The following is a 57,671-nucleotide window of genomic DNA, read 5'->3' on the forward strand; positions in this document are numbered from 1 at the left end:
CACAAGTTGAATGTATTTGCATCGCATTTTTGCGATCAAATTTGAGTCTTAAAGCCTCTAGCAGCTAGAGCTTCAAGAGGTTTCAGGTAACCCGATCGATCCGTCGCCGCCACGATCCCAAAAAGCAAAAAATATTTGCTTAGCGGTCGCCTAGGCGCGTTTTTGGTCAGCGTTCTCTGCGATGTAGCTGAAGCCGAAGTCCCACTCGTCAAACTCCGAATACAATTAGTGATGGAGTTTATCTACCTTGAACGGGGCTAGGCTCTCTCGGAACTGTTCGATGAATTCGAGTGTCACTAGTGACGGTTGTTTCAATATTGGGCGCACAAGCGATAGTGTATGTGGAAGCAATGGCTTGAACGGCCTATAGCTCAATCCACGCGTTGAATACTGGACGGCGTCCAACTCGCTTACCACGGAAACTCCGACACCTTTTAGTGCCAACTCACAAGCTGCGGTGAACTGCCTGACTTCGATGTGGGAATTCAACTCTACGTTGGCGCTATGAAACGCTTTGGAAAGCCGCCCAAAAAAGTCGCTGTCGCGTCGTGTATGGATAATTTTAGCCGTTGTAATATCCGCTGGTGTCACCTCGGAGAGGCTTTCCAATTCATGCCCGGTGGGAAACACGCAAACTGTGCGGACATTGATGTTTCTGCTTTCAACGGCCGGGTGACCGTTAAAACTGTCCGTGATCCCGAAATCATACTGCTCACCTATCATCCACTCGAGAATCCGTTCCGGTCTGTCTGGTTCAATCGTCAGGGTGACGCCGGGCCGATCCTGCAAAAACTTGGCGACGACATCGGGAAGATGACTTGTGGCGAATCCCGGTAAGCAAGCGACGCGGATGTGACCCGCTTTGCGTTGCGTTATGTCCTGACTGACATCCGAGATTTGCTTCATCAATTCCAGAACGCGCTCTACGCTGGGTTGCAGATATCGTATCTCCTGCGAGGGCACCAAGCGACCTTCGCGACGATCAAAAAGCTGAAAGCCAAGTGATTTTTCCAGATCAGAAAGCAGTCTGCTGACTGCAGGCTGACTTATCCCAAGATCCGTAGCTGCAGCAGTGACCGACCCATTGATGGAAACGGCCATGAGCGCTTCCAATTGCCGGATCCGCAAAGTTTGACTCATATTTTGAACCTGGTTCGTTGTTTCCCTAGTTGGTTTATAATGTAATGTTATGTTTTTCTCAAAAATTAAATGCTTGAATTATAAAATTGTAACGTTAACGTCGTGAAATCGTCATGTGTGCTGATTACGCGTTGCGGTCGGTATTCAACGAAGCATCAACCCCTGATGCATGGGAGGAATCATGAAAAAGAATTTTCTAGGCGCTCTCGCCTTAACAACTGCTCTGTCGCCGGTGGCGGCTATGGCGCAAACCGAAATTCAGTTCTGGCATGCCTTCACCGGTCGACTAGGCGATCTTGTGAAGGCTCAGGTTGAAGAGTTCAATGCCAGCCAAGATGAGTTCACTGTAGTAGAAAGCCATAAAGGCAACTATTCGGAAACCTTGAATGCGGGTATTGCTGCTTTCCGAGCAGGTGAACAACCACATATCCTGATGGTTTTCGAAGTAGGCACGGCAACGATGATGTCGGCCGAAGGGGCTATCAAACCAGTGTATGAAGTGATGGCTGAAAGCGGTGCATCATTCGATCCTGATGCCTACATTGGTGCCGTCAAAGGCTACTATACGACCACTGACGGGGACATGCTGTCGCTGCCCTTCAACTCGTCCACACCCGTTCTCTGGGTCAATCGCGATGCTATGGAAGCGGCGGGTGTTGACCCTGACACGGATTTGTCGACCTGGGAAAAGGTTGGTGACGTTCTTGACCAGCTTAAGGCTGGGGGTGAAGACTGTCCGCTGGTCACTGCTTGGCAAAGCTGGATCCACCTTGAGAACCTTTCGGCCTATCACGACGTCCCATTCGCATCGAAGGACAATGGATTTGCCGGTCTTGATACCGAACTGATGTTGAATGGACCGACGCAGGTGGCGCACCTGACCGCGATGGGTGACTGGGCCAAAGATGGTAAATTCATCTATACCGGCCGCAGAAATGAAGGTGGCGCGAACTTCCGGGCAGGTGAATGCGCACTATTCACCGAAAGTTCGGCAGGTTATGCCGGCATTAGCTCTGAGGCTGAGTTCGAATTCGACGTGCGCCCATTGCCCTATTGGGAGGCGGCCGTAAGCGAGCCGCAAAATACCATTATTGGTGGCGCTTCGCTTTGGGTGATGGAGGGTCACGATCCTGAAGAATACAAAGGTGTCGGTGAATTCCTGAGCTTCCTGTCATCTTCGGACGTTCAGGCGAACTGGCATCAGAACACAGGGTATCTTCCAATCACCGCCGAAGCTGGCGTCGCGACCCGAAATGCTGGTTTCTATGAAGAAAACCCAGGTACTGACATTGCTGTCATACAGATGACCGCCAAAGAGCCGACTGCGAATTCGAAGGGTCTGCGTCTGGGGTCGTTTGACCAGATCCGCGGTATCATCGACGAAGAGCTCGAGGCCGTCTGGTCCGGTGAAAAGACCGCTCAGGAAGCAATGGACAGTGCGAAAGAACGCGGCGATGCCCTGCTGCGCCGGTTCGAGTCTGCCAATCAATAAGTCCTAATTCGATGCGGGCCTGTTTCGGGCCCGCATCTTCTCTATTCGGTGGTTTATCGGGATGGAAAAACGCGTCACCTTTCGCGGCTGGCTTCTGCCATTGGCTCTGATCGCCCCTCAGGTCATTATCTCCGCCGTTTTCTTTTTCTATCCGGCCGGTCAGGCGGTTTGGCAGTCTTTGTTCATACCTGATCCCTTTGGGCTGTCGTCCCAATTCGTGGGGTTCGGCAACTTTGAATTCCTGCTGAGCGATAAATTTTACCGCGCTTCTTTCGTGACGACGGCGGTATTTTCGACGCTCGTCACTCTGTGTTCAATGATCCCGGCGTTGTTTCTGGCGGTCATAGCGGACCGCCTGATCAAAGGATCGGGTGTTTACCGGACGCTGCTGATCTGGCCCTACGCCGTTGCCCCCGCTGTTGCAGGCGTGCTGTGGCTGTTCATGTTCAACACGCGTGTTGGTGTCGTGTCGTGGTACCTCGGCCAGCTTGGTTATGACTGGAACCACGTTCTGAACGGCACCGAGGCCATGGGCCTGGTGGTTGTAGCCTCAGCCTGGGGGCGTATCAGCTATAACTTCTTGTTCTTCTTCGCAGCGCTGCAGTCGGTCCCAAGATCGGTGATCGAGGCTGCGGCAATTGACGGCGCGCGCTTCTGGCGCCGGTTCTTCACAATCGTGCTGCCGCTTTTGTCACCAACCGCGTTCTTCCTGTTGGTGGTGAATGTTGTCTACGCATTCTTTGAGACCTTTGGCGTCATCCACACGATCACTGGCGGTGGCCCACAGCAGGCGACGACCATTCTAGTCTACAAAGTCTTCTCGGATGGGTTCGTTGGACAAGATCTCGGTTCGTCCTCCGCTCAGTCCGTCATCCTGCTTATTGTCGTTGGTCTGCTGACCGTCATCCAATTCAAATACGTGGAAAAAAGGGTGCACTACTGATGGCAGCCCAACAACACGGAATGGTCGAAAAACGTGGCATGGGGATCTGGTTGACCCATGCCATGATGATCCTTGGCGTCTTAATCATCTTTTTCCCGATCTGGCTGGCGTTCGTAGCATCGACTGTGACCCAGCCGGAAATCGTGTCGCCGCCCATGCCCATTCTTCCCGGCGATCAATTCTGGGAAAACTATAAGGCCGCGCTGTTTTCCGGCGTGAACGTCCCGGTCGCCACAATGTTGTTCAACAGTCTCGTGATGGCCATCGGAATCGCAGTGGGCAAGATCATAATTTCGCTGCTGTCAGCTTTTGCGATCGTCTATTTCCGTTTTCCCGGGCGAACGACGTTCTTTTGGCTGATCTTCCTAACGCTGATGCTTCCGGTCGAGGTTCGTATTGTGCCGACGTTCGAAGTTGTCGCCGGGTTCGGCATGCTCAACAGCTACTATGGGCTGATCTTCCCCTTAATCGCCTCGGCCACGGCAACGTTCCTGTTCCGGCAGTTCTTTCTGACGATCCCGGATGAACTGGCCGAAGCTGCACGCGTCGATGGTGCCCGCCCGATGCGGTTTTTCATTGATATCGTGGTCCCCATGAGCCGAACGAATATCGCGGCGCTGTTCGTGATCCTTTTTATCTACGGGTGGAATCAATATCTCTGGCCGCTGCTCATTACTACCGATCCTGAAATGAACACCATCGTGATGGGTATCAAACAGATGTTCCCATCCGGCGACGACGTGGCGGAATGGCCGGTCATCATGGCCACTTCGATTTTGGCAATGATCCCGCCGGTCATCGTAGTGGTGTCGATGCAAAAGCTCTTTGTCCGCGGCCTTGTCGATAGCGAGAAGTAAGAAATGGCAACAGTAAACTTAGAGAATGTCAAAAAGAGCTTTGGCCCGACGGATGTTATCCATGGCATCGACATAGATATTGCGGACGGTGAATTCATCGTGATTGTTGGCCCTTCGGGCTGCGGAAAATCCACGCTTTTGCGAATGGTTGCGGGCCTTGAAACCGTAACGTCCGGTGAAATCCGGATTGGAGAAGAACGAGCCAACGACAAAGAGCCGATGGATCGCGATATCGCGATGGTGTTCCAGAATTATGCGCTCTACCCACATATGTCGGTGCGCCAAAACATGGGTTATGGGCTGAAAATCGCGGGGCTTCCAAAGAACCAGATTGACCAGAAGGTGACCGAGGCCGCCAAACTGTTGCAGCTGGAAGCTTTGTTGGACCGCAAACCCCGGCAGCTTTCAGGCGGTCAACGCCAAAGGGTGGCAATGGGGCGGGCAATTGTTCGCGAGCCGGCGGTTTTCCTGTTTGATGAACCACTCTCAAATCTTGATGCCAAGCTGCGTGTTCAGATGCGTTTAGAAATCCGCGAGCTTCAGGAAAAGCTAGGAATTACATCGCTTTACGTGACTCACGATCAGGTCGAAGCGATGACGATGGCAGACAGGATGATCGTGATGAACGGAGGCATCGCTGAGCAGATTGGGACGCCATTGGAGGTATATGAAACACCAGGAACCCTTTTCGCGGCTCAGTTTATTGGTAGCCCTGCAATGAATATCTTTAATGCTCAGCGTGAAAACGGAACGGTTAAGATAGGGGGCTTAGAGATTGGCCCATCCACGGGGCCTGATACCCCACTAAAGCTTGGAATCCGACCAGAGCATCTGTTTCTGGACGACAATGGTCCGTTGGAAGCCGCTATTCAGATGGCAGAACCGCTAGGCGCAAACACCTTATTGCATGGCCAGCTCACGGATGCAGGCGACGCGATTACGATAAGTCTTCCGGGTGTCCACCCAATCGAAGGCCGGCATCCGAGCATGCGGTTCTCAGTTGCCTCAGAGCACATGCATCTGTTTGACCATTCATCCGGCAAGAGGTTGGAAGGCTGATGGTCTTTCCACAGGTTGAAGCCTTTCGTGGTGGCAAAAACCTGATCCGGGTTGTGGGACATCGAGGTGCGCGGGGTGTGCTGCCCGAAAACAGTATGATTGGCTTTGACTTTTTGCTCTCTATCGGCGTCCCGCTGCTTGAGTTTGATGTTGTCCTGACGGCCGATGACGTACCGGTCATAACCCACAACCATCGGCTGCACGCTCCCAGCTTTCGTGACGCAAATGGCCTGTTTCTGACCGGAGAAGAGCCGAAGGTCTCGTCATTGACGTTCGAGCAAATCCAGCAATTTGACATCGGGCGGTTGGATGGTCATTCGGCTTATGGCCAACGGTTTCCGGACCAGGCTCAACTGGATGGCATCCGTGTTCCAAAGTTGCAGGATTTGCTGGATTTGGTTGATGATCCAAAATACGGCGATGCCTATTTGATGCTCGAACTGAAGTCGGATCCGGAATTGGCTCACGATGCGCTTTATAGGAAGAAATTTGTCGGTCGGGTTCTTCAAGAAGTACGTGACAAAGGATTGTCTTCGCGCGCGGTGCTCCACAGTTTTGATTGGAACCTGTTGGAGGAGTGTCAGCGGCAGGCTCCTGACATGCCGTCTTCCTACCTGACGCAGCTTCCGGAAAACGCCGCGGATGTTGGTGAGGATTCCTCGAAAGCGGTTTGCCCTGACTTTCGTGGTCGTCGTGATGAAATTCCAAATTTGGTCAAGCAAGCTGGCGGTTCGCTTTGGTGCCCATACTACACGGATGTAACGGCTGAAAATGTGGCGCGCGCAAAAGAACTGGGCCTATGTGTTGCCGTGTGGACGGTCAATTCGCACGAAGAAATAGGCAGAATGATCGACCTGCGCGTGGATGCAATTGTATCTGATTATCCTGGGCGGGTTCAAAGGCATTTATCGGATTTGTGTATGAGGTGGCGCGTCAGAAACAAGTGAGTTCTGAGTCGCAAGAGCCTGACGCTTTTTTGTTTCTTCCTGTCATAATCGAAAAGGATAAATCACATCACCGCTTTAATCTGGCCAGCTAGGCGAAAAGAATAGTGGTTCAGCGTACTAAATAAATGCAGCGTTGCCTCTGCAATTGTTCGGGGACCGCCTTAAGGTCCTTCTAATCACGTCGCGTGACACGGGACGTTGGATCATGCCGAAAGGTTGTCCGATAGATGGCAAGAAAGACTGGATTCTTGCTGCGAACGTTCAAACGTCAAGGCACTAGTGTTCAATCAAGGTTGAATGTCCGTCGCGCGACTCGATGAAGCCGTCTTGGGGTTCATTCAATGCGAAAACCTCTTGTGGGGACGGACGATGTGGTCGGGCGAAAGTTGGTCCAGATGTCTCAAGCAGCCTATTGCACGCGAGACTACGCCAAACGGATCTGCGACAATGGCGGCGAGGGGTTGCATTTCATCGGTTGGCATGAGCCAGAAGAGGCCATTACGGCCAAATGGATCAAAGACAGTTACCATCCGAAAGCCCGGCTCAAGCATCGTGTTTCAGAACTTGTGCCTTTGATCACATTGGCGGCGTCCGGTCTTGGCATGGCCTATCTTGCGTGCAATCTTGGCGACCGCCATCCCGATCTGATCCGTGCGCCCTTCCAAAAGCCGATACCGTACCGAAACATTTGGCTATTGCTGCATCGTGATCTTAGAAACACCACGCGTGTCCGGCTCTTCGTCGATTTTATGTCCAAGCGGGTCAGGTCTAGGCGAAACGAGTTCTGGGTTTCGGGAACCTCAAAGCGGGAGTAGCGGTTATTCTATTCGGAAAGATGGACGGTAAACTGTACTCTTTTGAGACACTAACAGCAGCGTCGTTGAATGGCGGTTACTCGTATTGGGTCAGAAATGCGTGACGTTTGGGTCAGAATTGAATGACGTGATCGACCGCTTTGTTGAGGTTTTGGTTGTCGACTGAGTCCACGATCAGTGAAGTTCCACATTTCCTTGTTGTAAGGCGACACATAGTTCTGCCAGCAGCGACAGAGCCTTGCCATTTTCGCGTCGCTTCCTTCATCCAGAACCCAGACCGATTTAGTTGATCCTGACTTCCTTTCGAGAAAACCAGGGCTGATTTGCAGATCAGACGCCGGAGGCGCCTGTTCCTGCTGCTCTGCCACGTGGCGAACGCGCTTGGGGGCGACGCAATGTTATTCGACAATAGTGGTGCGGCCCGCAAGCGCAGCCGAAGACACGGATTTGTCTAATAGGGTTGCCCGAGGGGGAAGGCAGCGTCTTACCCCTGATCGCCAGAGGCGTTTGGCTTGTCCAAATCCTACTAGCCCCAAAAACAAGTGCGGCTGAGTTGGCTGTGCCGTTACTTCTGCTCCAGAACACGTTGCTTTTCTAAAGAATCGGCGGAAAGCGGTCATTTGCTGCAGGCGCGGGAACACATTGTATTAGTTGTCAAAGCGGACCTTCGGTTTTGATCTGCAAATGGAAGTGGAATCTGGTGCCTCAAGCAAACTGGTAGCGCAACTGAAAAACCAAAAAATGATGCGATGTGCTATCACGGATTTCTTTGATGGCATGTAGAAAAACTGTGCAGCTATTCCGCTAAGTGTGAAATCAAGCTGAAAAATTGGGCGAACGGCAGCCTGATGAAGCATTAAATGGCGCTGGAATTGCTACCAATGCGCCTTGGCCTCACTTGTGACCCTATGAACCAACATCTAACTGTCGTTGTAGTCGAGCAGAACCAAGAACGAGCCTTTGCGATTGTAGATGCTCTTAAAGAGGCCGGAGACGTAGACGTTTCTGTAATCGGCAATGTCTCCGGGCTGGCAAGGAAAATTGCTACTCATAGCCCAGATATTGTCCTGATTGATATCGACAACCCCTCTCGAGATATGTTGGAAGAACTTACCGTTGCTTCGGGCCCATTGGAGCGACCCGTGGCTATGTTCGTCTCAGGCGCCGCAGGCGGATTGGCAAAAGCTGCTGTTGAGGCCGGTGTATCGGCCTATGTTGTCGATGGATTGCAAGCTGAGCGAATTAAACCTGTTATCGATACCGCCATCGCTCGGTTTCAGGTGTTGCGCCAGATGCGGACTGAACTTGCAGAAACCCGCCGTGCGCTTGAAGAGCGTAAAGTGATCGACCGCGCAAAAGGTTTGCTGATGAAAGCCAAGGGCATTTCGGAAGATGAAGCCTATGCGCTACTCCGAAAAACCGCGATGAACCAAAACCGCCGCGTCGCCGAGGTGGCCGAAGCCTTGGTCACTGCTTCGGGGTTGTTGTCATGAGAACCGTAACACTGCCCGTCGCGTATATGCCGCTTGTCGACGCGGCCCCGTTGATCGTTGCGCGCGAAATGGGGTTCGACCATGCTGAAGGCATCTCGCTGGACCTGCGTCCGGCGCCATCGTGGTCCTCATTGCGCGATATGCTGGCCTTTGGGCATGTGGACGCGGCGCATCTACTATCGCCTGTCCCCGTTGCGATGGCTTTGGGTCTTGGTGGAATCGCGACACCGCTATCTGCGGTATCTGTCCTGTCTTTGAACGGCAATGTTATAGGTGTTGGAACGCAATTGGCCGAGCGACTGATCGACCAGGGCTATGGTTTTGATTTCACCGATGCCGCTGTGGCTGGGGCTGCACTGGCAAAAGCTGCCGATGAAGTCTTGGTGTTTGGCGTGCCTTTCCCATTTTCAATGCATGTCGAGCTACTGCGCTATTGGATTGCGGGAACCAAACTGGCCTCAAAACAGGTCGAAATCCGCACCGTCCCGCCGCCACTCATGGCGCAGGCGCTTGCGGGAGGCGAGATCGATGCCTTTTGCGTGGGCGAGCCTTGGGGCTCCTTCGCAGTGGACGACAGTGTTGGCGCACTGCTGTTGCCCGGAAAGGCGATCTGGACTTGTGCACCTGAAAAGGTGTTGGCAGTCAGAAACGACTGGGCCGAGACGGAACCGCATTTGCTGGGAAGTCTCATGCGGACCGTATGGCGTGCGGGACGCTGGCTGTCAAACACTGACAGCCGAACAACCGCGTCCGAGATGCTGTCACGCAAAACCTACCTCAATGTCTCACCCGAGCTGATTGACCGAGCGTTAATGGGTGAGTTCGCCATATCTGCACGCGGCGAGCAACGCAGTGTGGAAGGGTTTGTCGAGTTTTTTGACGGTGCTGCCACCTTCCCGTGGCGTAGTCAGGCCAAATGGGTTGCGCATCAATTGGCGCTAAGAAACGGGCTGGACGTCGGGACAGCGGAACGACAAGCAGCTAAAGTCTTTCGAAGTGATCTCTATCGTCGCGAGTTGCAAGGGCTTGGTGTGGAGACACCCGGCGCATCCGAGAAACTTGAAGGAGCTTTGTCTGAGTCGACGGCAGTTGCCTCGGCCAATGGCAGCCTGATTCTGTCTCGGAACGTCTTCTTCGACCGGCGCATTTTCGAGCCCGCAGGGTAAGATTGCACAAAATTTTTGCAGCGCAGCATCTCTTTTTGCTGCGCTGCAGAATTCTCGAAGTGAAGATGTCAAAAAATGATGACGTCGCACTGCGCGTCTGACTTAATCGGGACATCGGAAGGCAACGACGCCCACCGACGGAATTCGCCCACAATCCAGGGCACCTTAGAAGAGCAAAGCCGCTCGACCATCCGCCACCTCCTCCCGGCGGACTGTGTCGGCGGCTTTTTTGTTTGCCCATGGGGTTGGGCTGAACCGAAAGGGATCGAGATGAAAAAGCTTCTTTTAGGCCTCGCCGCGACGACGGCGCTTGTGTCTCCAGCACTGGCCGAATTGGAACTGGAAAGAGACGAGCTGACCTTTGGCTTTATCAAACTGACCGACATGGCGCCGCTGGCTGTCGCCTATGAGAATGGGTACTTTCTGGACGAAGGCCTGTTCGTGACGCTGGAAGCACAAGCAAACTGGAAGGTGCTGTTGGATGGCGTGATTGACGGACAGCTTGACGGCGCACATATGCTGGCTGGACAACCATTGGCCGCAACCATCGGGTATGGGACCGAAGCCCATATCATCACGCCATTTTCGATGGACCTGAACGGCAACGGCATCACCGTCTCCAACGAGATTTGGGAAGAGATGAAGCCGAACATCCCGGTGATGGACGACGGCCGTCCCCAGCATCCGATCAGCGCCGAGGCTCTGGCCCCGGTCGTCGAGAAGTACAAATCAGAAGGCAAGCCATTTAACATGGGCATGGTCTTCCCGGTTTCGACCCATAACTACGAGCTGCGCTATTGGCTGGCCGCCGGTGGTCTGCATCCGGGTTACTACAGCCCTGAAAACGTGACCGGTCAGATTGGTGCGGATGTGTTCCTGTCGGTGACCCCTCCACCGCAGATGCCTGCCACGTTGGAGGCCGGCACGATCTATGGCTATTGCGTGGGCGAGCCGTGGAATCAGCAGGCTGTGTTCAAGGGTATCGGCGTACCGGTTATTACCGACTACGAGCTGTGGAAGAACAACCCCGAAAAGGTCTTTGGTCTCAATGCCGAGTTCGCAGAACAGTACCCCAACACCACTCTGGCCGTGACCAAGGCCCTGATACGCGCGGCGATGTGGCTGGACGAGAACGAAAATGCCAACCGCCCTGAAGCAGTCGAGATTCTGAGCCGGGCTGAATATGTGGGCGCGGATTATGAGGTTATCGCCAACTCGATGACCGGCACGTTTGAGTATGAGAAGGGCGACAAGCGTGAAGTCCCCGATTTCAACGTGTTTTTCCGCTACAACGCGACCTATCCGTTCTACTCGGACGCCGTTTGGTATCTGACGCAGATGCGCCGCTGGGGGCAGATTGCCGAGTCCAAGCCCGACAGCTGGTATGACGAGGTCGCCAAGTCCGTCTACAAACCCGAGATCTATTTGGAAGCCGCCCGCTTGCTGGTCGACGAAGGTCTGGCGAATGAAGCCGACTTCCCCTGGGACAGCGATGGTTACAAAGCGCCGACCCCGGCCGAGGATATCATTGACGGCATCGCTTACGACGGACGCACACCCAACGCCTATCTCGAAAGCCTGTCCATAGGCCTGAAGGGCGAGCAGAAGATCATCGGCTCGGACGTGCAAGGCTAATTCCCCTAATCCTGCGCCCGGCCCGCGCCGGGCGCAGCCCCCAAAGTGCCCCGCCATCGCAAGGACACATCAGATGACAACGGTCGATCCCGAATTCAACGCAGACGCCGCCCGAGAGGAACGTCGCGCCCGCCTTTTCACCCGCATCAATGCAGCCGACAAATGGTTCCAGGTTCTGGGTCTCAGCTGGGCGACCCCGGTCCTGAAAGCCGCCGCCGGGGACAATCCCCGCGCTCAGATGACCGAGATATGGCGGTTGCTGATCGTGCCTCTGTTGTCGATCTGCGCCTTCTTGTTGCTGTGGGGAACGCTGGCCCCCAAGGTGCAGACCTCTCTAGGCGCGGTTCCGGGGCCGGCGCAGGTTTGGGAAGAGATGGTCAGCCTGAACCAGGATGCCAAGGCCAAAGCGGCCAAACGCGCGAAGTTCGAGGCCATGGTCGAGAAGCGCAATCAGAAATTCATTGACGCTGGCCAGCCGGAGAAAGTGAAAGAGGTCGCCTTCACGGGTGCTCCGACCTATTACCAGCAAATCTGGACTTCGATCAAAACAGTGTTTTTTGGGTTTCTGATCGCCACCGTCATCGCGGTCCCACTTGGTATCGCGGCCGGCCTGTCTCCGACTGCAAATGCAGCCCTAAACCCGCTAATCCAGATATTCAAACCGGTCTCGCCTCTGGCCTGGTTGCCGATCGTCACCATGATCGTCTCGGCCGTTTACGTCACCAATGACGGCTGGTTCGCGAAATCCTTCCTGATCTCGGCCATCACCGTGACCCTGTGTTCGCTATGGCCCACGTTGATCAATACATCTTTGGGTGTAGCCTCCATCGACAAGGACCTGGTGAATGTCTCCAAAGTCCTGAAAATGAACACCTATACCAAGATCACCAAACTGGTGCTGCCCTCGGCCCTGCCGCTGATCTTCACCGGCCTGCGCCTGTCGCTGGGTGTCGGCTGGATGGTTTTGATCGCGGCGGAAATGCTGGCGCAGAACCCCGGTCTGGGCAAATTCGTCTGGGATGAGTTCCAGAACGGCTCGTCCAGCTCACTCGCCAAGATCATGGTTGCAGTCTTCACCATCGGTATCATCGGCTTCCTGCTGGACCGGGTGATGTACGCGCTGCAATCCCTGTTTACCTTCACGAACAACCGGTGATCGCGATGAGCATTCTGAGCTTCAAGAACGCCTCGAAATCCTTCGGTGAAGGTACCGCGCGCACGGATGTGCTGAAAAGCATCAATCTGGACGTGCAAGAGGGTGAGTTTCTGGTGATCCTCGGTTTTTCCGGCACCGGCAAAACCACCCTTATCAATCTAATGGCCGGGCTGGACACCCCAACCGGCGGAGAGGTCACCTTCAAAGGCACTCCGATCAAAGGGCCGGGCCCTGAGCGTGGCGTGATCTTCCAGAACTACTCGCTGATGCCCTGGCTGACGGTCAGTGGCAATGTGGGGTTGGCGGTGGATACGGTCTTTCCGGGTCTCAGCAAGACCGAGAAGGCCGAAAAAGTCGCGCATTACGTCAAGATGGTCGGCCTCAGTCACGCCGCGACCCGCCGCCCGGCAGAGCTGTCGGGTGGGATGCGCCAGCGGGTCAACGTGGCGCGTGCCTTGTCGATGAACCCCGAGGTTTTGTTGCTGGATGAGCCTCTGTCGGCGCTCGACGCGCTGACCCGCGCCAATCTGGCCGATGAGATCGAACATATCTGGGAAGCCGACAAGAAAACTTGTGTCCTCATCACCAATGACGTTGATGAGGCGATCATTCTGGCCGACCGTATCATTGCCCTGAACCCGGATGGCACGCTGGGGCAGGAATTCCGTGTCTCGATCCCGCGTCCGCGCGAACGCGCTGCGATGAACAATGACGAGACATTCAAACGCCTGCGCGCGGACGTCACCAAATACCTGATGGATGTGGGGATCGAGGCCAAGGTCGAAGGCTCGCGTATCCTCCCGGATGTCACCCCAATCCACGGTGTTCCAACGGCGGTGGCCGAGGCGCAAAAGGGGCTGATCGAGAACCGCTTCCTCGACTTCTCGCAACTGCACAAGGTTTATCCGACTCCCAAAGGCCCGTTGACCGTGGTCGAGGATTTCGACCTGAAGATCGATAAGGGCGAGTTCATCTCGCTGATTGGCCACTCAGGCTGTGGCAAGTCCACGGTTCTTACTATGGCGGCTGGGCTCAATGACATCTCGAAAGGCGCGATCAAGCTGGATGGCCGTCACGTCGAAGGGGCCGATCCCGAACGCGCGGTGGTGTTCCAATCCCCCAACCTGTTCCCATGGTTAACCGCCAAGGAGAACGTCGCGATTGGGGTGGACAAGGTCTATCCAAAGGCCAGCAGGGCCGAGCGTCAGGATGTGGTCGAATACTATCTGGAACGGGTCGGACTGGCCGATGCTATGGACAAATCCGCCTCCGACTTGTCGAACGGCATGAAGCAACGCGTCGGCATCGCCCGCGCCTTTGCCCTGTCCCCCAAGCTGCTGTTGCTGGACGAGCCCTTTGGGATGCTCGACAGCCTGACCCGATGGGAATTACAGGAAGTCCTGATGGAGGTCTGGTCCCGCACCAAGGTCACTGCGATCTGCGTTACCCACGACGTGGATGAGGCGATCTTACTGGCCGATCGCGTGGTGATGATGACCAACGGTCCGCAGGCAACGATCGGCAAGATCACCAAGGTTGAGCTGCCGCGTCCGCGCACGCGCAAAGCGCTGCTGGAGCACCCGGATTACTATGCTTACCGGCAGGAAGTCCTCGATTTCCTCGAAGAATATGAACATGGCGCCAAGCCAAAAACACCCGCCCCCAAGGCGATTGCAGCGGAGTGAAATCATGAAGCAAAGACTTGTTGTCATAGGCGCGGGTATGGCCTCAGGCCGGGTGTTGGAACACCTGACCGAAGCCGCGCCGGATACGTTCGAAATCACCCTGTTCAATGCCGAGCCGCGCGGGAACTACAACCGCATCATGCTCAGCCCAGTGCTGTCGGGCGAGAAAACCTATGAAGAGATCGTCACCCATGACGACGCGTGGTATGCCGCGCGGGGCATTGCCTGCCGCTTTGGTGAAAAGGTCGCGAAGATCGACCGCGAGATGAAGGTGGTCGAAGGTCAGAACGGCCACGTTCCCTATGACAAGCTGGTGATTGCGACCGGATCTAACCCGTTCATGATCCCTCTGCCAGGGCATGATCTGGAGGGCGTGATTGCCTACCGCGATCTGGAAGACACCGAGCAGATGATAGGCATGGGCCCTGACAACAAGGTGGTCGTGATCGGCGGCGGCTTGCTGGGGCTCGAGGCCGCCGCGGGTATGGCTGCCCATGGCGTTGACGTGACAGTGGTGCATATCATGGGCCACCTGATGGAGCGACAGCTGGACGAGGCCGCAGGCTACCTGCTGAAGAAATCGCTAGAAGACAAAGGCATCAGGATTTGCCTGCAGGCGGACTCTAAAGAAATCCTCGGACAAGACGGAAAGGTCCGCGCGCTGCTTCTGGACGACGGGACCGAATTGCCCTGTGATCTGCTTGTAATGGCCGTGGGTATCCGCCCCAACACAGCTCTGGCGCAAGAGGCTGGGCTGGCCACCGGGCGCGGTATCCATGTGGATGACCAGATGCGGACTTCGGATTCGGATGTCTTTGCGGTAGGTGAATGTGTCGAACATGACGGGGCGGTCTTCGGTCTTGTCGCGCCGCTTTACGATCAGGCAAAAGTGGCTGCGCAGGCTTTGTTGGGTGAAGAGGTTGCGTTTGCTCAGAAAACCCTCTCGACCAAGTTGAAGGTCACCGGCTGCGATCTGTTCAGTGCAGGGGATTTTGCGGATGGGCCGGGGCGCGAGGATATCGTGTTCCGCGCCCCCTCGCGCGGGGTCTACAAACGGCTTGTGATTGAAGAGAATCGGCTGGTCGGCGCGGTCATGTATGGTGACACTACTGATGGCAGCTGGTTCTTTGGCCTCATCAAAGACGGCACCAGCGTAGAAGAAATGCGCGAGACGCTGATCTTCGGACCCGCATATCAGGGGGGCGACACTGCGGACCCTCTCTCAGCCGTTGCAGCATTGCCGCATGAGGCGGAGATTTGCGGCTGCAACGGCGTATGCAAAGGCGACATCGTCGAGGCGATCAATGCGGGGGCGGGTGATCTGGGCGCGGTGCGCACGACCACCAAGGCTAGTGCATCCTGCGGAACTTGCACAGGATTGGTTGAGCAAGTGTTGCAGGTCACTCTGGGCGACGCGTTCCAGATGCCTGCCGCGCAGCCGGTCTGCGGATGCACCGACCTGACTCATGAGGATGTGCGACGCCTGATCAAAGGGCAGGAGTTAAAAAGTCAGGCTGCCGTCTGGCAGGAACTGGGTTGGACGACGCCCAATGGCTGCCATGTCTGTCGGCCCGCGATCAACTACTACCTGCTGGCCGACTGGCCGCTGGAATACCAAGACGACCCACAAAGCCGTTTCGTCAATGAACGCAAACACGCCAACATCCAGAAGGATGGCACGTTCAGCGTTGTACCGCGTATGTGGGGTGGGATCACCACGCCCGACGAACTGCGCGCCATTGCAGATGCGGCGGATAAATACGATGTTCCCACCGTCAAGGTCACGGGCGGTCAGCGGATCGATCTGCTGGGCGTCAAAGGCGAAGATCTGCCCGCCATGTGGTCAGACCTGAACAAAGCCGGGCTGGTCTCTGGCCACGCCTATTCCAAAGGTCTGCGCACGGTCAAAACCTGCGTCGGCACCGATCATTGCCGGTTTGGTACTCAGGACAGCACCGGGCTTGGCATAAAGCTTGAAAGAAGCCTGTGGGGGTCGTGGACGCCGCACAAGCTGAAGCTGGCCGTATCTGGCTGCCCTCGAAACTGTGCCGAGGCGACCTGCAAGGACATCGGCGTGGTCTGCGTCGAATCTGGCTATCAGATCAGCATCGGCGGGGCCGCAGGGATGGATGTCAAAGAGACCGAGCTACTCTGTCAGATTCCCACCGAAGAAGAAGCGGTCGAGATCGTGATGGCCGTCACGCAAGCCTATCGCGAAGGCGGCAAGTATCTGGACCGTTTATATAAATGGCTGGGTAAGGTGGGCATGGACTGGGTCAAGGTGCAGGTCGTGGACGACCTTGAAAATCGCGCGGCCCTCGTCGCGCGGTTTGAACTGTCGCAAAACATCTACCGCAAAGACCCGTGGGCCGAACACGTCAAAGAGAAAGCGCAAACCTACGCGCCAATTGCAGATTTCACACTGGAGGCCGCAGAATGAGCTGGATCGACATCGGACATATCGACGAGGTTCCCTTGCGTGGGGCGCGTCTGGTCAAGACGCATATCGGCTGCATCGCTGTCTTCCGTACTGCCGAGGTGGAGGTCTATGCCGCGACCAACAGCTGTCCGCACAAGGGCGGTCCTTTGTCTGAGGGTATCGTGCACGGACAGTCGGTGACCTGTCCTTTGCACAATTGGGTATTTGACCTGAATACGGGCGAGGCGCAAGGCGCAGATGATGGCCGCATCACCATCTATCCCGTGCGCATTGTTGACGACCGTATCCTGTTAGACGACAGCGCAGTTACCCGGCGGAGCGCCGCCTGATGGACGGAAGTGGTCTGCCTGAAGTTCGCTCGACTTGCGCCTATTGCGGGGTCGGCTGCGGTGTGCTTCTGCGGCCCGATGGGGCCGGAGGCTTGACCGTTCGCGGCGATCCGGATCATCCAGCGAATTTTGGGCGTTTGTGCTCGAAAGGATTGGCTTTGGGGGAAACAGTTGGGCTGGAACATCGGTTGCTGGCTCCTCGCGCCTTCGGCCGAGACACAAGCTGGGACAACGCGCTGCAACTGGTCGCAGATCGGTTTTCTGCCGCAATCAAGAACCATGGACCGGACAGCGTGGCATTTTACGTCTCGGGGCAGTTGCTGACAGAGGATTATTACGTCGCCAACAAGCTGATGAAGGGTTTTATGGGGTCGGCCAACATCGACACCAATTCTCGACTGTGTATGGCGTCAACTGTGGCCGGACACAAACGCGCCTTTGGCACAGATACCGTGCCCGGGACTTATGAGGATCTGGATGAGGCTGATATGGTTGTCTTGGTTGGCTCAAACCTCGCATGGTGTCATCCCGTTCTCTATCAACGCGTCATAGCTGCGCGTCAGGCGCGCGGTACGAAGATTGTGGTTGTCGATCCACGTCGAACAGCAAGCTGCGATCAAGCAGATCTTCACCTGGCGTTGCAACCCGGCAGCGACGTGGCGCTGTTCAATCGTCTGCTGACCAGAATTCACCAATCGGGGCATGTGGCACCGGATTTTCTGGATCGCAGCGTAGGGTACACTGAAGCCCTCGAACTCGCACAGCTTGATGATCCGGATGAGACCGGACTTACCCCAGGTGAAATCGAAGCGTTTTGCGATCTGTGGATTGGAACCGAGCGGGTTGTTACGATTTTCAGTCAAGGCGTAAACCAATCCTCCAGCGGAACAGACAAAGTCAACGCGATCCTGAACTGCCATCTGGCTACGGGACGCATCGGACGCGCAGGGATGGGCCCGTTCTCGGTTACCGGTCAACCAAACGCCATGGGTGGTAGAGAGGTCGGCGGTCTGGCCAACATGCTTGCGTGTCACCTAGATATCGAAAACGAGGCCCACAGAGCAGCCGTCCGGGACTTTTGGAAAGCGCCCATCCTGCCAGAAAAGCAGGGGCTCAAAGCTGTCGACATGTTTCGCGCCGTTAAAGATGGACAGATCAAAGCACTTTGGATCATCCACACCAATCCAGCGGCCACGATGCCGGACGCCGATCGAGTCAATGCGGCGATCAAAAACTGCCCATTCACCGTCGTAAGCGACCTGACTGCCCAAACAGACACCGCGCGTCTCGCAGACGTATTGCTTCCAGCAGCAGGATGGGGCGAAAAAAGCGGCACAGTAACCAATTCCGACCGCATGATCAGCAGGCAACGCGCCGTTCTGACCCCTCCGGGACAGGCACGTGCGGATTGGGATATCTTGGCAGAGGTTGGCCGCCGCATGGGTTGGGCCGAGGCCTTCAGCTATGAGTCTGCAGCGCAGATTTTTAGGGAATATGCGAACATGTCCTCGCTTGCCGTCTCATTTGGCAAAGACTTTGAGATTGCTGGCTTTTCGGACATCAACGACGAAGATTATGATGCGATGTGCCCGACACGATGGCCCACGGCATCGCGGAAAACTGACGGTCGTTTCTTCGGAGACGGGCAGTTTTTTCATCCTGATGGCAAGGCGCGGTTTGTGCCGGTCACCCATCGAACGCCCAAGGCAGAGCCATCAGAACGCTACCCTTTCCTGTTGAACACAGGGAGAAATCGGGATCAGTGGCACACCATGACCCGATCCGGATTGTCGCCTCGTTTATCGGCCCACCTTGCCGAGCCCTATTTGGAAATGAACCCAAAGGACGTTGATCAACTGGGGCTTGGTCCTGCCGATTTGGTCGAAGTTAGTAGTTCAGTCGGAAGCGGCATATTTCGGCTTCGCATTACGGAATCTATTGCGCGTGGCAATGTGTTTGCGCCCATTCATTGGACCGGAGAAACGGCACCGTCGGCCCGTGTAAACGAGATAATTCCTAGTGTAACTGACCCGATTTCTGGTCAGCCGGAAAGCAAATCAACAGCGGTATCTGTTCGACGTATGAGAGCAGCATGGTACGGTTTCGCCGTTTCAGCCGATGCAGCGTTCCCTGAAGCAGAGTATTCGGCGACAGCCAGAACAACCAACGGCTACAGGATGGAGTTGGCAGGGAACCAGATTATTGAAGACTGGGAAAAGACCGCTCGCGTTTGGTTTAGTTTACCGGATGCAACGGCGACTTCAGTAGAAGATCCCAAACGCGGCTCTTATAGAATTGCGCTGTCAGACGGTCAGCGCATTCTGGCAGTGCTCTTCGTCTCGCGCCGACCTATCACCCTGATGCGAGACTATTTGGCAACTTTGCCTGAGGTAACGCCTCAGCAGATTCTGTCTGGCCATTCATCTGTTGATTCTGAGGACTGCGGCCCAATCGTTTGTTCGTGTTTCGAGGTCGGGCTAAAAACCCTTATCCGCACCATTCACGACAAGTGTTTGATCAATGTGGACGATATCGGAGGCGCCCTTAATGCGGGAACGAACTGCGGTTCATGTCGGCCAGAGTTGGCTGATTTAATCGCCGAGCATTCGAAATTGAGTCACGACAAAACGAAGAATTCCCTGCAAGAACTACTGGGGTAGAATCGCGGTTCTCGAGTATTACAGCGGTGTGCTTAGGTTGGCTTTTAAAGAACACGCGGGATCCCTTCGCTCGACACCACATATCTGGTTAAGCTTGGTTGACGGTTCTGGCGGTTCAGTCCGAGGATGGCGTCGCTCTACGCTCAAGACCTCCCCGGTGTTCGAATTTCGCGTTGACCGCGAATATCTTCTTTGGCGCGCCGCTGCGCAGCATCGAAGACTGTTTTCAGATGACTGCTTAGGGCCGATCCAAGAGTTTTCTAGGTCTGCTAGAATGCCCCTGAGACGCATACGAAAACCTACGGTGGCCGTAATGGAATTGTCCGGCATCGGCACGACCGGGAGGCGTATCGCTACCGAAGTCGGGTCATAGATCACCTGTTTGAAAAATGGTCTTCTCGGAGGTGACGCGCAAATCGGTGCGATGATCGCTTAAGGCGCCTTGATGCGCTGCTCTTTTTCATCGACCCGCTTTCTGCACTGCCTCATGATGTGGATGAGAAGTCGCTGCTACGACCGGCCACGCTGTATAACACTGCGCTGGCCATCAACGCGGCAAGCGCGACGCTAATGGTGTGCGCGGCTAACGTTTAAACCGTCGAAGCGGACGGAGCATTCATATTCGCACAATCTACCGAAATTTGAATGTCCGCGGCGGGGATTTAAGGGGTCATTCAGCCAGATAAAGCAAATGTCGGTTTTGTCCGCCGAGGCAGCCTTTCGCACTTGTTCCACAGAACGGCCATAACCCAACCAAAGATCGTTTCACATAAAACCGCTTCAATGACGATCGTGGTTGGGTATGACGCCAGCAAACACCTAATGGTTGTGAAAATCGCAATTCGAGGCGGATATCAATCTTGGCGGCCATGTTGAACTATCAGCCATCCGGTAGGCGGAATGTTTGGACTTTCCCCGACAGAAGTACGGACTGTTAGAAAAGGTAGTTCATCGACTTCAACCTGTCCCAAATCAGCTTATTTTGCTCACTGGAAAGTTTGTTGAATGTTTGTGGACGTCTCAATTAGCGCTTGTTCGATGGTTGCTCTTTGCCGTGCAAATCGCGTCGTTGGTACTGGAATTGAGATCGCGTGCAGGTCTCCCACCCAGTCGACAAAAGAAAACCCGATAGCCGATACACCAGCAGAATGTTCGTCCAAATCATAGGCAAGGCCCTGTTCGCGGACTGTATTCAGTTCGGAAAGGAACTCATCCAAATTCCTTTGGATACCGTTCCGTTCCCATTCGTTCTGAATAAGCTTTGTCGCATCTCCTTCATCGAGTTGAGCGAGACAAGCTTTCCCATTTGCAGTGGTGGTCAGCGGAAAAACCTCGCCTACTTGCGAAACGGTCGTCAATCGATAGACGCCTGGGACCTGATCTAAGAAAACCATGCCGATACCGCGCATGACGGCTAGGTCTGTGGTTTCCCCGGTCTTTTGGGTCAGTTCCGTCAAAAGCAGACGGCAGTGTTCGACGATGCTGTACTGCGCCGCGCCCGCGAGAGCGCTTAGTTCGGGACCGAGCCTCAAACCACCCCCATTTGCATCCGCTATGACAAGGTTTTCCTCGGCAAGAGCGCTTGTGATTCTCTGTACCGTAGAGCGGGGCAGGTCAACACGCTCGGCGATTTTTCCCAAGCTCATTCCGGATTGGTTTTCTTTCAGAACACGCAAAATCGAGGCCGCTCTGGAAATAACCTGAATGCCACCTTTATCCGCTTTTTCAGACATTTAACCTACCTTATCCTGCCTTGGTATCGTAGCTCTGGATACCTAGCGATTTTTTAGTGTTGTATCACAATGCGGTGCAAGTCAACCGTATAGTGAGTTTTTATGTTGACCATAATGCGGTGCGTATGCATCATCATACGGGACAGGTGGGGAGGCCACCCAGACAATTGAAAAGCGAACACCGCCGCGTTGTCGGCGAACAAAGGAGATGTGCCCAATGGTCGAAATCCGTGGCATTGAGTTTCAGGCAAACACCGACAACGACATGGGGCTTGAGTTTTATAACCTGAGCCACAGATACGGGTTTCAGTGCCCCAACTGGCCGTATTTCAAGGACGTCCAGATCGACCGAAAGCACTACATGGCCAAGTCAGGGGTGTTGTCTCAGACGATTACGACGACGATGCACGTTACCACTCATATTGATGCACCGGCCCATGTTGTTCAGGGAACGCCGTTCATCGACGAGGTGCCGCTGCCGCATTTCTTCGGTTCGGGATTGGTAGTCTCGGTTCCCAAGAATAAGTGGGAGCAAATCACGGGAGATGATCTGGAGAAGGCTTGCGGGCACTCAATCCGCAAGGGCGACGTTCTGATCATCAACACCGGTTGGCATAAGCAGTACGAAGACGGTGACTATTTTGCTTATTGCCCTGGTCTCGTTCCTTCTGCTGCCGAGTGGATGATCGAGAAAGGTGTGAAAGTCGTTGGCCACGATACCCAGGCGAACGATCACCCGCTGGCAACTGCCATCGGTCCGCAGCGAAACGGTCCGATCATGCCACACCTCGAAAAAGAGTATCTTGAGTGGTCAGGCGGCACGCCATGGGAGGTTGATTTCCCTGAGTGGGAACCGGTTCACAATATGCTGTTTTCCAAAGGCATTCTCGGCATCGAAAATGTTGGTGGGGATCTGGATGCGGTGACCGGCAAGCGGTGTACCTTCGCGTTCTTTCCGTGGAATTGGGACCGCGGCGATGGCTGCATTATCCGACTGGTGGCGATGATCGATAAGAACCAATCCTACCGCATCGAGGCTGGCAAAGATTTCTGAACACTCACGGACCGGTCGCCGGTTCGCCGGCGGCCGCCATTGCAACTGAGCGGAGACGGACATGCATCTGAAGCGGTTTCAGGACGCCCAACCTTACGAAGCACCGAGCCACTTCGGATGTCACGGGCTTCGCTTGCAGGGGTTTGAAGAAGGCGGGCCGACAAATCAGTGGGTCGGCTTCAGTCAGTTCCTTCCGGGCGGTGGCGCAGGGCCGGACTCTACGCCTTTTGAGAAAGTCTACATCGTTCTGGAGGGTGAAATGACCGTTATCGTTGACGGCACAGAAACCAGTCTTGGACCCATGGACAGCTGCACGATCGCACCGGGTGAAGTGCGCAAAATTGAAAACCGCGCCAACCACACCTGCAAAATGCTGGTGGTCATTCCGTATCCGCCAGAAAGCTAAGGACGAAAAGAATGTCTGATCCACTCAAGATGTTTGACGTCAGAGACAACGTCGCATTGATCACCGGAGCTTCGGGCGCATTTGGAATGGTTGCGGCACGCGTCTTGGCCGGGGCTGGTTGCAACCTTCTTTTGGCGGCGGGAAACCAAGAGGCGCTCGATAGCATTGCCAAAGAGTGCGAGGCACTTGGTGCAACGGTCGTGACCATCAATATCCGACCGACCGATGAAGCATCGTGTGACGCATTGGTTGATGAGGCCGTCAACACCTTTGGCAAGCTCGACATTCTCGTTGTCGCGTCCGGTATGAACAAAGTTGCTCTGATCAACGACATGGCGCCGGAAACCTTTGGTGCAGTGATGGACGCCAACGTGAACCAAAGCTGGCTTTTGGCGCGCGCAGCGGCAGCGCACATGAAGCAAAGCGAATATGGCAAGATCATATTCGTCAGTTCTGCGCGCAGCACCCTTGGACACCCTGCCGGATACACGGCGTATTGCGCGTCAAAGGCCGCCGTGAACGGGATAACAAAAGCCTTGGGATGTGAGCTGGGTCCGACAGGGATCACCGTCAACGCGATCGCACCGACAGTGTTCCGTTCGCCTTTGACGGCTTGGATGTTTGAAGACACCAACCAAGCGAAGGCAGTGCGCGATGGCTTCCTGACCCGTGTTCCTAAGGGGCGGCTGGGTGAGCCAGAAGATCTTGCGGGTCCGCTCCTGTTTCTCGCGTCGCGCGCATCTGATTTTTACACCGGGCATATCCTGCATGCCGATGGCGGATATACGGCGGGCTAAGGGATGGTGCGTAAGAAACAGCAAATGGCAGTGATTGGTGCTGGCCTGATGGGTCACGGCATTGCCCTTACCTTGGCGAAGGCGGGCCAATATGTCGCCATTACCGATCCCGTGGAAGAAGCGCGCGTCACCGTGCCCAACCGCATTCGCGCCAGTATGGCCGCAATGGGGGATGATGAGGTTACAATCACGAAAACCCTCAAGATGATTGAGATTTTTGCGACGACGGAAGGTACTGTGCGAAACGCTGATGCTGTGTTCGAAGCCGCACCCGAAAAGCTCGAGCTCAAGCAAGCGATCTTTGCAGAGATCGAGGCGCATGCACCAGAAACTTGCATACTCGCGTCGAATACCTCGGTCATGCCAATCACCCAGATCATGTCCGGTTTGCGGCTGAAAAACCGAGCATTGGGAACCCATTGGTGGAACCCGCCGCACATGATCCCTTTGGTCGAGGTCATCAAGACCCAGTGGACAGACCCTGAGATCGCACAGACGATGTTCGATCTGCTGAAAGATGCCGGGAAAACGCCGGTTATGGTCGAAAAAGATGTGCCGGGCTTTATCGGCAATCGCCTTCAACATGCGTTGTGGCGCGAAGCGGTCAGTCTGGTGGAAAACGGTATTTGTGACGCCGAAGCCGTCGATACCGTGATCAAGTCCAGCTTCGGGCGCAGGCTTGCTGTTCTTGGTCCGCTGGAGAACGCGGATCTGGTCGGCACTGACCTGACGCTCGATATCCACGAAAACGTGCTGCACGATCTTGAGGCACAAAGGGGCCCTTCATCCTATCTTAAGTCGCTTGTCGAAGCGGGCAAGCTGGGCATGAAATCCGGCGAAGGGTTCAGGACATGGGCCGAGGGTGAGGCAGATCAGGTTCGCCAACGTGTCGCGAAACATCTGAAAAATCTCGAGAAGACTTTGTAAGATCAATCAAACACTGGCGGGAGGCCGGTGAAGGGAGGACGCAATGACAAGGATATTCAAAACGGCCACCAGGCGTAGTTTCATCGCCGGGGCAACGGCAGCAATTGCGGCACCGGCAATCCTGAGGGCGACGCGTGCTTATGCTGCGAACCCGACCTTGCGTGTCGGCAATGTCAGCCCGCGCACCGGGCCGCTGGCTGGTTTTGCCGAGGCTGATGAATACGTGCTTCAGGCCATCCAACAAGTGTTCTCAGCCGGGATGGAGAACAACGGCAAGACTTGGAATGTCGAGATCATCTCAAAAGACAGCCAGTCCAACCCGAACCGCGCAGCCGAGGTTGCCGCAGATCTGATCCTGGGTGATGAGGTCGATATCATTGTTGCCGCTTCTACCCCGGATACGGTGAACCCGGTCGCCGATCAGGCAGAGATCAACGAAGTTCCCTGCATCACGACCGACTGTCCGTGGCAGCCTTACTTCTTTGGTCGCAATGGTGTTCCGGGTGAGGGGTTTGAAACGACCTATCACTTCTTCTGGGGCCTGGAGGATGTGATCGCAGCGTTCCTTGATATGTGGGACAAAACTGGCGTGACCAAGACAGTGGGTGGTCTATTCCCCAACGATGCTGACGGCAATGCATGGGGTGATGCGGAACTGGGCCTGCCAAAACCTTTGGCCGCAGCTGGCTATACGCTGACCGATCCCGGTCGCTATCAGCCTCTGTCCGATGACTTCTCAAATCAAATCGCTGCGTTCAAGGCCGCGGGCTGTGAAATCGTCACTGGCAACATGATCCCACCCGATTTCGCAACGTTCTGGAGCCAGGCCGCCCAGCAAGGCTTTAACCCAAAGGTCGTGACCATTGGCAAGGCGCTGCTGTTCCCATCCGTCATTGAATCGCTCGGTGACCGCGGGGACGGGTTGTCGACCGAGGTCTGGTGGTCTCCGCATCACCCGTTCTCGTCTTCTCTGACCGGTATTTCCTCGAAAGAACTGGCAGAAGGTTACACGGCAGAGTCGGGCCGCCCGTGGACACAACCGCTGGGCTTTAAACACGCCTTGTTCGAGGTCGTCGCGGATGTCGTCAAAAGAGCGGATGATCTGGAAGACCCGTCATCGATCATTTCGGCAATCACCTCCACAAACCTGAACACGATTGTCGGGCCGGTGAACTGGGGTGATGGGCCTATGAACAACGTCACCAAAACACCTTTGGTTGGCGGTCAGTGGCAAAAGTCCGGCGATGCGTACGAGTTGCAGATCGTTGCCAACAGCACCGCGCCAGAGGTTCCGGTGACGGCGGACATGAAACTGCTGGGCTAACCAGACATTCGGCGCCGATCTTGGCGCCGAACCTTCCATCCGAGAGAAGCATGACGACAATCTTGAGACTCCAAGACCTGAGCAAGGCATTTGGCGCAGTAACTGTCGCCGATGCGCTGAGCTATGAGGTCCAGCAAGGCGAGGCACTCGGGGTAATCGGCCCCAACGGTGCAGGCAAAACCTCGATGTTCAACCTGATCACCGGGACGCTCAAATCAAATTCCGGGGTGATAGAATTCAGTGGGCAGAACGTCACGAAATGGAGCGCGGCAAAGCGCAGTCATGCTGGTATTGCGCGTTCATTTCAGGTCCCGCAGCCGTTTTCGGGAATGACCGTTTTCGAAAACGCGATGATCGCCGCCACGCAGTCGGCGGGCATGCGTGGACATCTGGCAGAACGTTTTTGTCTGGACGTTTTGGACCAGACAGAGCTGCTGCCCAAGGCGAACGTTCTTGCCGGAAGCCTGACATTGCTGGAACGGAAACGCCTGGAACTGACACGGGCTTTGTGTGCCAAGCCCAAACTGCTGTTGCTGGATGAGATTGCCGGTGGTTTGACCGAAGCCGAGTGCAAGTCACTGGTTCAGACGATCAAAGATATCCATGCCTCTGGCGTTACCATCATTTGGATCGAACATGTTGTTCATGCGCTGCTGGCCGTTGTTGACCGCCTGATCGTTATCGACTTTGGCAAGAAGATCGCCGAGGGAGAGCCGCAGGCAATCATGGAAAGCGCCGAAGTCAAAGAAATCTATCTGGGGATCGAAGCTGATGCCTGATCCGATCCTCCAGACACGCGGTTTGAATTCTTACTATGGTGATTTCCAAGCGCTCTATGATGTCGATCTGGACGTCGGCGAGGGCGAGGTTCTGGCCATCATCGGTGCGAACGGTGCAGGCAAGACAACCCTGATGCGTTCCATCACCGGGTTGCTTGCGAACCAACCGGAGCAGATCCAATACAGGGGCAGGGACATCAGCTGCCTTCGCGCAGATGAAGTCGCCGAATTAGGTCTGGCGATGGTGCCCGAAGGTCGTCAGCTGTTTCCGTCTTTATCGGTCAAAGAAAACCTAATGATCGGTGCTCAGGTTGGGCGCAAAGGTCCCTGGGATCTGCAAGCTGTCTACGACCTGTTTCCAATCCTGGATGAGCGCAAAGATCAGGCCTCAACATCGCTTTCCGGAGGTCAGCAGCAGATGGTCGCCATCGGGCGCGCGTTGATGGCCAATCCCGATCTGCTCCTCTTCGACGAAATCAGCCTCGGGCTGGCCCCGATCATCATCAAAGACATCTACGAAGCGCTGCCCGGCATCATCGGCGAGGGCATGAGCGCAATCATCGTCGAACAGGACATAACCAAGGCACTGTCGGTTTCAAGCCGGGTCTACTGTCTGCAAGAGGGGCGCGTTTCGCTAGAAAGTGCGTCCGACACCGTTTCGCGCGAAGACATTTCGCGCGCGTATTTCGGGATCGAATAATATGGAATGGCTGAACGCTATCGTGCAGGGAACTTTGCTGGGTGGGCTATACGCGCTGTTTGCCGCAGGTCTGTCGTTGATTTTTGGAGTCATGCGGCTCGTCAATATTGCTCATGGCGATTTGATTGTGCTGGCCGCGTACCTAGGGCTGACCGTGACGACCGCGACGGGGATGCATCCGATGGCCGCATTGGTGATCGTTGTTCCCGCTATGGCGGCAATCGGTTATGCCCTTCAACGCGGCCTGCTGAACCAAACTCTGGGCGACGATATTCTTCCACCGCTGCTTGTGACCTTTGGGCTTAGTGTAATTATCCAGAACGGGTTGCTGGAGGTCTACACCGCTGATCCGCAAGACCTTGATGCTGGTGCACTCGAAACTGCCAGCGTCGCAGTTGGAGGGTTGACGCTTGGCATCCTGCCGCTCTTGACCTTCGGGATCGCTGTTGCGGTGATCTGGGGGCTGCAATGGACTTTCTATCACACCGCACTTGGTCGTGCATTTCGAGCTGTGTCCGATAACCAAGACATCGCACAGCTCATGGGCCTCAATCGTCGGCACATCTTTGGACTGGCCATGGCGCTGGCCCTCGGCGTGACAGCAATCGCCGGTATTCTGCTTGGCATTCGGACAAGCTTTGACCCGTCCATCGGAGGCGGTCGCCTGATTTTTGGCTTTGAGGCTGTCATTATCGGTGGGCTTGGCAACCTTTGGGGCACGCTCATTGGTGGCGTCATTCTTGGTGTCGCGCAAACCATCGGAGCCAAGATTGATCCGGGCTGGCAAGTGCTGGCCGGCCATATTGCTTTCCTTGTCATTCTTGCCGTTCGTCCGAACGGCCTGTTCCCGAGGGTTTCCGGATGAATCTGCAAGAATATTCGGTTTCCCGTTCTTCGAAACCAGCCCGCGTTGCTGCGATCCTGGCCGCGATCAGCTTGCTTGTTTTAATTGCAGCCCCTTGGTGGGCAGGTCGCGCGGACATGCGCCTGATGGGTGAACTTTTCCTCTACCTATCCCTCGCCACCCTTTGGAACCTCATGGCGGGTTACGCTGGTCTCGTGTCGGTCGGTCAGCAGGCCTATGTCGGCTTCGGTGGCTATATGCTGTTTGCACTGACGATGCTGGGCGGTTTGCATCCATTGGTTGCTATCGCAGCCGCAGGGGTCCTGGGAGCGTTGATCTCGATCCCGGTCGCCGTCCTGATCTTCAGGCTTCGGGGGGCATATTTTGCAATAGGCACCTGGGTCATCGCTGAAGTCTTCCGGCTGAGCTTCGCGCAAATCTCAGCGCTTGGTGGAGGGTCAGGATCTTCGCTGCCCGTTGCCATCGTGAAATCACTGGCGTCCGGGCGCGCGATGCGTGAGGCGCTGAGCTATTGGCTGGCACTCGGGGCCGCCGTGCTGGTTGTAACCGCCGTGTATCTCTTCCTGCGTTCGCGCCAAGGTTTGGCGTTGACGGCAATTCGGGACAACGAACTGGCCGCCGGTAGCCTTGGCATCGATATCTGGCGAACGAAGTTCATAGTGTACGTCGTCACGTCGGCATTCACGGCGATGATCGGCGCGCTGATCTTCTTGCAAAAGCTGCGCATATCGCCGGATGCGGCGTTCAGCGTCAATGATTGGACTGCCTTCGTCATCTTCATCGTAGTGATCGGCGGCATCGGTACCATCGAAGGACCGATCATCGGCACACTCGTCTTCTTTGCGCTGCGCGAAACGCTGGCCGACCTAGGAATAACTTACCTGATCGTTCTCGGCGTGGTCGCAATTGTCGTCATGCTCAAGGCACCAAAAGGCATCTGGGGCGCGATCCGTAGCCGCTATGATCTGCAACTTTTCCCGCTGGGCTATCGCGTAAAGCGCATCGGGCAATCCAAGGAAAACTGAATCCATGGCTCGTCAGAAAAAAACGATCATCACATGCGCTGTAACAGGAGCAATCCACACGCCCACCATGTCAGAGGCGCTGCCATACACTTATGATGACATCGCGAGGCAGGCGATCGAAGCCGCCGTGGCCGGTGCGTCGATCCTACACCTGCATGCCCGAAACCCTGAGGACGGGTCGCCATCGGTTGAACCTAATGACTTTGCGCCATTCCTGCCCCGCATAAAACAGGCCTCCGACGCGGTTGTGAACCTATCGACCGGTGGATCGCTGACATTATCCATTCAAGACCGGATCAACCCGGCCAAGACTTTCAGCCCCGAGATGTGCTCGATGAATATGGGTTCGATGAACTTCTCGTTTCATCCGCTGGCTCACCGATATGGCGATGACGATTGGAAGTTTGATTGGGAGAAGGACTATGTCGCGAACTCCGATCAGAACATCTTTCGCAATACGTTCCGGGACATTCGCGAGGCGGCGGAAACGCTTGCGCCGCACGACATCAAGTTCGAACATGAATGCTACGATGTGGGCCACTTGTATAACCTGAAATTCTGCATGGATATCGGGCTGTTTAAGGCACCCATTTTCATTCAGTTCATCTTTGGCATTCTCGGGGGCATTGGACCCGAAGTCGACAATCTGATCTTCATGAAACGTACTGCCGACCGGCTGTTCGGTGACGACTATCGGTGGTCGGTCTTGGGAGCAGGTGGAGCACAGATGTCCCTTGCCACGACGGCAAGCCAGATGGGTGGTAACCTTCGGGTCGGTCTTGAAGACAGCCTATTTATCTCTCGTGGAAAACTGGCCGAATGCAACGCTCAGCAAGTCGTTAAAATCCGACGTATTGTAGAAGATCTGGGCAGTCAGGTCGCGACCCCTGATGAAGCAAGGGAAATTCTGGACTTGAAAGGCGGAGACCGCGTCGCTTTCTGAAGGTAGGATGACCAATGACTACTTTCTTCGACCAACATTTTGGAGTTTACGAAAGCCCAAGGAGATTGAGCCATGCGATTGAAAGTTCTGACATTCAGTGCGCTTCTGACAGGATTTACGGCGGTTCAGGCTCATGCGCAAAACGCAGCTCGGGACATTACCAATCTCTTGCTCAGTAACCGATCAGCAGATTGCGCGGACTATGCTGGCGTGTATTCCGCTTCAGTGGAAGACGTCACCCGCCAGCAACATTTTAACTCCGAACTCGAAATCTCGGCAGATAGTCAGCAGTGTACTCTTAAGACCAATGGCATTCCTAACCATGATTTCAACGGGCCTTCAGCCAACTTCGCCAACGATGTAAAGGAATTGTCAGGAACTTTTCGGGTTCCCAGAAATCCAGAAAAAGCCCCCAAACAAACTGCACTGTCGCAACGGAGTTATGATGCCATTTTGTTGAATGGCGTGCCGGTCGATTTGCTCTCGGCCGGGTGTTATCGCCCAAGCGGGCCGCGAGCAGACAAGAATGGCAACGTTTTGGCGGGGTGTCGAGACACGGATCCTTGGCTGCTCGATCCCCCGTCCTACGATCAGTATTTTGGTGTGGATCTTCACAATGCCCACGCCCAGCCCGACGGAAGGTATCATTACCATTCCAATCCAAATGCTCTGTTTTTGGATCACGACCTTGATAAGCCGTCACCAGTTATTGGCTTCGCAGCTGACGGCTTTCCGATCTACGGGACGATATTCAAAGACAGCGATGGCAAAATTAGACCGGCGATCTCTGGCTATGAACTTAAAACCACGCCGAGACCTGCTCCGCCTAAAGGGCCGGGTGGCACTCCGGACGGGACATACATCGACGACTACGAGTTCACCGGGGCTGGCGATCTGGATGAGTGCAATGGCATGACTGTGGATGGTGAGTATGGTTACTATGTCACTACAAGCTATCCATGGGTGCTGAACTGTTTGGTCGGACAACCTGACCAGTCATTTGACAAAAGGCGGTGAGTTGTCTTGGCTCTTCCAATCACCGAAAGTCTATTAGAGTCAAGTTTACAAGCTCTCAAAAACTTTGATGGCGCCATCTGATCTGTCTGTGTGGTGATGGGCAATCGTCCAACTGCCCCCAATACGGCGAAACACGTTTGTGGCTCTGTGTGCGACTTCGACCCGTTTGCTTCAAGGGAGGAAAGTCCCTTTTTCTAACCCAACTTCGTAAACAAAGTCACCAAATGTGAAGATGATGCGTTCCTTCATTTCAACTATTCCACATTCAAAAAATTCTGCGGCATTCTTCTATGCAATCCAAATAGCATCCAAGCCCACTTCGCTCCCACCATTGGGGCGCATCGCTGTAACGCCATGGCTAAGTAACCATACGCTGCTCATTGGTCTCGGATTCTTGTTGAACACGCTATTCAGCGCCGAACAAATTTCTTCAGACGCAGCAAGAATTTCGTCGTTTTGTGCCATGAACCTTCTCAGAAACTCAATTTGGCTAACCGCCACGTTAGTTGGTTCGAGACGACCGTGTTCCTGAGACCGCCGTTGGTGATGGCAGTTAGGTCAACGTCAAGGCCGTGGCCGGAAGATCGTACGCGGCTTTTTTTTGCTGAATGTTGCAGCCTGTTCGAATGAACATTATGTGCCACTTCCATGTTTCCATCTCGCTGGTTGAAAGACTGATATTATCCACTTCTTAAGTGGCCAGAAAGCAAGCTTGTCGCAAGTTTTACTCAAACAAAAGGGCCCCTTGTAGGTCAAAGTGTTTCGGGAACATTGCGTGCAGAAATCGAAAAACAATTCTCATTGCTTCGTCGCGATCGAATGAATCCGGGTGGAGTAGGTAATCGGTCCACATGCCTTCCAGCATTGCAAGCGTGCCGTGCGTTGCATCCTTAGCGACTTGATTGGAGTATTCGGTTCCGGCTTCTTTCGCAATTCGAGCGAAAGCGTTGAAAACCAGATTACGAAGCTTAGCGTCGCGGGTATCTGAAAACGCAGCGATTGCCGCTCTGTTTCGGGCCTCGCCTCGAAACGCGTACCAAATGGAAACATTTTTCTTATTGAGAATGGCTTCACTCAAGTCGCCCCGAACAATCATCTCAATATGTTCTTGTCCGGTTTGCCCAGTCGTTTCCAACAGGTCATAAATTCCATTGTAGTATTGTTCGGATGAATAGCGGGCCGCTTCGTCAACCAAATTGTCTTTACCGCCAAAATGAAGGTGAATCATGCCGCGGGACAGTTCGGCGCGTTGAATGATTTCGCTGACGGAAGTCTCGGAAATCCCTTTTTCTGCAACCGAGTCGAGTACTGCCTCGATCAGGGAAAGGCGGTTTCGCTCGCGTATTTCTTGTCGTCTTCCAGTCATTGGATCAGGCGGCTCTGTTTGTTTTCAGTCTATTGCGGTGTCTTCTAATGGCCAGTGTGAAATTGGCCATCCCCAGTTGCGAAATTATCAGTTGACACAGCTAGTCCAAAAATTCCAGATTTAAATGGACGATTGTCCATTTTGTGATCGACATTGTCGTGCACCGAAAACGAAGCTCAGCAGGGAAGCATGGCCGGAGTACTACGAAGTGAAACGGGCAAGGGCCTGGCACTGAGCGCGCCTGCGACGCTCTATGTCGGCCTGCTCGTGGCTGTTCCGCTTTGCATTCTTGTCGCATACAGCTTTTGGACCCAGACCTATGTCGAGATTGACCGCACACTGACCTTGGCGAATTACCAAGAGGCGTTTACCGACCCGCTGGTTCGACATCTGATGATCCGGTCGGTTGCGATTGCGGGGGCAGTGACATTGGCGACGGTCGGTCTGGCCTATCCGATTGCCTACTTCATCGCGTTTCGGACGCAGAAAAAAACCCTCTGGCTATTGCTGATTACCATCCCGTTTTGGAGCAGCTACCTGCTGCGGGTGTTCAGCTGGAAATTGATCCTTGGCTTCAATGGGGTGATGAACTCAGCATTGATTTCGTTGGGGCTGATACAGGAGCCGCTGACATTCCTGCTCTACAATGAATTTGCCGTTGTCCTTACACTTGCACATGCCTGGGCGCCGTTTGCGATCCTGCCGATTTATGTGTCGTTGCAAAAGATCGACCGCAGCCTCTTGGAGGCCGCAACCGATTTAGGGTGCAGCAAGTTGGAACGGTTTGTGCGCGTAACTTTGCCCCTGACGACGCCAGGGATCATCGCCGCTTGCTTGATCATATTCATCCCCACGGTTGGCGACTATGTCACGCCAGCCCTGGTCGGCGGTTCGCAGGGAAAAATGGTGGCCAATTTGATCCAGGTTCAGTTTGGCGCGGCCAATAATTGGCCATTGGGTGCAACCCTGTCCCTGCTTGCAATGCTTTCGGTCGGTTGCGTCGCAATCCTGTTTGTGGTGGTCGTCACCGCACTGGGGCGGAGGATCAGATGACCAAGGCTATTCGTATCCCATGGTTGCTTGTTTACGCGATCGCCTATCTGGTGTTTCTGTACCTGCCAGTTCTGCTCTTGCCGCTGTTTTCATTTAATGACGGAACCATCGTGGCTTTCCCGCTAAAGGGGTTCACGTTGAAGTGGTACGCGCAGTTGGGTCAGCAAGACACGTTGCTGCAGGCGATGGTCAATTCGCTGATCGTCGGCAGTGTGACTGCCTTGATGGCGACGTCTCTGGGCCTGTTCGCCGCGCGCGCCTATGTCCGGTACCGTTTCAAAGGACGGGAGTTCTCCGAAGGTCTGGTCATGCTCCCGCTGGTCGTGCCCGGTATCATTGTCGCCAGCTCGATGCTGGTTCTGTTCATCAGTATCGGTTTGAAGCCATCGCTGACAACGGTGATCCTTGGGCATGTGTTCGTGGCACTGCCCTTCTCCGTGTCGATCATGAAATCTGCATTTGACGATTTCGACCAGTCTTTGGAGGAGGCCGCGTTCGACCTTGGTGAAAGCGTCGTGGGTACGTTTCGGCGTGTTACCTTGCCAATCGTCGCGCCCGGCATCATCGCCAGCCTGCTGGTGACGTTCACCGTGTCGTTTGATGAATTTGTCCTGGCCTTTTTCCTATCCGGGAACAGCCCGACATTGCCGGTCTATATCTGGAGCCAGATCCGCTTTCCGGCAAAATTGCCCAACACGTTGGCGCTGGGGTCGCTGCTTTTACTGTCTTCAGTCCTGCTGCTGTTGATTGCCGAATACTTCCGCCGCCGTTCCATCCAATCCTCTGATTGAAGCCAAAGGAAACGAGTAAGATGAGCGAACAGAACATCATCGAAATTCAGGGCGTCGAAAAACGCTTTGGTTCCTTTGTGGCTGTGTCTGATCTGAACCTGACCTTGAAAGAGGGTGAGTTCTTTTCGCTGCTTGGGCCTTCGGGCTGCGGTAAGACAACAGCGTTGCGCATTATTGCAGGTTTTCAAGATCACGAAGAAGGCGAGATCCGAATCGATGGTCGAACGATGGGAGAGGTGCCTGCCAACAAGCGCCCCACCAATATGGTGTTCCAAAGCTACGCGATCTTTCCGCACCTGAATGTCGGCGACAATGTTGGTTTTGGATTACGCAAGACAAAGCTCTCGCGGAAGGAAATCAAAGAACGCGTGGCCGAGGCGCTTGAGATGGTTGAGCTTGGCGGATTGCAGGACCGCAAGGCCAATGAGTTATCCGGTGGTCAGCGGCAACGTGTGGCGCTCGCTCGTGCGCTTGTCATGCGACCGAAGGTTTTGCTGCTGGATGAGCCTTTATCAGCGCTGGACAAAAATCTGCGCGAAGCGATGCAGTTGGAAATGCGCCGTCTCCAGCAGAAGCTTGGAATTACCTTCGTGATGGTCACGCATGATCAATACGAGGCGATGACCATGTCCGATCGGATCGGCGTCATGTTCGCTGGACAGCTCAAGCAAGTGGATAAGCCTGAGGTTCTGTATTCCCAACCTTGTAACCGGGAAGTGGCCTCTTTCATCGGCGGAATGAACTTTCTCGATGCCGAGGTAACGGCAGAGAACCCTGAAGCGCTGGAAGTCAACGTTCAGGGCTTTGGGCAGATGACGATCGGAGTGAACCCAAATGTTCAGGTGCATGACAAAGAACTTCTTGTCGGCGTTCGGCCTGAGCAATTGGAAATCAGTGCGGAAAAACCGGATGGGTACGATGCTCTTGTTCAAGGCGAGGTATCGGACGTCGCCTTCTATGGTGAGAGCGTCCACTACTATGTGCGCGTCGATGGTCTGAAGGACAGCGTTGCGGTCGCCGTACCGAACTACTTTCACACAGTCGATCACAGCCGGGGCGATACCGTCTGGCTTGGGGTTCAAAGCGCCTCGGTGATCGACTTGGGTAAACGTGAATCTTTGGGAGGAGACAAATGAGTAAAACAGCATCACTTACGGCAGCAATGGTTGCCACCTTTGCCGCCAGCCACGCTCTGGCGAACGCCGCAGATCTGACCGTTTTTGACTGGTCCGGATATGAGGATCAGGGCTTCTACGGCGACTATGTCGAAAAGTACGGCGGCGCGCCCAGCTATACTTATTTCGGCAGCGTGGAAGAGGCGTTTACCAAGCTTCAGTCCGGGTTTGAAGCCGATTTGGCTCATCCCTGCACGGACGCTCTGAGAAAATGGGTGGCGGCGGATATGCTCAAGCCGATCGACACCAACAAGCTAGAGAACTGGGACAAGTTGATGCCCAAGATCAAAGAGGTCGACGGCATCACGATTGACGGGCAGACCTACATGGTGCCTTTCGAATGGGGCAACACCGGCCTGATCTATCGCACCGATATGATTTCGGCGGACGATGTTTCACTGCAATTACTTGCCGATCCCGCCTATCAGGGTAAAGTTGCCATTCCAGACGCCGCTTCCAGTGCCTTTGCAATGGCGGCATTGGCAACTGGCGCCTCCAGCTATACCGATATGAGTGACGAGGAATTCCAAAAAGCGGCGGACTACCTGCGCGCGATTCATCCAAACGTACGCTTTTATTGGTCTGACGCCGGCCAACTGGATCAGGCAATTGCCAGCGGTGAGGTCACGCTGGGTTGGGGATGGAACCAATCGGAACTGAACCTGATCTGGAACGAAACGCCAGCGGTCATGATGCGTGATGTGGACAAAGGTATCGCAACTTGGGTCTGCGGTTATGTGCATCTGAAATCTGCAAAACAGTCGGATGAGCAAGTCTATGACATGCTGAACGCGCTCAGCTCTGCCGCAAGCGGTAAATACATCATCGAAAGCTGGGGATACGCACACGCCAACGAGGACGCGTTTGCCCAAGCTGACCCGGAACTGATCGAAACCTACGGGTTCTCGGATGTGGACAGCTTCTTTGAAGGCAGCCTTTTCTTTGACGCTGTTAACCCCGAGTTGGAGGCCAAGATGTTGAAGGAATTCGAGCGCATCAAAGCTGGCTTCTAAAGGCACTCTTACAACACAGCCGGGAATGGTGGGGACGTAGGAAACCTTCCATTCCCACGAAACTAATTCCGATTTTCTTGGAGGAAGCGCGGTAATGTCAGGCGCTGACGGATATTCTGTTTTCTTCGAACCGGTTCAGATCGGGCCAGTAACGGCTCGTAACCGGTTCTACCAAGTGCCCCACTGCAATGGTTTGGGTCATTTGCGACCTCAGGCCGAAGCTGCCATGCGGGCGATGAAAGCCGAGGGCGGTTGGGCGGTTGTATCCACTCAGGAGGCCGAGATTCATCCAACTTCGGATTTGTCTCCTTATTCTGAAAACCGAATTTGGGACGATCAGGATATTCCAGCACTGCGTCTAATAACCGACTCAATTCATGAGAAGGGCTCGCTTGCGGCAATCCAATTGGCGCATAACGGTCACCATGCCCAAAACCACCTGACCCGTGCGCCCTTGCTGGCCCCATCAGAACTTGTCCTGCAGACCCCATACCCGAAACAGGCCAGAGCCATGGACAAGTCGGATATTCGTGAGTTCCGCAAGTGGCATCGCGCTGCGGCTCGTCGCTCGCGCGAAGCCGGATTCGACATTGTGTATGTCTATGCCGGGCATCACATGACATTGCCTCATCATTTTCTGCTGCCACAGTTCAATGATCGGACGGATGAATATGGAGGTTCGTTGGAGAACCGGGTGCGACTGACCCGCGAGCTTCTGGAAGAAACCAAGGAGGAGGTTGGAGACAATTGCGCCATTGCCCTGCGGTTTGCGGTTGATGAAATGCTTGGGCCAGACGGCATGCAAGCACAGGAAGAAGGCCGTGCTGTAGTCGAATTGCTGGCCGAGCTTCCAGACCTTTGGGATGTTAACGTGGCGGATTGGAGCAACGATTCTGCGACGACCCGGTTCGAGCCCCGCGACGGCTTTCAAACCTCATATATCGAATTTGTGAAACAAGTGACCTCTAAGCCTGTTGTCGGCGTCGGGCGTCTAACGTCTCCGGACTTGATGGCGTCACTGGTCAGGAAGGGTATCCTTGATTTTATCGGCGCGGCGCGACCATCCATCGCTGATCCGTTTCTGCCCAACAAGATCAAGGAAGGTCGCATCGAAGAAATCCGCGAATGCATTGGTTGTAACATCTGTGTTTCATCTGACTCTCTCGGCGTCCCCATACGCTGCACCCAAAACCCGACTATGGGCGAAGAGTGGCGGAGGAAATGGCATCCTGAGATCATTGAGCGTCGGGTAGAAGAGGAAGCTGCGCTCGTTGTCGGCAGTGGACCAGCCGGGCTTGAATGCGCAATGCAATTGGCGCGTCGGGGCTACGAGGTAACTCTGGCGGAAGCAAAGCAAGAGCTTGGCGGCCGCGTGTTGCAGGAAGCTAGCCTGATCGGGCTATCCGCCTGGAAGCGCGTGACAGATCACAGAATTTACGACCTGCAACAACGCGGGAACGTTCATCTGTTCACCGACAGCCGTCTGTCAGCCAGTGAGGTCGTCGAACTGGGTATTCCGAACGTCTTTGTTGCAACGGGCGCAAAATGGCGACGAGACGGGCGCGGAAAATCTGCATTCCACGGTGTGTCAATCGATTCAGGTTCTCAGGTTTTCACTCCGGATGACGTTATGGCCGGGGTCATGCCGCAGGACGGCTCGATTGTGGTCTACGATGATGATCAAGCCTATCTCGGTGGAGTCTTGGCGGATCATTTGGCTCAGGCCGGGCGAGAGGTTTTCTTTGTGACGCCGGCCTCAATAGTTTCGCCGTTTACCGAATTGACGTTGGAGCAGACTAAAGTGCAACGCAGTCTGTTGGAAAAAGACGTTCACCTAAATCTGTCCCAGACTTTGGTCGATGTCGCGCCAGGTCAGGCGACATTGCAGTGCGTCTACACGGGGCGAGAGAATTTCATTGAATGCGGTTCCGTCGTTCTGGTGACGCAACGAATGCGAGAAACCGCCCTTTACGACAAGCTTTGCGGGTTGAATGAAAGTCCGCTGCGTACGTTGGAATTAATCGGAGATGCCGCGAACCCGGGCTTGATCGCGGACGCTGTATACTCGGGTCACATGGCTGCCCGAAATTTCGAACGTAACGCGGACGACATCGACCATGAATTCTTCCGCCGGGAAATCGTTTCCCTTGAATCTGCATGAGGTGCGTAATGCCAAAAGATGACTTGCAAGTAATGCGCGACTTGATGGACGCGCAACAGGAGGGGTTCGCCTTGCCTCGACACTTCTATACGTCTCAAGCAGTATACGAGAACGATATGGACGCGTTCTGGAACCGTAACTGGATCTGGGTCGGCCACGTTAGTCAGGTCGCTGAACCGGGCGACTATTTCCTGTTCGACTATGGGCCCGAGTCCATCATTGTCGTTCGGGATCGTGAGGGCGAGGTGCGAGCGCATTTGAACGTATGTCGCCACAGAGGATCGCGGGTTTGCATTGAACAGCAAGGCAAGGTGCGCAACTTCATATGCCCTTATCATGCATGGACTTTTGACCTGAACGGCAAGCTACGAAACGGGCGATCGATGGGACAGGACTTTGACCCTAGCCAGTACGGGTTGTTCCCTGTTCAGGTGAAGACTTTTCAGGGTCTGATCTTTGTCTGCGCGGCAGAAGATGCTCCGCCGCTGGATGCTGCCCTGGAAAGGCTGGCCCCGCTTTCAAAGCCGTTCGATTTTGAAAACCTGAAAGTCGCGCACGAGGCATCATACCCGGTTCCGGCGAACTGGAAACTGGCCCTTGAGAACTACTTGGAATGCTATCACTGCGCGCCTTCCCATCAGGACTATTCGCGTAGCCATTCCCTGAAAGACCCAGCCCAGGTTCTTGAGTTTAGCGGGGCATTGAATGAACGGATGAAAGAAGCCGGAGTGCCCACCGAGGAACTTGATCTGACAGGAGAAAATGCGGACGCGCCAGGCGCAGATGTTTATTGGCGGCGCTACCCTTTGTTTCCCGGCTATGTGACCGGCAGCAAGGATGGAGCGCCTCTGGCGCCGCCTTTGGGCGAACTGAAATCCCACGATGGCGGAGCAACTGATCTGGGGATCGGCACACTGAACTACTTCCTTGTCTATGCAGATCACATGGTCGGGTATCGCTTCGTCCCTCGCGCCCTGCAGGAAACGGATATTCAGATCGTTTGGTACGTAGGCGGAGGCGCTGAAGAGGGTCGCGACTATGACAAGGATACTCTGACGTGGCTTTGGCATGTCACGTCGCTCGATGACGAGCGGATCATACGACACAATCAGGAAGGCGTGAACTCGCACCATTTCGTCCCAGGGCCGTTGTCCGAGATGGAGTGGAGCATCCCCGGGTTTTATCGCAATTACTTCAGCATGATCTGACACGCTCAGAATTCGGAGAAATACTATGACAGAGTTAACGAAGCGCAGATCAAGACGGCGCGGGGGTGGGCGTGAAGCACGTGCAGCTGTGCGAACCAGCAACGTCGCCTCGCAAGCAATCTGGCCGGGCATTTCGGGTGGGCGGTACAAGCCCCTCTCAGACGCTGACATGTCGCGCATTCATCAAGCCGCTCTTGGCATTCTGGAGCGTACGGGTGTCGGTGATCCAACGCAGGAAGTTCTTGATCTCGTGCTGCCCAAAGGGGCGATGGTGAACGAGCATGGTAGGTTGTGCTTCCCTCGCGCGTTGATGGAAGACCTTTTGGCGAAGGCTGCCAGCGAGTTCTATGTCCACGCACGCGGCTCGCGAGCCGGTAAGGACGACATGCACTGCACCAAGGACAAGGTGTATTACGCAAACTCCGGTACTGCTGTGACAACTTTCGACGCGGAGACTCGCAGTTTCCGGCCATCAACACTCAAGGACATTTACGACTTTACCCGATTGGTTGACCGGCTCGACAACATTCACATGACCGGTGATACGGTTCTGGCAACGGATGTGCCGCAGGACTACGAGCATGACATGAGCATGCTCTACGCCATTCTGGCGGGTAGCGAAAAACCATCTTGCCTGACGTTCCGTACTCGAGAGCACATTCAGGACGCGATTCATCTGTTCGATCTGGCATCAGGCGGGGAGGGCAAATTCTTCGAGAAACCCTCGGTCATTTTTGGCGGTTGTCCCATAGTGTCCCCGCTCCGGTTCGGGCGGGAAAATTTGGAGATCCTGATTGATACAGCGAAGATGGGGCTTGTCTGCGATTTGGCTGTTCCACCGCAAGCTGGGGCGACGTCGCCTGCGCCTCTGGCCGGGACTTTGGCGCAAGCTGTCGCCGAGACTCTATCTTGCGTCGCCATTGCCAACCTGATTAACCCGGGCACCCCCGTTGTCTTTGCAGCATGGCCGTTTATTACCGATCTGCGCACTGGATCGTTTACAGGCGGCAGTGGTGAGCAGGCGTTGATATCTGCGGCAGCTATCCAAATGGGCAATTTCTACAACCTGCCGACCAGCGTCGGATGTGGTATGACGGATTCCAAAATCCCCGATGCGCAATATGGTCTAGAAAAAGCTCTGACATTCGCTTTGGCGGCTCATGCCGGTGCCAACCGGCTCTGCGAGTTTGGCGGAATGCTCGGCAGCCTGATGGGCTGTAGCTTTGAGTCGATGGTCATCGACAACGAAGCTGCGGGCATGATCTCACGGACGCTTCGCGGGATTGAGGTGAGTGATGACACGCTTTCAGTCGACGTCATTCATGAATGCGCGATCGATCCCGGACATTTCCTCGGTAATACTCAGACATTGCAGTACATGGAAACCGAGTATGTCTACCCGACACTGATGGACCGCGAGCTGACTGATACTTGGGAGAAAGCGGGTCGTCAGGACATGTTCGAGCGTAGCCGATCCGTAGTGGATGACATTCTGTCCAATCACTACCCGAATTACTTTGGTAGCAAGGCGGACGAAGAGGTTCGGTCCAAGTTCCCGATCAAATTGCCCCGTGACGCAATGCGCGCTGGGTAAGCGCTGCTGCAAGTAAGGCAGGCTTCGCGGTTGCTCCTATGTTCTGAATACGCCTTGGCGTGTCAGGTCGTCGGTTGCCAGCCGGATTCCTTTTTTAAGGATGTCAAACATCTCATTCAACTCGCCCTCTGTGATGATCAGCGGAGGTGAGAACACACACATGTTTATGATGGGCCGCAGGATCAGCCCGTTTTCCTGGCAATGGTGATCAATCATAGCGCCAACCGATTTGTCTAGATCCAATAAATTGTTAGCTTCGGCGTCCGCAACGCATTCAACGCATCCAACTAGCCCCATACCGCGGGCATCGCCGACCAGTGGCAAGTCGGCCAGAGCCTGTAGGCGCTCTTCAAAAAGCGGAGTGATTGCGCGGACATGTTCCAGAATGCCGTCGCGCTCCATGATTTCAATAGTTTTCAATCCCGCTGCCGCGCTCACTGGATGGCCCGAATAGGTGAAGCCGTTTGAAAATGTAGCGTTCCGCCCGTGGTCTCCGCTCACATCTGCAATCAGCCGATCAGAGATGATGCACGCCCCCATAGGTACGTACCCGGACGTCATGCCTTTGGCGCAAGTGATGATGTCGGGTTGAATTCCAAAGACGTCTTCAGAAGCAAACCAGTGTCCAAGCCTCCCAAATCCGGTCACGACCTCGTCTGAAATATACAGGACATCGTATTTCTGGCAGATTTCCAGACAGCGCTGATGATATCCTTGTGGAGGCACAATGACGCCACCAGAGCACAAGATCGGTTCAGCGATGAAAGCAGCGACCTTGTCTGCGCCGGTCTGTAAGATCATGTTTTCCAGATCCGCTATTTTTTCGTCCAGAAAGTCGTCAACCGTCTGATCAAAGCGACGAGTATACGGATTAACATTCGGCAGGAAGCGCGTCAGCTGACTTGCCTGGTCCAGCCAACCTTTGTCACGCTCTTTTCCGGACACCGAGGCCGCCAGATACGTCGATCCGTGATAAGCTTTCTGCCGCGATATCACGATTTTCTTTTCAGGTTTTCTCAGCAGGTTATTGCGAAATTGCACAAACCGCAGAGCGCTATCCACGGCCGTTGAACCTCCTGTTGTAAAGAACACGTGGTTCAGGTCACCCGGGGTTCTCTGGGCAATTTCATGTGCCAACCGGGCCGGAGCCGAGTTGGCATTATTGAACGGCGAAAAATACGCCATCTCTTTCGCCTGCTGCGCCATCGCGTCGGCAATCTCGGTGTTTCCATAGCCCAATTGAATGCACCACATACCAGCAGGGCCGTCTATCAGGCGCTTTCCGTCCTCTGTCACGACGTGAACGCCAAGACCGCTTTCGGCAAAGGTCCGTTCGTTTTGGCCCAGATGTGCCATGCCCTCCCACGGGTGCAGAAAGTTCTCGTTGTCCCAATTGCGTATGGATTGAAAGTCGGAGTTCGATAGGGTCATAGGCCACCGTGATGTAATAAATATCACAAAATGAACGAGCATTCATTCAATGTCAATCCTTGAACCTCCGCTCTGTTAAATGCGAAAAGATCAAGAAAGCGCACCCCAGAAAAGGACAAGTAAAATTACTCTCGAGCCCGATACTCCAGCAAACGCACGGGAACTCAGCAGGTTGCAGAACCGAAGTCAGTTGATCCAATCGGCTGCAGACGCCATCTATAAATACGGAATTCGCGGCACAACCGCGGCAAGAATCCAAGAGTTGTCGGGATTGTCGCAAGGGATGATAAACCTACACTTTGGCTCCAAGGAAAAGCTGCTGCTTGCGGTGGCTGAGGAACTGTCAGTCCGCTACGCGGGGCAGTGGAAGGCCATTGCAATAAATCCAGAGTTAGACCCGGCAGACAAGCTAATCTCTATCATTAAGGCAGATTTCGACCCCTTAGTCCTCAATGCGCGGGACGTTTCGATCTGGTTTTCCTTTCGGGCTGAAGCGCTCTCAAACCCAAACGTTTTTCCTTTCATCGACTCGCGAGACAAAGGTTTCCGCGCGGTGATCCTGGAGCTGTTGGAACAAATAAAGGACGAAGGCGAGTACGAGGACATAGACGTCAAACTTGCAACAGACGCGTTGGTTGCTTTGTTGGAAGGGCTTTGGACCGACTACCATTTGCACTCGGATATCTTCAAACCCTCGGAGGCCTTGAAGATCTGCCTGTTTGTGCTGCAGTCGATATTTCCAAAACACTTTAGCGCTAGTCGATCCGCGGGTGCAGGTGACTTAAGTGACTAGGAACTAACCTCGGTCAATCACGAATCCGTCTGTGTCTCATGGTGAAATCGACGCAAGTCGTTGATCATTGCTTTGGCCAAAGAGACGCACATGAGCAGTAAAACAGCACTGAACGGCAGTGCCCCGATGATCATCGAATTGGTCAATGCCTCTAATCCACCGCCGCCCGCGACCAGCAGAGTTCCAATTACAAGGGTTAGAAGAACGCCCCAGAGGATACGATGAAGCATGCCGGTGTCTTCGGACCCGCCGGACATGATCGTGTTCATCACAAGGATGCCAGAGTCGGCGGATGTGACAAGGAAGGTCATGGTTAACAGAACACACATGACACTCACTACCGCGAGCAGGTCACCCGATATCATTTCCCCCAAGGTGACGAATAGTGTTGCCGTCGTTGATGCCGCAATGATTGATCCATTGGCATCTCCATTCAGTTCCAAATCGATGGCCGCGCCGCCCAGAATGGCCATCCATGCAAAACATACGAGGGACGGGGCAATGACCGCGCCAAGTATGAACTCGCGTACGGTTCGCCCTCTTGAGATACGCGCTAAGAAAAGTCCGACAAAGGGCGAAAACGCGATCCACCATGCCCAATAAAATGTAGTCCATCCGGCCTGCCATCCAAACAACCTTCCGCTTGTACCCGCGTTATAAACTGCAGTCTTGGTTGCATCAGAAAGACCGGCTGTTTCGTTGCTCAAACCCTCAAGAAAGGTTGCTTTTGTTCCCCAAGGATCAGTTGCACCGGCGAAGAGCTCGCCGACAAAGGGCGCTGCCTCTGCAGGCAATACGGAGGCAAACTCGACTTCGGAAATCGGTCGAAAAGCTTGGAAGCTCAGAGGGACAAAACTTTTGATATAGTCAACCAGCGCTGTAGCATAGGTCGTCGCCGCAAACGCGAATGAGCCATAAACAATGAATACCACCAGCAATACCAGTGAAAAGAGAAGATTAATATTTGACAAGTATTTGACACCACGCCCGACGCCAGAGACGGCAGAGAGTGTCGACATAATCATAACAACGATCAACGCCGTTATTAGGCCGGCGGTTGACGGGATCATATTGGTTACTTCTTTCTCCACAAGCCAATTCGCTCCGGTAATTAGAAACGCACCATCCACCAATTGAGAAACGCCATAACCGATCGTTACCGCTACGCCGAGTATTGTCGCAACGACTCCGAGTATATCGATCACATGGCCTGCAACACCGTTTGAATATTCTCCAAGCAACGGGGTCAGTGCGGTGCGGATTGTCAGCGGCATGCCTCTGGTAAATGCGTAGTAGGCAAGGCTAAGGCCGGTGACGACGTATATTGCCCAGGCGTGAAATCCGGTGTGCAAAAAAGTATAGCGGTAGGCTCCTTCAATCGCGTCTTCGCTTTTGGGCGTGACTTCCCCGGAAATAGTCAGTGGATTGGTTTCCCAAAGGCCAAGTGGTTCAGCGGTTGCATAGACCATTAGGCCCACGCCCAGACCCGCCCCAAACATCATCGAAAACCAAGAGAAGTTAGAAAATTCCGGTTTCTCATCTTCTAAACCCAGCCTCATTCGGCCGGTTGAAGGAATGAGCGCGATAAGGAAAAGGAAGAGTACAAATAATCCAACGGAAAGGTTGTAGAATGTATTGAACTCGGACAGCATTCCTGACTTCCAAGATCGCAGAGTATCGTTGGCTGATAGTGGCCAAACCAGCGCCCAGAGAACGAGTAGAGAAACCGAGAGTTTGCTTACCAGCGCAATCGGCAGGCAATACCCTTTGTAAAAGCCGGTTCGCTGAGTTCTTATTTTCAGGTCTGTGAAAGGTTCTTCAAGCGCCATGTTTTCTCGGTCTTACATAAATTGATTGCTTTGCATGCCGCGCAGCCAGCCGATTGTTTCAAGACTAATTTACTTTCAGCCAGAATAGGACCGTAGCGGCGGGAGCGATAGATGGGAGGGAAACCTTTGAGTCGCAAATGGCAAAACCTGTGCGGTTATGAAAAACTGAATAACTTAAAGTCAAAGGCTTAGCCGTCGTTCAATGTTGAAACTATGTGTCACCCGACGCTTGTTGTAAGGCGACACATAGTTCTGCCATCAGCGACAGAACCTTGCCATTTTCACCCCACTTCCGTCATCTGGCATCCAAGTCAACTTCATCTATTGGGATTGCCGTTGTAAACGCATTAGGGCCGGAATTAGATCGGAAGATGAAGCTCTGGAGTTATGGGAACAGGCTGTAAAGACCGGCTTGATACGAGCCAGAAGAAGCTGGGCAGTCAAAGCTGGAGATCGGACCTTATACGGGGCTGCAATTCGAGCGATGGTTGCAAAAAATCGGTCAAACTGGGAACTCTGCTGGTTTCAGCGCCAAGCTTTGTCGCAATTAACTTCATTGACTCGCCTGGCGCTCTTTTTCTGGCCAGAATTCATCCACCACGACATATGCGATAATTACAAAGAAAGCGGCGCTGGCGACTTGCAATACGCGAGTGATGCTCTTGACGTCAGCTTCGTCTGAAAACGGCGCAACCGAACCGCCATATACAATCAGAGCTGTTGTAATAGCGGAACCGGCGGCGGCGGCGAGCGGGACTTTTGACTTTCCAAGTGCTCCGAGTGTTAGGCAAAAGAAAAAACACAGCAGAATGGGGGTTAGAATAACCGGAGCTATTACGTTTATTTCATAGCATATGATGGAGACTGCCGCCCCAAGTAGATTTGCCGTCAGCATTGCTTTTGCAACTGCTTTGCCTGCAGCAGGCATTGCCGCAAGTTGCTGGCTCAGCAGGGCGACAAAAAACAGAACCAACAAAGCAGAAGCGCCGGAAATAAAGAACGCCATAGCAAAGGGCACTGTGACCAGAGACATCCTGACTATTCGGCGATGTGAGTCGAAGTCCGGCGATGTTGCCGCTTTCTTTTGAGGTGCCGTTTGAGGTGCAGCGGGTATCAACACGAACATCAGCGTCGATACGAAGCCAGCAAACAGCAGGTTCAACGGGATCCAATACACAAGCACCAAAGCCAGATCCTGTGATTGCAGCACCAAATTCGGAATCATCAACGCCCCCATGAGAGCGATGACACCCGGCAATACTCCGGCACCGGAAACTGACCAAATGAAAGACAGGATTATTCCAATGGCCACCAGAATGAGAAACACAAGAGGATAAGGTGAGAAGATTGACGACAAAAGGAATGAAATGAACATCAATCCAATCGAGAAGACAAACAGCTTACCAAATGCTGCCATAGGTAGTGCCGCAGGTGCTTGAAGGAAAAGGGCAGTGAACACCGCCCCAACAACGGCAAGGGGCCACCCAAGAAATAGGCCCAATGCAAAGACACCGGTAACACCCAGCGCAAGCCGGGTGACAGAGCTTTGATCCTCAGTACGCATAGGAGAAGATTGAAACCACGCGGATGTAGGCGCGGCCCACGAGGTTCAGCAACGAGTTGTCGCTTAGATACATGATCACATCGGCCTGCCCGTTCAGTTGAAAGCGAAGATCGTCTTCGGCACTTCCAGCTTCATAGCCGGGTAAAACAATCCTGACCGGAAACCTTTCAGGCTCCCGCAAAAATCCCTTGGTGCTTGGCGGGCTCGCCAATTGCCCCGGCTCATCACCGCCACTCAAAGAAACAGCAGCACTAAAGCTCTCAATTACGCCCGGAACGATCTTACCTGGATGCATATCCAACACCACATCAACCGGAGACCCTATTGAAGCTCTTCCCAGATTGTTCTCGGTAAAATACGCCTCTATCCAGACGTCGGTTGCATCCAGAAACGTCAAAAGATCCTGACCGGATCGCGCATACGTTCCGGGGGCAATCAGCAGATTAGAAATGACACCTGTCGCCGGAGCACGCAGTTCGGTCCATTCAAGGTTCAACTCCGCATCCGCCAAGGCCGCCAGTGCGCGCTGGATTTTCGGGTTTTCAATCCCATCGTCACCAAGCCTTTGCTTCGCTTTTTCCAAATCAGCTTTTGCGTTCTCAAAGTTTGCCTCAGATTCTGCCAGTTGTCCTCGTGCATCATCGGCCTTTGAGACGGCAATCAACCCTTTCTTTTCGAGCGCAAATACACGTTCCGTCTGAATGCGCATCGTATCCAGATCGCTCTGCGCCCTTGCGAGTTGGGCTTGTGCCGCACTTACCTCTGCCGAAGACGCACCCACCTCTTGGGTTGCCGCTTCAAGATCAGCTTCCGCCTTTGAACGCTCGATTTCGTAGGGTCTGGAATCTATTCGAACCAGAACATCACCTGCCGAAACGACTTGGCCGTTTTCTACCAAAACTTCCGTTACCGTTCCGGTCACCTGAGGCACGATTTGGGTGGCCACAGCTTTTACTCTGGCGTTCCCTGTAAATGGCGTTTTCCGATCAGCGACCAAGTACCAAACAAGAAAAAACAGAATGACAGCGAGGGTTGTCCATATTGTCTTTCTCATTTCACCGCACCTTCAGCAGCGTCATCGGCTTCGGGCGAGGTATCAATCCAAACCTTGAACAGCTCATAGAAGACAGCAAAGAGTACCGGCCCCATAAAAACGCCGATCAAACCGTACGCCATCATACCTCCGAGAACACCGATGAGGATGACCAACATGGGAGTCTCAAGGCCTTTTGAGATGAACACGGGTCTTAGGAAACTGTCCATTATCATGACTGGAACGGCCAGTATGGTGAAGATCAAAGCAGTTCCGCCAGACATGGAGCTCCATGCGTAGATAATTACCGGTATAAGAACCAATCCGGGCCCGATTTGGATAATTGAGAGTATGAGGCAGACAAATGCCAGTGTGGCGGCCGAAGAAATCCCAAACAAAGCCAGCAGTATCCAAACGAAAACAGCCTGAATGGCTGCTACGCCAATCACGCCTTTTGTAACGTTCCGGATCGTTGCGCCTGCCAGTGTCACGAATTCACCGCCGCGTGGTGCAAAGACACGGTTGGCAAAGCGCTGAAGACCCTGGACCAAATTTGGCCCCGGGCTGAACAATGCCCCCATAATCAATACGGACAGAGCTAAGCCAAGAAGCCCGATACCAATGCCCAACACCTTTCCGAAGAGCGATTTGGTGATCTCAAGGATTTGCGCGCCGTATTTTGCAAGCGCGCCGTCAAGATTGCGCTCAAACATTCCCCAGACATCGGAGATTTTATTTCCAACCAACGGCAATTCCTTGAGGCCCTCGGGCGCAGGGGGGATTTTCAATTCACCCTTGTCTGCTTGTTCCGCGAATTCAGACCCTAGTTCTGCAGCACCAGACACCGCAGTTGCGACTGGCCCCAGGGTCAGAACAAGGCCCAACAGAACGATAATTGTTGTGGCAAGCTTCTTACGTCCTCCCAGCTTGGATTGCAGCCAATCAAATGCCGGGTAGAGCGCGACGCAGAGTATCGTTGCCCAGATAACCACACTTGCAAGCGGAGCCACCATGACCAGGGCGCTGTAGAGGAATAATCCGAGAAAGAGCAATCGTATCGCGAGGTCGACAATCTTCGCGTCCTGGGTCTTTTCCATTCCATCCCTCCACTATCTGTTTTCCAAACAATACACTCAAAAAACGTAATATGTATATTTTTTGAGTTTTCGGCGATCATCTATCAGTTTGAAGGTACGAGTGAATCCGAGGCACGGCTTCAGATGCGCGGTCGCACTGATACCTGCGCATGAACTCAAATTGCCTTAATTTGGGATAATCTATTTGTCCGTTTTTTCGTCGTCTTGGGACAAGATTGTATCTGCCACTGTGGTCGCCGCAGTCACGAAAACACCCAAGCCTACAATGATATACACCATTGTGAAGATTTTCCCCGCCGCAGTTTCAGGTGAGAAGTCACCGAACCCTACGGTCGAAATTGTCACTACGGAAAAGTAGATCGAGTCTAGCCAACTCCAACCTTCGACAAAGTGGTAGAAGACCGAGGCCCATAAAATCATTCCGACTGTGAAGGCAAGAAGGCCTTTCACTCTACCGTCCTTGAAAGCGACGCCTATCCCACGTGTTATTCTAGTTAGCGAATTCATTGTGTCCCCGTCGTTTGAAGAATTCACATATAACAGTAATTAGATGGATGTGGGAAATTGAAGCATTTTAACCGCGTCTAGTTTAATTGGGGCGTCCAGGCGCAGTCGTCAAAGCTAATGCAATGTGCTCGTTTATGAAACGTTAAACGCGTTTCAAGCCAGCTATTTTGAAACTGGATCAGCAGCACATCCTAAATTTAGTCCTTTAACCGTTTCTTGGCCGCCCGACCAATTCCGCAAGAGAAGTCGGCTAAATGGTCAAGGTCATTTAGGGTTCAGCAAAATAGGAAGCCACATATTCCATTAACATGATGCTTTAATGGTCTAGTCTGCCCAAGAAAGGAATCAGAACCTTAGGAGAAAAGCGTGCGGTTCATCACAAGAAGTGTAAAGGTTTGTTGCGCTGTCGCGTTCGTCGCGGTTGTTGTGGCATGGCTTTTCCTGTCCTCTGCGTTGTTTTCTTCTTTCAGAACCACTTTTGTTGAAAACCTAATCTCGAAGAAACTTGGTCAGGACGTGTTAATAGAAGATGAAGTGCGTCTAGGCCTTGGTCGGCAACTGCAGGTATCCGCAGCGGGATTGGTACTACCCGGCGCGATCAAGACCGAAGCGAACCTGGCAGCAATCGACAAACTTGAGTTCAAAATTTCCGCCCGCGACCTTTGGAACAGCAAATTGTCGCTGAGTAAGCTTTCTATCTCGGGTGTTCACCTCAACTTGATCACGGACAAAGACGGTGTCGGAAACTGGCAGTCCACTTCCCAAACGGGCACTAATGCCGGGGATCCGGCCAAACCTGCAAACCTGTCTGTGGCTGGAATTCTAACGGACCACGAAATTGACCTGACCGATGTCACCGTTCTTTACCAGAACGATCTAAACGGGCTTGGTCTGGATCTGCAGCTTCCTGAGCTGAATTTAAAGCGTGATACAGAAACCGACGTTGTGACCGCGGTTGGGGCTGGTTCACTAAATGAAGAGAAGTTTGATCTGAACGCGAGCATTCCCGCGGACGACCCGTTTCAGGTCGCGGTGAACTTCGAACAGATTGCGATTGCCGCCGAAGAAGTCCCTCAAGAGAACGGGCTACAAGTGAATACGACCATAGAGGTTGCCGAACTTGGTCAGCTTCTTGATATCCTGAAGCTCAACCGCGTTCTGGAGGGTTCAGGAAGCATTAGTGCAACATTCAAATCAATCGACGGCGTAGCCCGGATTGATGACCTAGCTGTATTGACTGAATTGGATGGTGGGCAAAGCCTTTCGCTGACGGGACAAATCGGAGAGTTGGGAAACCCAGAAGACGTATCCCTGACAACCCGCATTCGGTTGTACCCTGAAGATGCTGAACCCGCCCCAGCCGCGTCGCGGTATGATCTAAAACTAATAGCAGTTGACATGGTTATCGATAGCGTACCCGGGCAGGTCCCGCAGCGGCAAATGGTCATTGAAACCAACGGGTTCACATTGGATACCTCTGGTGAAGGGCCGCCCCCGATTAAGTTTTCCGAGCTTTCCAGAACACCCGAAGGCGCCTTGAGTGTTGGAAACATCAATTTGAGAATTGGGAACCCTGCTGATCCATTTATCATTTTGAACGGTTCGGTCGAAGACGCGTTGCAATTACAAGGCATATTGGCCGATGGGTTAATGGATATACCCGCAAGCAGCTTGATCTCACCAGAGCTTCTGGGACCGGATGATCAACTTGGTCGATTTTCTGGTAACTTTCATTTGAACGGCGACATCAATCAGCTTTCGCTGACAAATTTGGATGGCCAGACAAGCGAAACGGAACTTTGGAACCTTGAGGTGCATGGCTCTGTAAAAAATGTGCTCAAATTCGAGAACCTGGATTTGGCAATTCAAGTAGAAGTCCCCTCCGGAGCGGACCTATTAGAAGCCCTATCGCTTGAACGGGTGGAAACTGGACAGGCTAACTTTGAAATTGGCCTTGCCAGCGAAGGAACCGATTGGGATGCGAATGCCAAAGTCAAGGTTGCAGACTCTGTCCTGCAAATTGTGGCCGATCTTGATGATGCAACGAGTGATCCTGTACTGCAGGGTTCCATAGAGAGTGACTTGATAAAGATAGATCAGATCCGAACCATCGTTCAGGCCGCTGCACAATTGAGGAAAATAGGCGGTCTAGACCCCGACGAGGAAGACTTCATTGAAGAATCCGGCGACACTAGTCCTCTAACAGATGTAACGCTTAAACCTATTGGGCGTTCAATTCTCTTGTCCGGTGTGGATATGGATGTCGACGTTGACCTTCGGCACATAGAGGGTGCCAAAGGCATAAGCAGTTTGCAGAGTGAACTGACGCTCAACGAAAATGAACTCAAGGCCGGACCTTTGAATTTTGAATACGGAGGTGCTCATTTCGATGTCAGCGGACAAATGGATCTATCGAACGACGCGCATCTGCTCACGCTGACCGGCACAGCAGGCGGCTGGCAGCTTGATGAAATTCTTCACAACCTGAACTTCAAAAAGGGCGCAAGCGGTACCATCTATGCAGATTTTTCGGTGACCGGCGGAACCGATTCACCTAAGCATTTTGCCAACAGCATGCACGGCAATGCCACGGTCTCAATGCGTGACGGCTCGATCGAGACCCAGCTTTTGGATCTGGCAGGGCTAGGGATACTACCTTGGGTGTTTACCAAAGAGAAACAAAAGGTTGCTCCGATCGTATGTTTGCGTGCACCGATTAGTATTTCCAATGGAAGTATTTCGACGAAACAAACCACATTGGAAACAGATCATGTCCAAGTCGTCGTCTTTGGCGGTGTTAATGTGGCGGGGAAGGTTTTGGACCTAAATCTGCAGCCCCGCAAGATTGGCGAACCGCTTTCGAAGAGTCCCTGGCCCGTGACCTTGAAGGGCCCATTAGCAAAGCCGAAGATCAAGGTAAAAGACGGTCCCAAGCGACTGAAACGATCGGATGGTGCGGACAAAATGCCGGCAAAAAGAAAACTTTGCGTTCCGGATATTTTACAACTGCAGTAGTGGCGAAGGCAGTCGACAAAAGAACACAAATAAAGTTCAAAAAGAATGACATCGCTTTCAGGATGCGATCTTTGCTTTGGGTTTTCTCTCGATGTATTCCACACTTTAGTTGAATGGAAACTCTCTTAGAGTTCAGCCGACATGATGTAAGGACTTTGAGACGCAAATGGAAAAACGTGTGCACTATTGAAATGGCAGCTAAAGTAAAATCAATAGCTTAGTTAAGCGTGAGCGACACATAGCTCTGCCACCAGCGACATAAACTTACCATTTTCGCCTCACTTCCATCATCCATCACCTCGCCCGATTTCATCGATCCTGAGTTCCTTATGGGAAAATCTGGGCTAATTTGCAGTTCAGTCGCCGAGGGCGCCTGATCCTGCTGATCTACCACGTGGCGAACGCGGATGCGGGCGAGGCAAACCGACGCCACCCCAACATCCGCTTCTGTACCACGCTTAAGGATCGGGAGATCCATGGCTGTTTGCTTCAAGTGGGTAAGAAACAAAGCGAGAATAACGCTACCGCTACTTTCTATCATTTTCATTTAGAATAAATTTTAGAAATCTCCCCAACACAATTGGGAGGTCAATTAACAGGATGGTACGGATGCAAGAAGCATAGTTTCTCATGCTTCGAATTGGAGGTTGCTCAAGAAATGGTTCGCAAAGCCCTTTGCGAAGCTTTCGATGGGCACCCCTGTCGCGATGAAATTTGGCGACTAGCAGCTTACGTTAGGCTCTAACCAGTTGCGCTCCGCGGGCATCCCAATCGTTTATCTGAGCTCTGAGCGGGCTCTCGCCAGCACCAACAGTTTTGCTCGTGCAGCAGGTTCCGAACCGCGCGTTGCTGCCATTGGTGATGATAGGTGCCGCACTCGAAACGAAGGTCTGCTTGGTGGCCACAACAGACCTGGTGATTAAGGCATTGGGTGGTCAAGTGCAAATACCATCGCATCGGCAAATGTTCCATCTGTACTGCCGTCATCCACAATGACGAATTCAAAACCCCGAATCAGAGCCCAGGCGTAGGTATCAATTCGTTTTATCATGCGCCGGGATTACGACCGTGCGCTCCGGCCTGCTTTCCAACAGCAGGTGGTGACGCCGTCAATCAGCCCCAAGTCTAACAGATCTTTGATGTTGCTTACTTCTGCAGTATCCACGAAAATTTCATGGTTTTCCTCATCGTGTGTGAGCTAATATTGGTTGCACGTGAATTCGCTTAGAGGCGCTGCATCGACGGATGGCGGGGTCCAGGGCGTAAATTCAGAACGCGTGGCGCGTCCCGAATTCGGTGCAGTTCTGGTTTAATCTTAGGTCGGCATTTCGACTAGTGCTGATGACGAGTTCTGCATTTGGCAGATCGTTCGCTTTTGCACGTTTCAATGCCGTGACCGGGTCAAAGCCATGGCTGATCCAGCGGTGTTGCAGCCTGTTTTCAAGCTCTTCCAAAGTTGGGCTGATAAAAACCGTCGCGGCATAAACATCCGTCAGGTTTCTCCATGGGTCGCTGTCCATCAGAAGATAGTTACCCTCAACGACGACGACCGGAGTTGCCGGGTGAACCGCAATGGCGTTGGCAATAGCTAGGTCCATTGTGCGATCGAATTTGGGATGAAAGCACTCGTGGCGCGTAACTTGAAGCTCTCTGATTGCAGCGCAAAACCCGACCCCGTCGAAAGTCTCTGGCGCGCCTTTTCTCGCCAGCAATCCACGCGTTTCCAGCACGCAGTTGTCCAAATGGTAACCATCCATTGGTACAAGTGTGGCTGACGGAACCGCCGAGCTCTGTTGTGTGTTCAGCGATTGCACAACGCCTTCCGCTAAGGTCGACTTTCCGGATGCAGGGGGGCCGGCGATTGCGATAATCGTCCGGACTCCAACTTGCCGCCGGGAGGAGATCAGGTCGCAAACGCGCTTTACGTCCTGCTCGATCACGCTGCGTCCTCTTTTGGGGGTTCCTTGGCACCGGTCATGAAGGCGACTGCATCGGACATCGTGTAATCCTTGGGATCAATTGTGCAGAGCCTTTTGCCCAACCGATGCACATGAATGCGGTCGGCAACCTCAAAAACATGAGGCATGTTGTGGCTGATCAGGATGATCGGAATGCCACGCGCCCGCACGTCCTGGATCAGCTCAAGCACCTTGCGGCTTTCCTTAACCCCCAAAGCAGCGGTCGGTTCATCCATGATGATAAACTTGGTTGCAAAGGCAGCGGCACGAGCAACGGCAACACCTTGGCGTTGGCCACCAGAAAGAGTCTCAACCGCCTGATTGATCGACTGTACAGTCATCAGCCCAAGCTCGGTCAGTTTTTCTCGGGCAAACTTCTCCATCGCTGGACGGTCAAGCTTACGCATGTATTTGCCCATGAACCCCTGCTTGCGGATTTCGCGCCCCATGAACATGTTGTCCGCAATCGAAAGGGCAGGAGACATGGCGAGCTGCTGATAGACAATCTCAATCCCCATATTCCGCGCATCGATCGGAGAGGTGAAGTTAACCTTTTTGCCCTCGATCAGAATCTCGCCTTCATCCGGGATTGTGGCGCCGCAGATCGCCTTCACGATGGATGATTTGCCCGCGCCGTTATCTCCGATCACTGCCAGGATTTCCCCCTGGCGCAGTTCAAAGTCGGAATGGTCGATGGCGGTAACGTGGCCATAACGCTTTACGATCCCGCGGCCTTGGACGACTGGAGTTGAGTCTGACATTAGCCCGATACCTTTCTAATCCACTGGTCGACGGCAACCGCAGCGATAATGAGAAGTCCGATAAGTAAGAAGGTCCATTGTGCGTCTGCGCCCAGAAGCCTAAGCCCCAAAGTGAACACGCCAACAATCAGCGCGCCAAACAGCGATCCCAGGATGGATCCCCGCCCGCCGAACAAAGAGATGCCCCCAATCACAACCGCGGTGATGCTTTCGATATTGGCCAATTGACCGGATGTAGGTGAAACCGACCCGATGCGTCCGATCAAAGCCCAGCCCGCAAAGGCACAGATCAAACCGGATAACATATAAACGGACATCAGCGTTCTGTGCACGTTCACACCGGATAGTTCAGCCGCCTCAGGGTCATCCCCCACTGCATAGACATGCCGGCCCCAGGCCGTGTGTTTGAGCGCGTAAGCCAAAACGAAAATCAGAACGAGCATGAATATCACGCCAACCGTGAAGGTCGCGCCACCGATGCTGAATTTGGTACCAAAGAATTGCAGGAACGGGGCGTTGGCTTCGATATCCTGGCTGCGAATTGTTTCGTTTGCGGAATACAGGAAGTTTGTCGCCAGAACGATCTGCCACATGCCGAGCGTGACAATAAAGGGTGGCAGCTTTACGCGACTGACCAGCCAGCCATTGAGAGCCCCGATCAGCGTACCCATTGCCAGCCCGCACATCACAGCAATGGGCACGGGGATACCGTACCGGAAGGTGAACTGACCCATGATGACGGATGAAAACACCATGATCGCACCGACGCTCAAGTCGATGCCGGCGGTCAGAATGACAAGGCTTTGCGCTGCGGCCACGATGCCCACGATCTGAACCTGCTGCAAGATCAGCGTCATCGCAAAGGGGGAGAAGAACTTGGACCCTAGCAGCAGACCGAAAATTACGATGGCGCCGACCAGAACGATCAACGGCACAAAGGAAGGGTTGACATGGAGAAGATGCTGCAACTTCCCCAGAACACCACGACGGTGATCTTCAAATTCCGCTACGGTTTCTGACGCGTTGGCGGCGGTTTCGAATTCCTGGGCGTTTTGGTTTGCTTCAGACATCTCTCCCCCTTTTCGTGGCTGGCATCGCGCCCACGAAATCAGTTTACAGGAAGTTTAGGTTTGCTGGTGAAAGGATTGATGAGGCGCTGCGGCGCGCCTCACCTTGTAGGGCTGCCTTTAGCCCCAGCAGAGATCCAGGCCTTCTGCGACAGACAGCGACTCGACCCCATCAACCGGCTGGTCGGTGATGAGTGCCACACCCGTGTCATAGAAGTCTTTGCCGGGTGTGTTTTCGGGCTTCACGCCCTCTTCGGCCCATTTTTTCACGGCCTCAACCCCAAGCGAGGCCATCAACAGCGGGTATTGTTGGCTTGTCGCCCCGATCACACCGGCTTCGACGTTTTGGACGCCGGGGCACCCCCCGTCAACCGAAACGATCAGTACGTCGTTTTCACGCCCGATGGATTTCAGCGCCTCATAGGCGCCCGCAGCAGCTGGTTCGTTGATCGTGTGAACAACGTTGATGGATGAATCCTTAGCCAGAAGATTTTCCATCGCGCGGCGCCCGCCTTCTTCATTACCGTCGGTCACGTCACTGCCAACCAGCCGCGCATCGGTTTCGTCACCGATGACATTTGGGTCCGCCAAGTCCACGCCGAACCCGTCGAGGAAACCCTGATTGCGCAGAACGTCCACTGTCGGCTGACTGACGTTCAGATCCAGCGTCGCGATCTTGGCATCGGCTGCGGCGTCGCCCATTTTGGCCTTAGCCCATTGACCGATCAGCAGACCGGCCTTGTAGTTGTCCGTCGCGAATGTCGCGTCCGCCGAGTCAATCGGGCTCAGCGGCGTATCCAGCGCAATGACCAGAACGCCTGCATCTCGCGCCTGTTTAACCGCAGGAACGATTGAGCTGGTGTCGGAT

49 protein-coding genes and 1 pseudogene (1 of these 50 running past the window's edge) are annotated in these 57,671 nt (G+C 53.9%); 34 read left to right on the plus strand and 16 right to left on the minus strand.

The features are described from left to right. Positions 1–225 precede the first annotated feature (225 nt). A complete protein-coding gene (locus ACR0AY_RS13960; protein ID WP_170513068.1) occupies positions 226–1,140 on the minus strand; it encodes a LysR substrate-binding domain-containing protein in 915 nt (304 codons plus the stop codon). 181 nt (positions 1,141–1,321) lie between these two features. Here ACR0AY_RS13960 and ugpB point away from each other — a divergent pair, with 181 nt between their 5' ends. The 14 genes from ugpB (at position 1,322) to ACR0AY_RS14030 (ending at position 19,817) form a co-directional block, all read left to right on the plus strand. Then, positions 1,322–2,632 (plus strand): sn-glycerol-3-phosphate ABC transporter substrate-binding protein UgpB, encoded by a 1,311-nt coding sequence (gene ugpB / locus ACR0AY_RS13965; protein WP_170513071.1) that lies wholly within the window; start codon positions 1,322–1,324, stop codon positions 2,630–2,632. A gap of 61 nt (positions 2,633–2,693) precedes the next feature. After that, positions 2,694–3,575: a sn-glycerol-3-phosphate ABC transporter permease UgpA gene (gene ugpA / locus ACR0AY_RS13970; protein ID WP_170513075.1), complete on the plus strand. Its 882-nt coding sequence runs from the start codon at positions 2,694–2,696 to the stop codon at positions 3,573–3,575. 20 nt (positions 3,576–3,595) lie between these two features. After that, positions 3,596–4,432, plus strand: coding sequence for a sn-glycerol-3-phosphate ABC transporter permease UgpE (gene ugpE / locus ACR0AY_RS13975; protein ID WP_170392936.1), 837 nt, complete (start codon positions 3,596–3,598; stop codon positions 4,430–4,432). Positions 4,433–4,435: 3 nt separating this feature from the next. Continuing rightward, positions 4,436–5,491 (plus strand): sn-glycerol-3-phosphate ABC transporter ATP-binding protein UgpC, encoded by a 1,056-nt coding sequence (gene ugpC / locus ACR0AY_RS13980; protein WP_170636329.1) that lies wholly within the window; start codon positions 4,436–4,438, stop codon positions 5,489–5,491. Beyond that, a complete protein-coding gene (locus tag ACR0AY_RS13985; RefSeq protein WP_480454301.1) occupies positions 5,491–6,438 on the plus strand; it encodes a glycerophosphodiester phosphodiesterase family protein in 948 nt (315 codons plus the stop codon). Before ugpC ends, ACR0AY_RS13985 begins: the two co-directional genes overlap by 1 nt. 341 nt (positions 6,439–6,779) lie before the next feature. Continuing rightward, on the plus strand, positions 6,780–7,253 hold the full coding sequence (locus ACR0AY_RS13990; RefSeq protein WP_480454303.1) for a LysR substrate-binding domain-containing protein: 474 nt from the start codon (positions 6,780–6,782) through the stop codon (positions 7,251–7,253). A 908-nt stretch (positions 7,254–8,161) separates the two neighbouring features. Then, entirely contained in the window at positions 8,162–8,746 is a 585-nt protein-coding gene (locus tag ACR0AY_RS13995) for an ANTAR domain-containing protein (protein ID WP_170513598.1), read from the plus strand. After that, positions 8,743–9,912, plus strand: coding sequence for an ABC transporter substrate-binding protein (locus ACR0AY_RS14000; RefSeq protein WP_170392817.1), 1,170 nt, complete (start codon positions 8,743–8,745; stop codon positions 9,910–9,912). Before ACR0AY_RS13995 ends, ACR0AY_RS14000 begins: the two co-directional genes overlap by 4 nt. Before the next feature lie 270 nt (positions 9,913–10,182). Next, the gene (locus ACR0AY_RS14005; RefSeq protein ID WP_170513082.1) at positions 10,183–11,547 is read left to right on the plus strand and encodes a CmpA/NrtA family ABC transporter substrate-binding protein; all 1,365 of its coding nucleotides are present in this window, start codon (positions 10,183–10,185) and stop codon (positions 11,545–11,547) included. Between the two features lie 73 nt (positions 11,548–11,620). Next, on the plus strand, positions 11,621–12,703 hold the full coding sequence (locus ACR0AY_RS14010) for an ABC transporter permease (protein WP_170424685.1): 1,083 nt from the start codon (positions 11,621–11,623) through the stop codon (positions 12,701–12,703). A 5-nt stretch (positions 12,704–12,708) separates the two neighbouring features. Next, positions 12,709–14,388: an ABC transporter ATP-binding protein gene (locus ACR0AY_RS14015; RefSeq protein WP_170513085.1), complete on the plus strand. Its 1,680-nt coding sequence runs from the start codon at positions 12,709–12,711 to the stop codon at positions 14,386–14,388. A gap of 4 nt (positions 14,389–14,392) precedes the next feature. Beyond that, positions 14,393–16,828: a nitrite reductase large subunit NirB gene (gene nirB / locus ACR0AY_RS14020; RefSeq protein WP_170513088.1), complete on the plus strand. Its 2,436-nt coding sequence runs from the start codon at positions 14,393–14,395 to the stop codon at positions 16,826–16,828. Continuing rightward, positions 16,825–17,157: a nitrite reductase small subunit NirD gene (gene nirD / locus ACR0AY_RS14025; RefSeq protein ID WP_170513090.1), complete on the plus strand. Its 333-nt coding sequence runs from the start codon at positions 16,825–16,827 to the stop codon at positions 17,155–17,157. Before nirB ends, nirD begins: the two co-directional genes overlap by 4 nt. Further along, positions 17,157–19,817 (plus strand): nitrate reductase, encoded by a 2,661-nt coding sequence (locus tag ACR0AY_RS14030; RefSeq protein WP_170513092.1) that lies wholly within the window; start codon positions 17,157–17,159, stop codon positions 19,815–19,817. Before nirD ends, ACR0AY_RS14030 begins: the two co-directional genes overlap by 1 nt. 986 nt (positions 19,818–20,803) lie before the next feature. On the opposite strand, the gene ACR0AY_RS14035 is transcribed toward ACR0AY_RS14030, so the two are convergent. Next, on the minus strand, positions 20,804–21,550 hold the full coding sequence (locus ACR0AY_RS14035) for an IclR family transcriptional regulator (protein WP_170513096.1): 747 nt from the start codon (positions 21,548–21,550) through the stop codon (positions 20,804–20,806). Positions 21,551–21,767: 217 nt separating this feature from the next. Here ACR0AY_RS14035 and ACR0AY_RS14040 point away from each other — a divergent pair, with 217 nt between their 5' ends. The 11 genes from ACR0AY_RS14040 to ACR0AY_RS14090 all read left to right on the plus strand — a co-directional run bounded on the left by ACR0AY_RS14040 (position 21,768) and on the right by ACR0AY_RS14090 (position 31,387). Beyond that, positions 21,768–22,604, plus strand: a complete 837-nt coding sequence (locus ACR0AY_RS14040) for a cyclase family protein (RefSeq protein ID WP_170513099.1) — start codon at positions 21,768–21,770, stop codon at positions 22,602–22,604. A 61-nt stretch (positions 22,605–22,665) separates the two neighbouring features. Then, positions 22,666–23,010: a cupin domain-containing protein gene (locus tag ACR0AY_RS14045; RefSeq protein ID WP_170402686.1), complete on the plus strand. Its 345-nt coding sequence runs from the start codon at positions 22,666–22,668 to the stop codon at positions 23,008–23,010. A gap of 11 nt (positions 23,011–23,021) precedes the next feature. Further along, positions 23,022–23,807 carry an SDR family oxidoreductase gene (locus ACR0AY_RS14050; RefSeq protein WP_170513102.1) on the plus strand — a complete coding sequence of 262 codons (786 nt, stop codon included), beginning with the start codon at positions 23,022–23,024 and terminating at the stop codon, positions 23,805–23,807. A 24-nt stretch (positions 23,808–23,831) separates the two neighbouring features. After that, positions 23,832–24,734: a 3-hydroxyacyl-CoA dehydrogenase NAD-binding domain-containing protein gene (locus ACR0AY_RS14055; RefSeq protein WP_170636323.1), complete on the plus strand. Its 903-nt coding sequence runs from the start codon at positions 23,832–23,834 to the stop codon at positions 24,732–24,734. 43 nt (positions 24,735–24,777) lie between these two features. Beyond that, entirely contained in the window at positions 24,778–26,058 is a 1,281-nt protein-coding gene (locus ACR0AY_RS14060) for an ABC transporter substrate-binding protein (RefSeq protein ID WP_480454307.1), read from the plus strand. 50 nt (positions 26,059–26,108) lie between these two features. Then, entirely contained in the window at positions 26,109–26,837 is a 729-nt protein-coding gene (locus tag ACR0AY_RS14065; protein ID WP_170513110.1) for an ABC transporter ATP-binding protein, read from the plus strand. Then, a complete protein-coding gene (locus ACR0AY_RS14070; protein WP_170513112.1) occupies positions 26,830–27,537 on the plus strand; it encodes a branched-chain amino acid ABC transporter ATP-binding protein in 708 nt (235 codons plus the stop codon). Before ACR0AY_RS14065 ends, ACR0AY_RS14070 begins: the two co-directional genes overlap by 8 nt. Before the next feature lies 1 nt (position 27,538). After that, positions 27,539–28,402, plus strand: coding sequence for a branched-chain amino acid ABC transporter permease (locus ACR0AY_RS14075; protein WP_170402666.1), 864 nt, complete (start codon positions 27,539–27,541; stop codon positions 28,400–28,402). Then, positions 28,399–29,427 (plus strand): branched-chain amino acid ABC transporter permease, encoded by a 1,029-nt coding sequence (locus ACR0AY_RS14080; RefSeq protein ID WP_170513115.1) that lies wholly within the window; start codon positions 28,399–28,401, stop codon positions 29,425–29,427. The genes ACR0AY_RS14075 and ACR0AY_RS14080 overlap by 4 nt, the downstream gene beginning before the upstream one ends. Positions 29,428–29,431: 4 nt before the next feature. Beyond that, complete coding sequence (kce, locus tag ACR0AY_RS14085) at positions 29,432–30,370, plus strand: 3,5-dioxohexanoate:acetyl-CoA acetone transferase (RefSeq protein WP_170402660.1); 939 nt, start codon at positions 29,432–29,434, stop codon at positions 30,368–30,370. Between the two features lie 72 nt (positions 30,371–30,442). Continuing rightward, positions 30,443–31,387, plus strand: a complete 945-nt coding sequence (locus ACR0AY_RS14090) for a YHYH protein (RefSeq protein ID WP_170513118.1) — start codon at positions 30,443–30,445, stop codon at positions 31,385–31,387. A gap of 45 nt (positions 31,388–31,432) precedes the next feature. On the opposite strand, the pseudogene ACR0AY_RS14095 reads toward ACR0AY_RS14090, so the two are convergent. The 3 genes and pseudogenes from ACR0AY_RS14095 to ACR0AY_RS14105 all read right to left on the minus strand — a co-directional run. Next, positions 31,433–31,537, minus strand: a pseudogene (locus ACR0AY_RS14095) (nuclear transport factor 2 family protein); the annotation flags it as partial. Positions 31,538–31,675: 138 nt separating this feature from the next. Next, the gene (locus ACR0AY_RS14100) at positions 31,676–31,852 is read right to left on the minus strand and encodes a hypothetical protein (RefSeq protein ID WP_170513124.1); all 177 of its coding nucleotides are present in this window, start codon (positions 31,850–31,852) and stop codon (positions 31,676–31,678) included. A 259-nt stretch (positions 31,853–32,111) separates the two neighbouring features. After that, on the minus strand, positions 32,112–32,753 hold the full coding sequence (locus tag ACR0AY_RS14105; protein WP_170513127.1) for a TetR family transcriptional regulator C-terminal domain-containing protein: 642 nt from the start codon (positions 32,751–32,753) through the stop codon (positions 32,112–32,114). Positions 32,754–32,942: 189 nt separating this feature from the next. Here ACR0AY_RS14105 and ACR0AY_RS14110 point away from each other — a divergent pair, with 189 nt between their 5' ends. From ACR0AY_RS14110 to ACR0AY_RS14140, 7 genes are all read left to right on the plus strand, one after another. After that, positions 32,943–33,806 (plus strand): ABC transporter permease, encoded by an 864-nt coding sequence (locus tag ACR0AY_RS14110; protein ID WP_170513130.1) that lies wholly within the window; start codon positions 32,943–32,945, stop codon positions 33,804–33,806. Continuing rightward, entirely contained in the window at positions 33,803–34,597 is a 795-nt protein-coding gene (locus ACR0AY_RS14115; RefSeq protein WP_170402644.1) for an ABC transporter permease, read from the plus strand. Before ACR0AY_RS14110 ends, ACR0AY_RS14115 begins: the two co-directional genes overlap by 4 nt. A gap of 20 nt (positions 34,598–34,617) precedes the next feature. Further along, complete coding sequence (locus tag ACR0AY_RS14120) at positions 34,618–35,733, plus strand: ABC transporter ATP-binding protein (RefSeq protein ID WP_170513133.1); 1,116 nt, start codon at positions 34,618–34,620, stop codon at positions 35,731–35,733. Then, the gene (locus ACR0AY_RS14125; RefSeq protein ID WP_170513135.1) at positions 35,730–36,785 is read left to right on the plus strand and encodes an extracellular solute-binding protein; all 1,056 of its coding nucleotides are present in this window, start codon (positions 35,730–35,732) and stop codon (positions 36,783–36,785) included. Before ACR0AY_RS14120 ends, ACR0AY_RS14125 begins: the two co-directional genes overlap by 4 nt. 94 nt (positions 36,786–36,879) lie before the next feature. Continuing rightward, positions 36,880–38,946 (plus strand): oxidoreductase, encoded by a 2,067-nt coding sequence (locus tag ACR0AY_RS14130; RefSeq protein ID WP_170513138.1) that lies wholly within the window; start codon positions 36,880–36,882, stop codon positions 38,944–38,946. An 8-nt stretch (positions 38,947–38,954) separates the two neighbouring features. After that, positions 38,955–40,154, plus strand: a complete 1,200-nt coding sequence (locus tag ACR0AY_RS14135; RefSeq protein ID WP_170513141.1) for an aromatic ring-hydroxylating dioxygenase subunit alpha — start codon at positions 38,955–38,957, stop codon at positions 40,152–40,154. 25 nt (positions 40,155–40,179) lie between these two features. After that, positions 40,180–41,748, plus strand: a complete 1,569-nt coding sequence (locus ACR0AY_RS14140; protein ID WP_170513144.1) for a trimethylamine methyltransferase family protein — start codon at positions 40,180–40,182, stop codon at positions 41,746–41,748. Positions 41,749–41,784: 36 nt separating this feature from the next. On the opposite strand, the gene ACR0AY_RS14145 is transcribed toward ACR0AY_RS14140, so the two are convergent. Beyond that, positions 41,785–43,179 (minus strand): aminotransferase, encoded by a 1,395-nt coding sequence (locus tag ACR0AY_RS14145; protein ID WP_170513146.1) that lies wholly within the window; start codon positions 43,177–43,179, stop codon positions 41,785–41,787. A 190-nt stretch (positions 43,180–43,369) separates the two neighbouring features. On the opposite strand from ACR0AY_RS14145, the gene ACR0AY_RS14150 reads away from it, so the two are divergent. Then, a complete protein-coding gene (locus ACR0AY_RS14150; RefSeq protein ID WP_480454312.1) occupies positions 43,370–43,972 on the plus strand; it encodes a TetR family transcriptional regulator C-terminal domain-containing protein in 603 nt (200 codons plus the stop codon). A 17-nt stretch (positions 43,973–43,989) separates the two neighbouring features. On the opposite strand, the gene ACR0AY_RS14155 is transcribed toward ACR0AY_RS14150, so the two are convergent. From ACR0AY_RS14155 to ACR0AY_RS14175, 5 genes are all read right to left on the minus strand, one after another. Then, complete coding sequence (locus ACR0AY_RS14155) at positions 43,990–45,801, minus strand: BCCT family transporter (protein WP_170513148.1); 1,812 nt, start codon at positions 45,799–45,801, stop codon at positions 43,990–43,992. Positions 45,802–46,354: 553 nt separating this feature from the next. Continuing rightward, on the minus strand, positions 46,355–47,365 hold the full coding sequence (locus ACR0AY_RS14160) for a DUF2955 domain-containing protein (RefSeq protein WP_170513152.1): 1,011 nt from the start codon (positions 47,363–47,365) through the stop codon (positions 46,355–46,357). Next, on the minus strand, positions 47,355–48,311 hold the full coding sequence (locus tag ACR0AY_RS14165) for an HlyD family secretion protein (protein ID WP_170513155.1): 957 nt from the start codon (positions 48,309–48,311) through the stop codon (positions 47,355–47,357). The genes ACR0AY_RS14160 and ACR0AY_RS14165 overlap by 11 nt, the downstream gene beginning before the upstream one ends. 104 nt (positions 48,312–48,415) lie before the next feature. Beyond that, positions 48,416–49,495 (minus strand): AI-2E family transporter, encoded by a 1,080-nt coding sequence (locus ACR0AY_RS14170; protein WP_170465183.1) that lies wholly within the window; start codon positions 49,493–49,495, stop codon positions 48,416–48,418. 180 nt (positions 49,496–49,675) lie between these two features. Further along, on the minus strand, positions 49,676–49,945 hold the full coding sequence (locus ACR0AY_RS14175) for a potassium channel family protein (protein WP_480439390.1): 270 nt from the start codon (positions 49,943–49,945) through the stop codon (positions 49,676–49,678). Between the two features lie 423 nt (positions 49,946–50,368). On the opposite strand from ACR0AY_RS14175, the gene ACR0AY_RS14180 reads away from it, so the two are divergent. Next, on the plus strand, positions 50,369–53,017 hold the full coding sequence (locus tag ACR0AY_RS14180; protein WP_170513161.1) for an AsmA family protein: 2,649 nt from the start codon (positions 50,369–50,371) through the stop codon (positions 53,015–53,017). A 217-nt stretch (positions 53,018–53,234) separates the two neighbouring features. On the opposite strand, the gene ACR0AY_RS14185 is transcribed toward ACR0AY_RS14180, so the two are convergent. From ACR0AY_RS14185 to ACR0AY_RS14205, 5 genes are all read right to left on the minus strand, one after another. Further along, the gene (locus tag ACR0AY_RS14185) at positions 53,235–53,564 is read right to left on the minus strand and encodes a hypothetical protein (protein ID WP_170513163.1); all 330 of its coding nucleotides are present in this window, start codon (positions 53,562–53,564) and stop codon (positions 53,235–53,237) included. A 721-nt stretch (positions 53,565–54,285) separates the two neighbouring features. After that, complete coding sequence (locus tag ACR0AY_RS14190; RefSeq protein ID WP_480454314.1) at positions 54,286–54,957, minus strand: nucleoside/nucleotide kinase family protein; 672 nt, start codon at positions 54,955–54,957, stop codon at positions 54,286–54,288. Further along, the gene (locus ACR0AY_RS14195; RefSeq protein ID WP_170402609.1) at positions 54,954–55,736 is read right to left on the minus strand and encodes an ATP-binding cassette domain-containing protein; all 783 of its coding nucleotides are present in this window, start codon (positions 55,734–55,736) and stop codon (positions 54,954–54,956) included. Before ACR0AY_RS14195 ends, ACR0AY_RS14190 begins: the two co-directional genes overlap by 4 nt. Then, positions 55,736–56,806 carry an ABC transporter permease gene (locus tag ACR0AY_RS14200; RefSeq protein ID WP_170392953.1) on the minus strand — a complete coding sequence of 357 codons (1,071 nt, stop codon included), beginning with the start codon at positions 56,804–56,806 and terminating at the stop codon, positions 55,736–55,738. Before ACR0AY_RS14200 ends, ACR0AY_RS14195 begins: the two co-directional genes overlap by 1 nt. Before the next feature lie 117 nt (positions 56,807–56,923). After that, positions 56,924–57,671, minus strand: the 3' portion of a protein-coding gene (locus ACR0AY_RS14205; RefSeq protein WP_170392952.1) for a sugar ABC transporter substrate-binding protein. Its footprint extends 272 nt past the window's final position; the window shows 748 of its 1,020 coding nt (coding positions 273–1,020); its start codon lies beyond the right edge, outside the window; the stop codon is at positions 56,924–56,926.

Source organism: Ruegeria sp. A5, from assembly GCF_056543005.1.

Bases quoted from the DNA above. Each gene is read 5' to 3' on its own strand.
- ACR0AY_RS13990 (WP_480454303.1), top strand. From the start codon at position 6,780: ATGCGAAAACCTCTTGTGGGGACGGACGATGTGGTCGGGCGAAAGTTG.
- ACR0AY_RS14015 (WP_170513085.1), top strand. From the start codon at position 12,709: ATGAGCATTCTGAGCTTCAAGAACGCCTCGAAATCCTTCGGTGAAGGT.
- ACR0AY_RS14110 (WP_170513130.1), top strand. From the start codon at position 32,943: ATGGCCGGAGTACTACGAAGTGAAACGGGCAAGGGCCTGGCACTGAGC.
- ACR0AY_RS14030 (WP_170513092.1), top strand. From the start codon at position 17,157: ATGGACGGAAGTGGTCTGCCTGAAGTTCGCTCGACTTGCGCCTATTGC.
- ugpC (WP_170636329.1), top strand. From the start codon at position 4,436: ATGGCAACAGTAAACTTAGAGAATGTCAAAAAGAGCTTTGGCCCGACG.
- ACR0AY_RS14185 (WP_170513163.1), bottom strand. From the start codon at position 53,564: ATGAAAATGATAGAAAGTAGCGGTAGCGTTATTCTCGCTTTGTTTCTT.
- ACR0AY_RS14100 (WP_170513124.1), bottom strand. From the start codon at position 31,852: ATGGCACAAAACGACGAAATTCTTGCTGCGTCTGAAGAAATTTGTTCG.
- ACR0AY_RS14200 (WP_170392953.1), bottom strand. From the start codon at position 56,806: ATGTCTGAAGCAAACCAAAACGCCCAGGAATTCGAAACCGCCGCCAAC.
- ACR0AY_RS14040 (WP_170513099.1), top strand. From the start codon at position 21,768: ATGGTCGAAATCCGTGGCATTGAGTTTCAGGCAAACACCGACAACGAC.
- ACR0AY_RS14010 (WP_170424685.1), top strand. From the start codon at position 11,621: ATGACAACGGTCGATCCCGAATTCAACGCAGACGCCGCCCGAGAGGAA.
- kce (WP_170402660.1), top strand. From the start codon at position 29,432: ATGGCTCGTCAGAAAAAAACGATCATCACATGCGCTGTAACAGGAGCA.
- ACR0AY_RS14195 (WP_170402609.1), bottom strand. From the start codon at position 55,736: ATGTCAGACTCAACTCCAGTCGTCCAAGGCCGCGGGATCGTAAAGCGT.
- ugpB (WP_170513071.1), top strand. From the start codon at position 1,322: ATGAAAAAGAATTTTCTAGGCGCTCTCGCCTTAACAACTGCTCTGTCG.
- ugpE (WP_170392936.1), top strand. From the start codon at position 3,596: ATGGTCGAAAAACGTGGCATGGGGATCTGGTTGACCCATGCCATGATG.
- ACR0AY_RS14160 (WP_170513152.1), bottom strand. From the start codon at position 47,365: ATGCGTACTGAGGATCAAAGCTCTGTCACCCGGCTTGCGCTGGGTGTT.
- ACR0AY_RS14065 (WP_170513110.1), top strand. From the start codon at position 26,109: ATGACGACAATCTTGAGACTCCAAGACCTGAGCAAGGCATTTGGCGCA.
- ACR0AY_RS14005 (WP_170513082.1), top strand. From the start codon at position 10,183: ATGAAAAAGCTTCTTTTAGGCCTCGCCGCGACGACGGCGCTTGTGTCT.
- ACR0AY_RS13995 (WP_170513598.1), top strand. From the start codon at position 8,162: ATGAACCAACATCTAACTGTCGTTGTAGTCGAGCAGAACCAAGAACGA.
- ACR0AY_RS14115 (WP_170402644.1), top strand. From the start codon at position 33,803: ATGACCAAGGCTATTCGTATCCCATGGTTGCTTGTTTACGCGATCGCC.
- ACR0AY_RS14120 (WP_170513133.1), top strand. From the start codon at position 34,618: ATGAGCGAACAGAACATCATCGAAATTCAGGGCGTCGAAAAACGCTTT.
- ACR0AY_RS14125 (WP_170513135.1), top strand. From the start codon at position 35,730: ATGAGTAAAACAGCATCACTTACGGCAGCAATGGTTGCCACCTTTGCC.
- nirD (WP_170513090.1), top strand. From the start codon at position 16,825: ATGAGCTGGATCGACATCGGACATATCGACGAGGTTCCCTTGCGTGGG.
- ACR0AY_RS13960 (WP_170513068.1), bottom strand. From the start codon at position 1,140: ATGAGTCAAACTTTGCGGATCCGGCAATTGGAAGCGCTCATGGCCGTT.
- ACR0AY_RS14070 (WP_170513112.1), top strand. From the start codon at position 26,830: ATGCCTGATCCGATCCTCCAGACACGCGGTTTGAATTCTTACTATGGT.
- ACR0AY_RS14080 (WP_170513115.1), top strand. From the start codon at position 28,399: ATGAATCTGCAAGAATATTCGGTTTCCCGTTCTTCGAAACCAGCCCGC.
- ACR0AY_RS14075 (WP_170402666.1), top strand. From the start codon at position 27,539: ATGGAATGGCTGAACGCTATCGTGCAGGGAACTTTGCTGGGTGGGCTA.
- ugpA (WP_170513075.1), top strand. From the start codon at position 2,694: ATGGAAAAACGCGTCACCTTTCGCGGCTGGCTTCTGCCATTGGCTCTG.
- nirB (WP_170513088.1), top strand. From the start codon at position 14,393: ATGAAGCAAAGACTTGTTGTCATAGGCGCGGGTATGGCCTCAGGCCGG.
- ACR0AY_RS14090 (WP_170513118.1), top strand. From the start codon at position 30,443: ATGCGATTGAAAGTTCTGACATTCAGTGCGCTTCTGACAGGATTTACG.
- ACR0AY_RS13985 (WP_480454301.1), top strand. From the start codon at position 5,491: ATGGTCTTTCCACAGGTTGAAGCCTTTCGTGGTGGCAAAAACCTGATC.
- ACR0AY_RS14170 (WP_170465183.1), bottom strand. From the start codon at position 49,495: ATGGAAAAGACCCAGGACGCGAAGATTGTCGACCTCGCGATACGATTG.
- ACR0AY_RS14000 (WP_170392817.1), top strand. From the start codon at position 8,743: ATGAGAACCGTAACACTGCCCGTCGCGTATATGCCGCTTGTCGACGCG.
- ACR0AY_RS14135 (WP_170513141.1), top strand. From the start codon at position 38,955: ATGCCAAAAGATGACTTGCAAGTAATGCGCGACTTGATGGACGCGCAA.
- ACR0AY_RS14060 (WP_480454307.1), top strand. From the start codon at position 24,778: ATGACAAGGATATTCAAAACGGCCACCAGGCGTAGTTTCATCGCCGGG.
- ACR0AY_RS14145 (WP_170513146.1), bottom strand. From the start codon at position 43,179: ATGACCCTATCGAACTCCGACTTTCAATCCATACGCAATTGGGACAAC.
- ACR0AY_RS14130 (WP_170513138.1), top strand. From the start codon at position 36,880: ATGTCAGGCGCTGACGGATATTCTGTTTTCTTCGAACCGGTTCAGATC.
- ACR0AY_RS14140 (WP_170513144.1), top strand. From the start codon at position 40,180: ATGACAGAGTTAACGAAGCGCAGATCAAGACGGCGCGGGGGTGGGCGT.
- ACR0AY_RS14050 (WP_170513102.1), top strand. From the start codon at position 23,022: ATGTCTGATCCACTCAAGATGTTTGACGTCAGAGACAACGTCGCATTG.
- ACR0AY_RS14045 (WP_170402686.1), top strand. From the start codon at position 22,666: ATGCATCTGAAGCGGTTTCAGGACGCCCAACCTTACGAAGCACCGAGC.
- ACR0AY_RS14105 (WP_170513127.1), bottom strand. From the start codon at position 32,753: ATGACTGGAAGACGACAAGAAATACGCGAGCGAAACCGCCTTTCCCTG.
- ACR0AY_RS14035 (WP_170513096.1), bottom strand. From the start codon at position 21,550: ATGTCTGAAAAAGCGGATAAAGGTGGCATTCAGGTTATTTCCAGAGCG.
- ACR0AY_RS14055 (WP_170636323.1), top strand. From the start codon at position 23,832: ATGGCAGTGATTGGTGCTGGCCTGATGGGTCACGGCATTGCCCTTACC.
- ACR0AY_RS14155 (WP_170513148.1), bottom strand. From the start codon at position 45,801: ATGGCGCTTGAAGAACCTTTCACAGACCTGAAAATAAGAACTCAGCGA.